This is a genomic window from Bacillus sp. MYb209, assembly GCF_002975175.1.
Taxonomy (GTDB): Bacteria; Bacillota; Bacilli; order Bacillales; family Bacillaceae_G; genus Bacillus_A.
The window spans coordinates 447,858-505,528 of the sequence record NZ_PCNZ01000001.1; the positions used below are offsets into that span (position 1 = coordinate 447,858).

Sequence of the window (57,671 nt, forward strand, 5' to 3'; positions counted from 1 at the left end):
ACATTTCAATAGTTCATCACGATTTGCGATGACAAAACCGAATCCGGGAACACCTTGAATACATTTATTCGCACTACTAATTAAAAAGTCAATTTGCAACTCAGCGATATCTATTTCAATACCACCGAAACTACTCATTGCGTCAACCAGTGTAACTTTTCCGTATTGTTTTCCCAATTTACATACGTCTACAATTGGATTAATAATACCTGTAGTTGTTTCACAATGAACAACTACAATATGCGTAATCTCTTTATCTTCTTGCAATAACTTTTCTACTTCTGCAATATTAGTAGGTTCCCACTCTTCTGTTTGACTGACCACCACATCTATATGTAACATCTCTGCCATTTGTACAATCCGCTTACCGTACGCACCATTTGTACAAACTAGCAGCTTTCCGTTTTTAGGAATAACAGAACCAATTACTGCTTCAACCGAAAACGTACCGCTTCCCTGCATTAAAACTGTTGTGTACTTTTCTTCTTCCTTTGTCGCTAACGATACAAGCCTATTTCTTACATCTTGCACCATCGTGTTATATTCAACATCCCACGTACACCAATCGTATAACATAACTTCTTTTACCGTTTTTGTTGTCGTCAATGGTCCTGGCGTTAATAATAAGTAGTGATTTTCATTCATGATCCTATGCCCCTTTTATGAAATAATAAGTTCTTGTTTCTCGATATGTTCAATTACGTTCTCGAGTTCCTGCATCGTTTCAATCGTAAAATGAGCCCCGTTTTCAACGAAACGATTACGAACTACTTCTATTTTTTCACGAAGCTCTAACGGATCCATATTCTCAACTTCCTCTTCCGTTAAACCGAGCTCACTACTACCGAGGATTACACCAACTGTCCACATTCCAGCATTTCTGCCCTCTTTCATATCTGACACGGTGTCTCCAACTTTTATCATATGATTCATTGGGTATACACCTAATTCCATCGCATTTTTATAACACATCCATGGATATGGACGACCTGCTAGAACATCATTTGGTGTAACAAGAAAATCGGGTTTATACCCTTGTAGTGCTGCTTCTTTTGCTACAATATCCATCATTTCTCTCGTATATCCAGTTGTTGAACCAATTTTAATGTCTCTTTCACGTAATGAAGCAATCACTTCTTTTACTCCATTAATCGGTTCTGCATAGCGTGGTAAAATAGCGAAGAGAATTTCTTCAAACTCTTCATACATCTCATGAATATCTTCTTCTATTGGTAATTGTCCGAAGACACGCTTCCACTCATTCGAAATACGGGGCATTTCCGTTAATGCCCTAACATGATCAATCTTCAATAACCCCATTGGTTTGCGAGCTTCTTCTGCTGTAATTTCAACACCGCGCTTATGGAAGATTTCCATAAATACTTCCAGTGGTGCAAAACATCCGTAATCAACTGTCGTACCTGCCCAATCAAAAATAACTGCTTCAATTTTCATTCTATCCATCACCCTTCTTACTTATCTTTTTTGCCATTGTGACGTTCGGTTACGAAGTGCTTTCGTTCCCCATTCATATACAACTCTCACTACAATATTTGTAACAACAATAAGTACACTCATTGCAGCCGCTGGTGCTACATTTCCTGCATCATCCATATTTACAATTGATACAGCAGCTAGTTTAAAATCAGCCGCATATAAGAACACTACTGCCGATACAGTTACCATTGAATTCACGAAATAGTACATAACCATTTCTAAAATAGCTGGTAAACACATCGGTACTGTTACTCGAAAGAAAGTTTTATAAAACGGTACGCTCATCGACTGTGAAACAAGTTCAAACTCTCGGTCCAGTTTCATTAAAGCAGTCGTTGCGGTAACAAACGTTACAGAGTAAAAATGAATGATATTTACTAATACTAAAACAGCAATTGTGCCATATAAGGAATGAAACGGATTTGTTATTGAAAGTCCTAGAATTTGAATTGTTGGTTGACTGAAGAAAAAGACATATCCTAATCCAAGTACTAATCCAGGAATCGCTAACGGTACAATAGAGAAAAAGTAGCCTACTTTTCTGAAAAACTGTAGCTGTTCTATTTTTTCAATCGCATAAGCGAACACAAATGTTAAAATCGCCCCGATAACTGCCGTAATAGCTGAGACAATTACACTATTTTTAAATGCTTCAATTCCGTCTCCTGTCAAACTTGAAAAATTAAAATGCTCAAGTGTAAAACTCATATTATATGGCCATACTTTCACACTTGCAGCAATACCAACTGCCACAAATAAAACAATGATCATAAACGTGACTACGCTACAATATACGAATGAAATAACATCTCTTTTCTTATTATTTATTATTCTGTAAGGTACTGCTTTTGAAGATAAGAGATTCGCCTGTTTTCTTTGCGTAATACGATCAACTGCAAATGCGAAAATAGCTGGGATTAATAAAATCATTCCGACAGTTGCGCCCATGGACATATTTTGCTGTCCAATTACTTGCTTATATACGTCAGTAGCAAGTACGTTATATTGTCCTCCAACAATTTTAGGTGCCCCAAAATCAGTGAAACTAAGTGTAAATACAACGAACATCGCACTAATTAATCCGTATTTCACACTAGGTAAAGTAACCGTAAGAAACTGTTTCACTTTACTTGCACCTAACATATTAGAAGCTTCATATAAACGATAATCAGAACCTTGGAAAGCAATTAATAAAATAAGGAATGCTTGCGGAAATGTATACATAACTTCAGCCATTACAATTCCTACTGGTCCGTATAACGGTATTTGTATTCCTTCAAATAAACCCAACATCCCTTTTGTTATTAACCCTTGATTACCAAATAAATATGTAAGCGCAATACCGTGCATCATCGTTGGTGCGAATAATGGTAATAATGCTATGTATTGAAATACGCGCTTTCCAAAAACATTTGTACGAGCGATCGCATATGCGTAAGCGAAAGCGAGTGTAACCGAAATAATTGTTGTAGCGCCCGAAATCCATATCGTATTTTGTAGTGATTGAACTAGCGTTGATGTTGTGAAATATTTACTGAAATTCGCAACACCAACAAAAGCTCCATCTTTATCATAAAAGGCTTGTGTAAACAGTTGTAATAAAGGCAATACAAGCATGATAAAAAATGAAAGAAGCATACCAATAATTAATAGTCTTTGTATCCACTCTTCTTTACCGATACGTCTCTTAATCTTTTTTTTCGTACTCTCTGCCTTAAAGTTTTCTAACATCTCCATCTATACAATGACCTTCTTTCCATATGACAACATATGATTTTCTGAGAAAGAGATTTGAATTGACTTTCCTTTTCTAATAGCAGTTTCCTCTACTTCTGATGCCAATATATCCACTACAATTTTCTCATTATAAAGGTGTGTTTTCTCTTCTATAACCCGCACTTCCGTCCGGTATACAGACCCGCGAAATTCCATGCTTTCTACAACTGTTTTAATACCATTATTTTGTACAACTGTTACATGTTCAGGACGAATTGCATGTTCTTCGTTATTTTTCGAAAAGAAATTAATAGAACCAATAAAATCTGCCACAAACGGATTGGCTGGTCTTTGATAAATCTCCTCTGGTGTTCCAATCTGCATAATTTCCGCATGATTCATTACAACAATTTTATCAGCCATCGTTAATGCCTCTTCTTGATCATGCGTTACCATAATAGTTGTTACTCCCACTTTTTCTTGCAAATCACGCATTTCTCTGCGCAACTTTTCACGCACTTTTGCATCTAAAGCAGATAACGGCTCATCAAGTAACAAAATATCGGGAGACAGAGCGAGCGCACGTGCAAGTGCTACTCGCTGCTGTTGTCCACCAGACATTTGAGCAGGATATTTATCTTTTACATTCAGCAAATCAACAAGTTCTAACGCCAATAGCGCTTTCTCTTTTACTTCTGTTTTTCCATATTTTTTTGTCTTTAAGCCGTATTCAATATTTTCAAGTGCAGTTAAATTCGGAAATAATGCATACGATTGAAAAACCATTCCGAAGTTCCTCTTTCCAGGTGGTAATGCTGTAATATCTTTTCCATTCACAGCAATACTGCCTGTTGTTGCCTCTTCTAGCCCCGCTAAAATTCGGAGCAACGTCGTTTTCCCACAACCACTTGGGCCTAATAAACAAACAAACTCATTTTTTTTCACAGTAAAAGAAATATCTTTTAACACTGTAAATGCATCAAACTGTTTTTGAATGTGTTGAATTGATAAATATTCGTTCATTTTTCTCTCTCCCACTCACTTACTTTTTCGGTTCTGCTTTTTGGCCAAACTCTTTTTCCCATTTTTCTAAAATTTTGTCACGATTTTCTGCTGCCCATTTAAAGTCATTCTTTTTATATAACTTTTCTGTCACATCTTTAGGGAATCCATCTGGAAGTTTATAATCATTTTTAATTGTCGCAAATCCATTTTTCTCGAAGTATAACTTCATTACATCATCTGTAATTGCCCAATCTAAAAATGCTTGCGCTAATTTATCATTTTTTGCATTATCTTTCTTAATAAGTGCGTTCGCTTCTACTTCCCAGCCTAATCCTTCTTTCGGCAGTACAACTTCAACTGGTGCACCTTTTTGTTTCTCTTTCAAAGCACTATAAACCATTGACACACCAACTGGATATTCACCTGCACCTGCTAGTTTCGCTGGTTTTGAACCTGAATGAGTATAAGTTGCCATATTCTCATGAAGTTTCTTCATGTAATCCCAGCCCTTATCTTCTCCCATAATTTGTAGCCATGCAGAAACTGTTAAAAATCCTGTTCCAGAAGAAGCCGGATGCGGCATAACTAGCGTTCCTTTATATTCTGGTTTCGTTAAATCTTCATATGATTCTGGCATCGGTAAATTTTTCTTCTTCAATTCTTCTTTATTTACAGCAATCCCCGTCATAAATGCAGTATTTCCTACCCATTTTTCTGGTTTCTTATCGTCTTTAAATTGCGGAAGGACACGATCTGCTCCTTTTGGAGAGTATCCTTTTAACATATCTTTTTTCTCTAAAGCTAATAGACTAGACGCTGCAGTTCCCCATACAACATCTGCTTGTGTATTTTTTCCTTCAGCTAGCAATTTCGCTGTAATAACTCCTGTTGAATCACGAACAATGTTCAACTTCACGTCTGGGTACTTCTGTTTAAAAGAATCAAGATAAATCGGTACAAGCTCTTCTTCAATCGCTGTGTAAACAGTTAATGATCCAGATAATTTATCATCTTTCACTTTTGCTCCAGCACTTTCTTCTTTCTTTGCACCACACCCCATTAATAACGAAAATACCATTCCAGTTGCTACAGCTTTAAAGATTGTTTTTTTCACTGTTTCTCTCTCCTTTTACAAATCTTATGTACAACTCAAATATAAACAACTAGTGTAAAAGCAGTATTAAATCAACATTAATCTTTTGTTTGTTGTTTGTTTTTGTGTAATACGTTGCTACTTCTATGTTTTTTCGCATTTTTCTGCTAATATAAAACGTGAAATTTACAAATAATTTAAAAAACCTTTATAATCCCACAAAAAAATGAGGCGTTTGTAAAAAACGCCTCATTTTTGTTTACCTTTTTTTGAATTACGATTTGCATACTTCGCACTATTTTCTCCTTCATACTCTAATGCAAGTTCTGCATCTGGTAAGCTTTCTTTCGGAGTTTTATTATTATTAATTGCTGCATTTTGTTTTACTTTTCTTTTTACCAACATACTCACCTGCTCTCACGAAATAACTTTCTATTCTAGTTTGAAACAACTTACAGTAATTATTACTGGGAAGTGTTAACAAGTACATAAGAGCTTATAGATGGAAATACTACATACGAACAAGCCATTACAAAAAGGAGCGATTACTTTGAAAGAAAAAGAAACGATCCAATCGCCAATTTTAGACGAGACGCTCCCGCATCAAATGAATTTCCCATCATTTAAAGGCACAGGAAAACAAATGCAACAACCTTTTATTAATCAATACGATGTTGTAATTGGAGACAGTAAATACGATTCCACTAACAGTCCTCTTAATAATTGGAGTGATGAAATAGATCCTGCCGTTATGGCTGGAGAAGAATGGATCCATCCTACAAATGATATCGGATGGATCTCAGAAGAAAATCAAGAACTACTAAAAAACGAAGTTGATAACAAAAATGATGCTTTTATGCACCCTCAATTTGGAATTAACGATTAAAAAAACCATTCTACCTAACGTAGGTAGAATGGTTTCATACTATCCAATAATAATTCTCTCTTTCGGATATTTATAGCGAGGTGGTTGTTCTCTTCCACCACTAGCTAATATAAATGTTAAAATACCGACGCGTCCGATAAACATAAGTACAATGAGTACAAGTTTACCAACAGTCGTTAACTCTGGAGTAATACCTGTTGATAGTCCAGTCGTCCCGAAAGCAGAACAAACTTCAACTATTAAGCTCATAAAAGGTGCATTCTCCGTAATAGATAAAATAAATAACGCAGATGCACATAATAAAATCCCCATTGTCATAACAACAGAAGCTTTCAACACATCCTCTTCATGCAGTTGGCGTTTAAAAACTCGAACAGTTCTGCCGCCCTTTGCAAATGAATATAAAGACAGTATGCTCACAGCAAATGTTGTTGTACGTATCCCGCCCCCAACTGAACTTGGAGATGCTCCAATGAACATTAATATACTCATAAATAAAAGCGTTGGTTGTGATAATTCACGTATGTCCATTGTAGCGAGCCCACCACTTCGCGTCGTCACAGATTGGAATAATGTATAAAATACTGTTTCATGCCATGACTTTCCTGCTAAAAATTGATTTCGCTCCAATAGGAAAATTACAATTGTTCCAACAACAACAAGTGTAAAAAATGTTGTTGTTGTCAGTTTTGTAAATAAGGAAAAGCGGAATAGTTGATGTTCTTTCTTACTTACATACTGCTTTATTTCCATCAATACAGGGAAACCAATTGCTCCTAAAATAATAAGTAACATGTGGATAATTTGAACCATATAATCTTTTTGATACGGAATAAGCGATTGACCTGTTAAATCGAATCCACCATTCGTTGTTGCACTAACAGCGGCAAAGAAACCATGAAAATACGCTTCTTGCCAAGTCGGGAAATACAATAGAAATCTTGTACCTAACAGTAACGCTCCAATGAGTTCTATTGAAATAATTACAATTAAAATAGAACGCATCAATTCTACAAGACCTGCTAAATTTCCTTGGTTATGGTCTGCCATAATTAATCTTCTTCTTTGCAAACCAATTTTTTTCCCCGTTATCATCCAAACGAACGTACCAAGTGCCATAATTCCTAAGCCGCCTAATTGTAAAATAAGAGCCAAAATAACGATTCCTCCCGTAGTAAACGTATCAGAAATCGTCACAACTGAAAGCCCCGTAACACTTACAGCACTAACAGCTGTAAATAGCGCATCTATAAATGTCCATTTCACACCAGGCTTCGTAACAAATGGTAAACTAAGCAAAATTACCGATACAACTACCGCTAGTAAATAAAATACAACGATAAGTTGCACGGGACGTAACTTTTGTAAAAACTTTTTTATATCTCTCATTCCATCACTTCGCTACCTTTTTTCTATCGATTAAATAAAGAAAAATCATCACTTTCTTCATTTGTAAATAACTGCTGAAATAGTTTCGCAAATACCATTCCGTATACAGTTCCATTTCCCCCATACGGCAGTGCGTAATATAAATTATGTATTTTTTTATCTTCTTTTAAAATAGGAAGACCGTCATGACTGCCACCAAATGCCGCTGCCCAATAGTACTCTGCCTGTATATTTTTATACTGCGGGAACATTTCTTTTACAATGGTAATAAGGAGATTACGCTTATGCAATAATTTCGTATCGCCGATTTTTTGAATTTTCAGCGCCTCATCTAATCCGCCTACAATAATGCGATTTTGATACGTTCGACAATACAAATACGGACGTGCTGTTTCCCAAATTAATGATTGCTCATGCCAGCCTTCAAAATGATCTATCTTATTTGTCACAACGGCATAAGACGTTTCTACTGTTGTATTTTTTTCTTTCTTTCCAAAAATCGCTTCATAACCTGTCGCCATAATAATATTCTTTGCTACGATTTTATTTCCTGTATTCGTGTAACAAATTAAATCATTTTGGATTTGTTTAATATGTAATCCCTCTGTATGTTCATATATAGTCGCGCCCATTTGTTTCGCTTTATGCAAAAGACTATGCGCTAATAAATACGGATTCACTTCTGCATCACCGCTTGTATATAACGCTGCTTGTTTTGCAAATGAATAACGTTTCTTAATATCAGACTCTGTAAAATATTCAACCGGAAATCCATAATGGCGTAACGTATTATATTCTTCTTGTAAAAATGAAATATCCTCATCGCTACTTGCATAATACAAACTATTTCGCGGAATAAAATGGGGATCAATATCGAGAGTTGGCACAACCTTCTCCATTGTTTGCAGCGCTTCATAACAAAGTCTATATGCTCGTACCCCTTTCTCTTCACCAAATGTATGAATAAGAGAGGTCAACGATTTATCATGAACAAATTGTAATAATCCTGTATTTGCAGCTGTGCTACCACATGCAATTGCTCTTTTTTCAATGAGCAAAACACGCATTCCAATTTTAGCTAACGAATACGCTATATGAGCACCTGCTTCTCCACTTCCAATTACTAGCACATCACATATCATATCATTTTCTAACGTTGGATAACAAGGTACAGAAACTCCAGCACTCCAAAACAACTTACCAGTCATAAGCTTCATAATTATACTCCTACAATGTATTTTTCTCCTTCCTATGTTTCGTCATTTCCCATAAAAAAATCCAACTAACATACGCTAGTTGGATTTTTTCTCTTTAATTAGAACGCTCTGCAAGCCAATTCCCAACCGTCGGATATGTTTGCTTTACAGCCGTTCCACCATACACGATAGACATATGTCCTGTCGGCAAACATACATACTCTTTATCTGTGCTAGAAATATGATCAAGTAAAGCTTCTACTTGACATGGCAGAGCAATGTGATCACGTTTCGCAGAAATATTTAAGACATTCGCCTTAATATTTGCAAGGTCTACCTTTTGTCCGCGAATAACGAGTTCACCCTTCACTAATTTATTATTTTGATAAAAATCACGAATCCATTGTCTATAAGATTCACCTGGGAACGGAATACCATCGCCTACCCACTTTTGAACTAATTTCCAACTTTCGACGAAGCGCTCATTTTCTGAACGATCGACTAAAGCAACATATGGACCGACAAAGTTTGTAATTGGTTTTAACATCTTATTTCCGAAATCAATCATTTCTGGCGGAATATTTCCGAATGTATCAACTGCTTTATCTAAATTGAAATATTTCTCATCTAATAAAGGACCGTATAATCCTGTTTCAGAGAAATCAAAAGGACTTGTCATAAAAATCAAGTTTCGAATTGGCATGTCCGGATGAAGCGCTGCATAAATAGATGTTAACGTTCCACCCATGCAATAACCAAGTAAAGAAATCTCATCCGATTTTGCAGTTCTCATTACTTTTTTCACTGCTTTTGCAATATAATCGAACACGAAATCATCAAACTTCAAATGACTATCTTCTAAACCAAATGTGCCCCAATCAAGCATATACACATCAAAACCACGATCTACTAAATATTCCACTAAACTATTTCCTGGAGTTAAATCCATAATATACGGTTTATTAATAAGAGCGTATATTAATAAGATTGGGACTCTCTGTGTTTTTTCTTGTTTTGGAATGTAACGATAAAGCTTCGTTTTATTCTTCGTCCAAATAACCTCTTTCGGTGTTAAACCAACTTGTGGTTCTGGTTCGCGTAATAAAACTTCGCTCGCTCTTTTCACACGGCGATATGCTTTACGATATTCTTCTGGGTACAACTCCAATTGTTTTTCCCATTCCGTTACGAATGTAGTCATTTTTTCTATCTCCTTTTCGGTCGATTTCTTTCTAAAAAAAGAAGTGCATTCCTGCTATGGATATGCACTTTTTTCTTACTTCATTACATGTATAATCCGCCGTTAATGTTTAATTGCTGACCTGTGATATACGCACCGTCACGGCATAGATATACTACACCTTTTGCAATTTCATCAGCTTGACCAAAACGTTTTTTTGGGATTTTCGCAACGATTTTTTGACGCACTTCTTCTGGTACTTCTGCTACCATTTCAGTATCAATAAATCCTGGGCAAATTGCGTTTACAGTTACATTTGTTCTTGCAAGTTCTAACGCTAATGATTTTGTAAATCCTAACATACCTGCTTTTGCTGCTGAGTAGTTTGTTTGTCCAAATCCACCAGCTTGGCCAATAATAGAAGAAATACTAATGATTCTTCCTTCTTCTGCTTCCGATATGTATGGAAGTACCGCGCTTGTTGTATTAAATACACTGCTTAGGTTCACGTCAATTACGCGCTCCCAATCTTCACGATTTAATTTTTTGAATGTACGATCTCTTGTAATACCAGCATTATTAACAAGAATGTCAACGTTACCAAAATGATTCACAGCTTCTTCCACAAGTCTGTTTGCATCTTCTACTTTAGAAACATCCGCTTGAACTGCATAAACATCATGTCCTTCTTTTCCTAATTCATTTACTAGGTTTTCAGCTGCTTCTTTACTGCTGTTATAGTTAATAACTACTTTTGCTCCCTCTTGTGCTAATGCTACTGTAATTGCTTTTCCAATTCCTTTTGCCCCACCTGTTACGATTGCTACTTTGCCATTTAATTGAACCATTTTTTTTCCCCCTTAAATGAATTTGTGAACGATTGTTATGAATCATTTTGGTACTCATACTAATTGAGTCCATATATTAATTATGTTTCGTTGTTTATACATGAAAAGAGATTCTCCCTCTCTCTTTTACACGTTATAAACAAACGCGATTATCATTTTTTATTTTCTGGCTTATTTACAGGCTTTACTTCTTCTTTTACAGGTACTTGTAGTTTAGCTAGTACTGCATTTTGCTTTTCTAGCAATTCTAAAATTTGATCAACTTTCGTTTCTAACGTGCGCATATCTTGTTTTACTTTCGTAACATCACGCTTTAATGTAGGAGCTTGTCCTAATGAATCCACTTTCTCTTCTAGAATTTCCTCGATGTTATCAACTTTATTTTCTAAGTTAATAACAAGCGTAGCTACTCTAGCGATATCCTCTCTCGTCGGCACATTCACCTGCTCTAAATAATTTTTTGTCGTATCATTTAATGCTTTTTGATAAAACAAATTCAAATCTAGAACGCTGCCCATCCAAGCTGAATATTCTTCTGTTTTAATTGTTTCATTGAGCGCTTTCCCCCAAAATGTTTCGGTTTGTTCATAAGCATTTTTCCATGCTTGCAATGGATCGAATTTTTGATCAATCACTTCGCCTACACTCCCTTTTTCGTTTTTGAAACAATTCAACCTATTCACTATTTTCTAATATTCCGAATAAAACTTCAAGTAAATATTTTATTTTTCTTTATTTTCCAACAAATGCATTGACATTAAAAACAGATAGGTGTAAATTGCACTTATAAGCAAAAAATTCCATCTAACTGATTCATGAGGTGATGCACAATCATGCTACATAATGAACCAGAACACCCAGAAAGTTTGGAAAAAAACCAAGCGAAACAACCAAACTCCATGCCAAAAAACTTCTTAGTTCCTTTCTTACTTCTCTGTCTAAAAGACTGGAGTCTTCATGGTTACAAACTTATTCAAATGCTAATGGACATCGGCTTTTCTTCTGTGGACCAAGGTAATGTGTATAGGACACTACGCAAATTAGAAAAAGAAAATCTTATTTCTTCTACTTGGGATACAAGCGAAGGCGGGCCAGCGAAACGAATTTATTCTTTAACAGAATATGGAGAGCAATATTTAACAACATGTGCGACTTCTTTTGAACATTATCAAAATATGTTGCGGACGTTTTTCACGTTATACACCAATGCATTCTTTCCATTTTCTACTTCTCCAGAAAAGGATGAAAAGGATTCTTCATCTTCACCTGGTGGTACAGCAGAGTAATCTGCGTTCACAATATGAAAAAAAACATTTGGAGGTCAAACAATGGAAACTAAGCCATACGAATTAGTCGATGCATTTTGGAAAAACTGGTCTCAATCTCTTTCCCTCTTCTCTTCAGCTGGGAAACAATTAGAGCAACTTACTTTAGAAACGTTAAAACAACAACAAGACGCTTTGCATAAATTAACATCAGGAGTAGATGAACTAGAAAAAGAACTACACCAATTCACTGCTCAGTTCAATAACCAATATACAGACTATGTGAAGCAATTAACTGGAAACTCCTTAAATGATCAAATTAACGAGTGGCAAGGAAAGTGGAATGAGCTTTCTAATCAAATGCACCAACTTACTGTTTCGCCTACGAAAACATCTTTGTCTATTCTTACTCAAACTAGCGGACAATTTGAAGAAACAACAAAACACTTTATCGAACAACAACAGTCGCAACGTGAAGAGGTTCAAAAACAGTTAGAAGTTTTTTTGGGAGAGTTCAAGTCCAAACAACTAGAACTCGCAAAGCAGTTCGAGGAAAACTCAAAAAATCTATTTACTTCCATCAAGTAAGAAAAATGTGGCAACTAACTGCAGCACAAACAAAACTCTTTCTTCCTCCTACTACATCAAGATGGCTTACATTTTTCGATATGGAAAAGAAGGAGGACAAAATGAATCCATTTCAAGAAGCACAAACTGTTCCGGAGCTTCGTTACGATGAGATTCAAGTCGGTGATCAAGCATCACTTACAAAAAAAATTACGGATGAGGACGTTATCAATTTTGCAAAATTGACTGGAGATGTAAATCCTATTCACATTCTAGACTCTTTTGCAAAAACGACAATGTTCAAAGAACGTATTGCCCATGGCATGCTCGTTTCAAGTTTTATTTCTACCATTCTTGGAACGAAACTCCCTGGCAAAAATACGATTTATTTATCACAAAACGTTTCATTCCGTGCTCCTGTCAAAATCGGTGATACACTTCGCGTTGTGGCAGAAGTTATTAAAAAACGGGACGATAAAAAAATCATCACACTGCAAACAAACATATATAATCAATCTGATGATATTGTCGTAGAAGGTACAGCGACAATACTGAAAAAAGAGTAGCAAATTTGCTACTCTTTTTTCTATCCAAGAACTTCTAATCACACCGTTTACTTCCGTGTATGAGTACGTCGTTTACACATAAAATAACGTTACCAGATAGCACTTAGCTAAACTGGATTACTCTTTAAGGATGTGTATCAACATGGTGAAAACAAACAAATTACTAGTTCCGGGTGCAGAGCAAGCACTTGAACAATTCAAATATGAAATCGCACAAGAATTCGGTGTAAGCTTAGGATCTAATACAGCATCTCGTTCTAACGGATCAGTTGGCGGTGAAGTAACGAAACGTCTTGTTGCTTTAGCTCAACAACAATTACGCGGATAACTATATAACCTATGGCTTAGAGGCAGATATTCTCTGCCTCTTTCTTTTTTAACATACATAATAGTGCTTCTTCACATACTAGTAAGAGCAAATCGAAAGGAACGATATGTGAAATGAAACGGATTAACATTAGCATGAGTCCTCCCCGTGTTCTTACTTTATCTTTTATTATGCTATCAACTATCGGTACATGCCTATTGAAATTGCCAATTGCTACAACAACGTCTATTTCATGGCTCGACGCCTTATTTACAACGGTTTCTGCTTGTACGGTTACAGGGCTTGGTGTTGTGGACACTGGTAAAGTATTTACCTTATTTGGCCAATGTGTCATTTTAACACTTATACAAGTTGGCGGGCTTGGCATTATGAGCTTTGCTGTTTTAATCGCAATTATGCTCGGCAGAAAAATCGGCCTTCAAAACCGAATTTTATTACAACAAGCATTAAACCAAACAAATGTCGGCGGAATCATTCGTCTTGCAAAAGCATTATTTTTATTTTCTTTTACTGTAGAATGTATCGCTACTTTATTTCTCTCTTTTGAATGGGTACCAAAATACGGGATTGCAAAAGGTATATATTACAGCTTTTTTCATTCTATCTCAGCCTTTAACAATGCTGGGTTTTCTGTGTGGAGCGATAATTTAATGTCGCACTCCCATAGCATTCTCGTCAATCTCGTTATTTCTTCCCTCATTATTTTAGGTGGGATTGGTTTTACGGTTATCGTAGATATAAAAAGAAAGAAAAACTTTAAAAACCTTACTTTGCACTCAAAGCTTATGCTCTCTTCTACTCTAATCATCAATATTATTGCTACAGCTTTTATTTTTATATTCGAGTTCCATAATTCTCTTTCTATGAGAGGATTTACACCATTTGAAGAAGGCATGGCTGCTTATTTTCAAGCAATCTCGACTCGTACAGCTGGGTTTAATACAGTGGATATTGCCGCTCTATCTAAACCATCACTTTTATTAATGATGCTTCTTATGTTTATTGGTGCTGGCAGTGCTTCAACTGGTGGTGGGATTAAGTTAACGACTTTTTTAATTATGTTTTTCGGCGTATTTAAATTTTTGCAAGAACAAGATGATATTGTCGTGTTTAAAAAATCCATTAAAGATACGCTCATTGTCAAATCATTAACGATTACTATTATTTCAATTTCGTTTATTTTTCTTTCCATTTTAATTTTAAGCATCACTGAGAAAGTTCCTTTATTAATGAGTGCTTTTGAAGTATTTTCAGCATTTGGAACTGTCGGCCTTAGCATGAATTTGACGCCACACTTAACAATCATCGGCAAAACAATTATTATCTTTATGATGTTTTTTGGAAAGATGGGGCCTTTAACATTAGCCTTTTCATTTGCACGTAAAAAACAAAGAAAAATAAAATATCCAAACGAAGATATTTTAACAGGTTGACAACCGTATAAATTATCCATATAATGAGAATACAATAGCATATCTCCAAAGGGGAGTAGCGTCCAAGAACTATTTCTTGGAAACAAAGTCGTCATTACGTAGAACTTAGTTCTTCCGGCTTTGTTGGCATTTTCATTACATATGTCTAGCAAGACCTTTGCCTATCAACGGCAGAGGTCTTTTTTGTTTTCAAATTCCTTCCACCGTTGATACGCAGGAGTATGGGGAAACTAAACAGTGGGGAACTTCTTCACTTGTTTAGTCTTTATAGAAATGAGAGGAGAATGTACATGGATGTATCATTATTATTGGAGTATGGTTGGGTATTACTCATCCTAATTGCACTAGAGGGGATTTTAGCGGCTGATAACGCTCTCGTTCTCGCAATTATGGTAAAACATTTACCAGAAGAAAAACGAAAGAAAGCACTATTTTATGGATTAGCAGGAGCGTTCGTTTTCCGCTTCGGATCACTATTTATGATTTCGTTCCTAGTCGATGTATGGCAAGTGCAAGCAATTGGTGCGATTTATCTTATGTTTATCGCGGGGAATCACTTATTTAAAACGTATGTTAAAAAGAATACACATGAAGAAACAGAAGAAAAAGAAGCAAAGAAAAAACAAGAGAACTTTTGGTGGACTGTATTTAAAGTCGAAGTTGCTGATATCGCCTTCGCTGTTGATTCAATTTTAGCTGCTGTTGCATTAGCAGTGACTTTACCGAAAACAGGATTAGGTACGATTGGTAGTCTTGATACAGGTCAATTTATCGTTATCTTTACAGGTGGACTTATCGGATTAGTTATAATGCGATTTGCAGCAACTGCTTTCGTACAAATATTAAAACGTAAACCAGGACTTGAAACTGCAGCATTCTTAATTGTAGGTTGGGTTGGTGTGAAATTAGCAGTTTATACATTAGCACACCCTGCATTAAATGTCCTTCCGCATTCATTCCCAGAATCTACTCCGTGGAAGCTTACATTCTGGACTGTATTAATTGGAATCGCAGTTGGCGGTTGGTTCTTCTCGAAAGAAGTAGAAGTAAAAGTAGAAAAGAATTTAGACGAAAAAGCGCTGTAATTACAGTGCTTTTTCTTTTTCTCTCGTTTCAATCCCCTCTCTATTTTTAGAAAAAATTCCATTATACTACCTTTTGTAAGCGTTTTTCCAAAGTTTTGTATGTCCTTTTTGTGAAATATTGCACAAACTTATTGAAACTATGAACAAATCCATGTACTTTATTCATATAAGGAGTATTTATAGACGATGTACTAAAGGAGCGTATTACTCATGCTAGAACAAGGATTAGATTATGTTGTAAAACTGGCTAAGAGCAAAAAGCAAATGCTAGATACAAACCCAATGCAATATTTCATCCGCGCTGCACTCGCGGGCATTTATATTGGATTTATTATTGTACTATGTTTCAAATTAGGTAATTTCTTTCATATTGCAGATTCACCAGCAACATATTTAGCCGCTTCTATGTTTTTCGGAATTGCACTCGTATTAATTATATATGGCGGCGCTGAACTATTTACTGGCAATACAATGTACTTTACAGTGGCAACTTTGAGAAAAGAAACAACTATTTCTGATACACTTCGCAACTGGGTTGCTTGTTATGCAGGTAACTTAGCTGGTGCTTTATTCTTTGCTTTATTATTTTACGCAACTGGAATTTTCGAAGCAATTGGGCACGGTCATTTAATGAATAAAGTTGTTGAAGGAAAGATGAATACACCAACAATGCAATTATTCTTTAAAGCGATTTTATGTAACTGGCTCGTATGTCTTGCCTGCTTCTTACCTTCTCAAGTAAAAGGCGATACAGCAAAAATATTGATGATGATGATGCTCGTTTTCACATTCTTCTTATCTGGCTATGAGCATAGCATTGCAAACTTATCATTGTTTGCCTTATCTTTAGTTTCACCACATCCTGATACAATTACTTTCGCTGGGGCTATTCATAACTTAATTCCAGTTACAATCGGTAACATTATTGGCGGATCCGTATTTGTCGGTATGGTCTATCATTACTTAACAAAGAAAGCACCTGATGTTAAACAAGAGGAAACTGAATTAGTTGCAGCTCAACAAGAAGAAATCATTCCTTTACAAGCACATATGAAACACTAAAAACTCCAAGGTTACGCTTTGGAGTTTTTAGCTCCCTACATATTTCAAGGCAATATAAGGATTAATTCCCCCGTTTTCCTTCCCTCTCTCTATGCTCTTTTTCATCTGATGCATACCGATGACATCATTTGTATGAAAGTGAATTTCATTAACATATAGTCCTTCTTTACAGAAAGCTTCTACAAAATCTAACCCACTTTTTTGTCTCCATCCCATATTATAATCGAGGGAAATAATATTCACCTCATTATCCCTAACAATTTGCAAGGCGGATTCTACTGTGGTTGCCAAAACATATCCGTACGGACAACCTCTTTGATCATCCATATATACATTCATTTTCTATCTCCTCTCTATTTTGCATATGTGACCAACACATAACATATTGCCCCAAGGCTAATAAAAGGTCCAAACGGAATTGGAGTTTTTATTTTTATACGTTTTAACGCTATACCTATTCCGAAAAAACAAAGACTAAAGCAAGATGCTAAAAATAAAGTTATAAAAATACCTTTCACTCCTATTATAAATCCGAGTAATGAAAGTAATTTTGCATCACCTCCGCCAAGACCATCTGGATAAATCTTTTGCATGCAATATAACAAAATAAATATAGTTCCACTGCCAGCTATACTATCTATCCAAGTAACTAACGGTACAAAAATACATTCTAAAATAAGCAAAATCCCAAACCAAATTAAAATACGATTAAGTATTAGCATATATACTAAATCTGTAACTGAAATAATAAGAAGTAAAGAAAAGAGCGATAAAATGATGATGAGCTCTCGTTCTATTCCAATTACATATACAGTAAGAAAAAATAAACTCCCTGTAACAAATTCAAACACTATGTACAAACTTGAGATTTTTCTTTTACAACTCGTACAACGCCCTTTTTGCATACAAAATGAAATGATTGGAATAAGTTCTTTCGGCTTTAACGTATAGTTGCAGTAATGACAGTACGAACGCGGTGTAATAATAGATTCCCCTACTGGAACTCTCATCGCAATCACCATAAAAAAAGAACCAAACACCATCCCTGTTAACAATACATATAAATAAGTGAACATCCCTTCCTCTCCTTTCCAAAAGAACATAACAAAAAAAGGAGAGAACTTCTACTTCACATTATCTTTATTCTATTAAAAAAGCAGGCCGTTTTCCGGCCTGCTTTCCCCTATTTTATACGATGAAATATACTGCTTTTAATGGTCCATGTACTCCGACAACAAGATTCATTTCAATATCAGCAGAGTTACTTGGTCCTGTTATAAAGTTAATACAAGATGCCACTGCTTCACCTTTTTCTACTCGAGAGTTCATGTGTTGAACTGCTTGGGTAATACGAGGTACAAGTGTTTCACGTGGAATAATAGCAAAATATACAGTCGGTAAAAAGTGTAAAGAACGACCTTGCCCTTTATGACTTTGTACAACAATCGTACCAGATTCAGCTAATGTATAATCACTAAATGCAATTCCGATATTTGCTTTTTCCGCTATACGCATATTCTCTTCTTTTTTCTCAGGATCCCATACATTTACTTCAACATTTTGCTTTGGAAGCTCTTCTTTAAATAAAGAAGTCAATCCATAGGAATCAAAACGTTCATCTGCCGATAATATAATAGGTCCCCCGCCGTTTTCAACGATTACTTTTTGAATATCTTCACGTAAACGGTCGTTTGTCGTTTCCACAACAGTTGTATGAATGTTTGTACATTGATTTTTAAATACTTCTAACAATTCTTCTTGTGAATAATCTTTTAACGTTTCTACATTCACATTACTTTTCCATGCTGGACGTTCTACGCCTTCTGTTTTACGCGCGCGCCCAAGTTCTTTTGCGATATTATCTAGAAAGGACTCACGGTTTTGAATTAATCCTGTCATTATTTGTCCCCGCCTTTCTTATGATCTTTATACCAATCACGGAATCGTTCTTTACTTGGAGCCGGGAATTCACGAATATCCGTCCAGTTTTTAAGTGGGCCAACACCTTTTGATACACGGTTACCCGATGTAAATGGACTCATTGCTGCCGGTGCCATTTTTGATCCCATTTTATATAAAGCTGCTGAAGAAGCACCCATGCTAAACATTTTCATTGCTAATTTTTCTGCAAGTGGGGCACGTCCTTCTTGCTCAACGATAACTTGACGATGCTTTAATAATAAATCATGCAATGGAATCTTTACTGGACAAGCTTCTGTACATGCTCCGCATAAACTAGATGCATACGGAAGCTCTTTGTAATCGTCATACCCACCTAAAAGTGGTGTTAATACCGCACCGATTGGTCCTGAATAAATAGATCCATATGAATGTCCACCAACGTGACGATATACCGGACATACGTTAACACAAGCAGCACAACGAATACATTGCAATACTGAACGGAATTCCGATCCAAGAATTTGAGAGCGGCCATTATCAACAACGACTAAATGAAACTCTTCTGGTCCATCTACCTCTTCCTCTTGAATTGGTCCTGCTACTGTTACATAACTTGTTAATTTTTGACCTACCGCACTACGACATAGTAAACCAACTAAAACATCTAATTCTTCCATTGTCGGAACCATACGTTCCATACCCATTACTGCAATTTGTGTTTTCGGAATCGACATAACAAGATCGGCATTACCTTCGTTCGTCACTAAACAAAGAGAGCCAGTATTTGCAACAGCGAAGTTACAACCTGTCACACCAATTTCTGCATCCATAAATTTCTCACGAAGTTGTTTACGAACAAACTTTGTCATTTCGTATGGATCATCAGAATTTTCATATCCAAGTTTTTCTTTAAATACATCACGAATTTGCGTTCTGTTTTTATGAAGTGCAGGTGCAATAATATGTGATGGTGGATCGTTATCTACTTGCAAGATATACTCTCCTAAGTCACTCTCTAACACTTCACAACCAATCTCTTCAAGGGCATGATTCATACTAATTTCTTCAGTTACCATTGATTTTGATTTTACAACTTTCTTCGCTTGTTTCTTTTTTGCAACGTCTTGAATATACTTTGCTGCATCCTCTTTCGTTTTCGCAAAGTAAACGTGACCGCCTCTTTTTGATACATTTTCACTTAACTGCATTAAATAATAATCAAGATTTTCTAACGTATGTTGACGAATTTGTTCACCTAGTTCCCGCCATTCTTCCCAGTTTCCCAACTCGTCAGCTGCTTTTAATCGATTTGTATATAAACGCGTTTGTGCAGAAGATACTGCTCCGCGCATAAACGAATCTTGAATTCCATCGCCAACGCGATCATTAAATTTTTTCTCACTGATTTTCATAGACATAGCTTATGTTCCCCCTTCATGAGCGACTATTCAAGACCTCAGCAATATGCATTACTTTTACTTCTTTTCCTAAACGCTCAATACGTCCGCCAATGTTTAACAAACACCCACAATCTGCACCGATTAAATAATCAGCACCTGTTTCCATTACACTATCTACTTTTTCATCTACCATTTGCTCAGAAATTGGAGTCATCTTAACTGAAAACGTTCCCCCAAACCCACAACAATTTTGCACGTTTGGCAGTTCTCTCACAGTTAATCCTTTTACGTTTGATAATAAAATTCCTGGTGCCTCTTTTACTCCAAGTAGGCGTGTCATATGACAAGATTTATGAATAGTAGCTATCCCTGGTAAACTTGCACCAACATCTGTAACTTTTAAGACATCTACAATAAATTGTGTAAATTCATATGTTTTATCAGCAACCTTTTGTGCACGTTTAGCCCACTTCGGATCATCTTTAAAAACATGCGGATACTCATGAAACATTGTCGCACAAGAGCCAGATGGCGTAACGATATATTCTGCATCTTCGAAAGTTTCAATCATATGTTTCATCGCTTCTTTTGCTGCTTCTACATGGCCGCTATTATAAGCAGGCTGACCACAACAAACTTGTGCTTCTGGAAATTCAATTTCACAACCTAAACGCTCCAATACTTCAACTGTTGCTTTGCCGACGTTTGTTTCAAACATATCGACTAAACAAGTAACAAATAAAGTAACTTTCATAACTATAATTCCCCCTTATTACAACTTCGCCAACAATCATATGGTCATCAGATGACTAAGATTAGAAGAAGTAGGCTCAACCATGGCCTATCCTCTCCCTCTTCCAAAGAAAACGTTTACTTAATCTCTCTCAATTTTATCAGAAAATTAGAATTTTAAAAGATTAAATTACGAATTTATATCGCTTTTCCCTGTGACAATATGTTCTACATTTGTTAAATGATTTAACATCGCTTGCTGCGCTAATTCCACATCTTGCTTTAACACCGCATTATATATAGCTCGATGCTCTTCTAAAAGTCGTTCCGATGTTGTTTGTTCACCATATAAAATAATGCGTCTTGATTCACCAATCGTTTCAGCAATCATCTCTGAAACATGATTCATGAGCTCAAGTAAGATATTATTATGCGAAGATTCTGCAATTCCCATATGAAAATGAAAGTCTGCTTTTTCGCCAGCCTTCTCATCTCCAATGCTCTTTGCCATTTCATCTAACCAATGTTTCATATTTTGCAAATTATCATCCGTACGTTTTGCCGCTGCCGCTCGAACTGCCCCCACTTCGAGCACCTTCCGTACTTCTAATAAATTCAAAATATCCTCTTTCTTCATTAATAACTTGTTATTTAATGATTTCGTTAATGAAGAAGGATCAAAATTCTTTACATATGTACCTTCTCCTTGTTTCATTTCAATTAAGCCCATTGCTCTTAGCGCACTTAGCGCTTCACGAACAGCAGATCTGCCAACTTGAAACTGCTCAGCTAATTGATGAACAGGAAGTAGTTTGTCACCAGGTTTTAACGTACCATTTTTAATCATTGTTAAAATAGCTTCAGATACTTCTTCGTAAATTTTTTTCGGTTTAATAGATTTGTACTCCAGTTAAATCACCTCAGTATCTTCCAAACAACAATTGTAACGTTTTATAAGAACTTAGCATCCATAACCATTTTAGAACGAATTAGTAAGAAGTACAAATGTTTTGTTCATAAAATAGTCAAACTTTTGATATTTGTTGGATATTAATTAATACATTTACGCGTAACTATTTACCTTCAATATGAAGAGCATATTCCAAAGGTTAGAATATGCTCTCCTCATCTTGTGCTTTTAATTTAATAATAACTGTCGTCCCCTTACCTTTTTCACTTTCTATTCTCCACTCCCCATCATGTATATGAGCAATTTGCCTTACAATTGCAAGACCTAAACCTGTTCCACCGTGTTGACGACTTCTCGCTTTATCTACTCGGTAAAAGCGTTCCCCGAGATTTTCTAAATGCTCTCTATCAATACCTATTCCTGTATCTTTTATGTGCAATTCACAATAATCATCGATTTGCTTTAATGTTATTATGATATCCCCGTTTTGATTTGTATAACGTATCGCATTATCTAACACATTATGAAGTACTTGTTGCATACGATCCTCATCAATCATTACGATAATTTCAGGATTTAAATTCGTTGAAATACGAAGTTTTTTTTCTATAAACTGTAACTCGTACGTATCTAGTACATCTTCAATAAGCTGTGAAAAAACGATAGGTTGTTTCTTTAGGGGAAAGTGTTCACCTTCTAGCTGCGCTAGATCTAATAAATCATGAACAAGGCGTTGCATGCGACCTGCTTCTTTATGGATGAGTTGCGTTACTTTTTCCTGCTGCGGCCCCTTCGCTACACCGTCTAAAATAGCTTCACTATATCCTTTAATATAACTAAGCGGTGTTCTAAGTTCATGCGAAACATTAGCTAAAAATTCCTTACGCTTTACATCTTCTGTTTCTAAAGAATTTGCCATTTTATTAAAAGCTTTTCCCAATCGTCCAATTTCATCTTCTGAAGAAATTGTAATCCGCTCTGAGAAATCTCCAGTAGCCAAATGATTTGCAACTCGTTCCATTTGCGAAAGCGGTCTCGTAATAGCAATAATAATTTTTCTACCCATCCATATTGTAATTAAAATCATTGCAAGTGCTAACGGCGCTAAAATAAGACCCATATCAAATATTAAGTCTTTTATACTTTTTAAAGGAATATAAGAGTATACAATACCAACTAATTTTTTATCATCTAAAACAGGGATGACAACACCCATAATATTACGATCAAAATGTTCTTCATACCCTATCTTTGTCACGGTTTTCCCATCTAATAGCGCCTGTCTATCCCCTTCACTTATAAGAGAATGATGGTGAACATCAAAAGGCAAACATGCGCTTAAATCACGCGGATTGTATACGAAAAGGACATCTGAACTAGATATTTGATCATATGCCCTTACTTTCTCTTCAAAAGTGGATACTCCTTCACGTTTATCATATTGCGTGGCAAGACGTTTCCCTTCCATTACTAATGAATCTTTTAAATTATCAACGTATAACTTTTCATATGAGTATAAAGATACAAAATAAAGAAAGGAAACTGTTACACATACTGCACATACTACTGTAAGCCAAAGCTTTTGTACCATCGTAAACATACGTTACACCTCAAATTTATAACCTACACCCCAAACGGTTTGAATGTAGTTTCCACTTTCTCCTAGCTTTAGACGCATTGTTTTTACATGCGTATCTACCGTTCTTGTACTTCCTGCATAATCATATCCCCACACCTTTTCAAGCAATTGTTCCCGGCTAAATACTTGTCCATTATGTTGGCAAAGAAAATATAGTAAATCAAACTCTTTTACCGTAAGAGGAATCGTCTCACCATTCGTCTCGATCCTCCTACTTTTTTCATTAATAAGAATCGGTCCAAATTGAATCTCTTCTTGCTGTTCTTGCTTTGTATATCGTCTTAAAACAGCTTCCATACGAGCAATTAGTTCCCCAGGACTAAATGGCTTTACAATATAATCATCTGCTCCCATACGTAAGCCGTTCACCCTATTCCACTCTTCACCTTTTGCTGTTAAAAATATAATAGGTACATCCGACGTTTTTCGAATCTCTTTACAAACTGAAAGCCCATCCATCTCAGGCATCATAATATCTAGTACAACAAAATCGTAATGATCCATCTCTAATTTTCGAAGTGCCTCTTTTCCATTTTCAGCTTCTCCCCACTCGTATCCGAAGTTATCTAAGTACATTCCGACAAGTTGCCTCATATCACTTTCGTCATCTACGACTAGCACGTTATATTTACTCATTGCCCTTCCCCTTCTCTCTCTATGAGTTGAAACGGTCCTTTTCCGACTTTAATTGTTTGTTTTATTTTCATATTCTTCATATCCATTACGCATACTTCATCGCTATCATAACTAGCTACATATCCTTCTACACCGCTTTTCAAAAATGCAAATGGATTAGATCCTACTTCTGCAAATCCTACCTCTTGATACGTACTTGCATCAAACTTTCTAAGCGTATTCGAACCGTGACTTAGCGCATATACATACTTATCATCCTTTGTTATATTCACAGGCATAAACGGAGCATGTAAAGAACGCATCATCTCTCCGCTCTGTAAAGAATACACTAATACTTTCTCATTCACTTGACTTCCATCACCATGTCCACCAATCCATATTTCTTTCCCATCAGCGCTAACCGTCGCTCCTGTTGATGCTGGTGGAATCATAAAGGACTGTATCACTTCTTTTTTCTTTGTATCAATGGTCGTTAGTTTCGTATCATAAAAGTTTAGTACAGATAACTGGTTATGATGCTCTACCATCGTTATCGGCCCTTTTCCTGTTGAAACACTCCCTGTCTCTTTTCCTTTTATCGTAAAGAACCTTACCTTTTGTTCATTTTGATCGGCAGCAAATAATTGTTTTCCATCATCTGATGCGACAACATTAGCAATTCCTTTTCCAGTCTTATATTTGTCCACTTGTCTTCCTTCTACTAGTGAATATACATACATATATTCTAATTGCTTACCATAAACGAGTATTTCCTCGCCATTTGAAAGTAGCGTAACCCCCGCAATCGGCTCATTTAATTCCCATGTTGTTAATAGCTTCTTTGTTTTTTTATCAATAAAACTAATACTACCTTCCTTTATATTCGTTGTTATAATAACACTTTTATCTTTAGCAATCGGTGTATATGAACTTCCTTGACACCCTACTAATAGAAATAAAAAACAGAGAAGAAAAACATACTTTCTCAAAAGATTCCCTCCATCTTCGGATGATTTCGTTATAATTGTAAAATAACAAATAAATGTGTGGAAAATGTGAAATCTTCCTTTATTAATAAACTTACATATATAATGTACAACAAATAGAATTTGAGGTGTGCAAATTATGCTTTTTCCTGATTTAGCGAATAAAATTGTACGTGAGGTACGCAGATTAATTACTGAAAACATTATTATTATACAAGGCGTTATTATCGCAAGTACAGATGCGGAAAGAATCGGTCAATTTCATGAAGGTGCACTCCGCTGTGCGAAACAAAAGAAAACTGTCATTATTACAAAAGATGATGAACGACGACTGCAAGGTGTAAAAGCTGGGATGAATCTTCCATTACTATTCCATGACGAAGTAATCGGCGTGATTGGAATTACAGGAGAACCTGAAAATATTTCACAATACGGAGAAATATTACGTAAGATGACCGAATTATTAATTCATGAAAACTACTTTTTAGAACAACTAGAACTTGAGCACCGTTCTTATGAAGCATTTGTCTTTGATTGGCTTCAAAATACAGACTGGTCTCCAAGTTTTCTCGATCGTGCAAAAACGCTTGGCATTGATTTATATAAGAAGAAACAACTTATTTTATTATCAATCGCCCAAGATAATACGATGCTCCAGCGTAAAATTTGACAACATATGCGCAACATTTTAGCAAAAGAAAATTTATTTGTTCGTTGGGGAAATGATCGGTTTATTTTGTTTACAACAATGCAATCCAAAGAGCAAACCTTTCAATTTTTAAAACGGTTAAAACAAGACTGTGAAACTTTATTTTCTATTACTTTATATATCGGGATTGGACAAACAGTTACGCCAAGCAATATGAACTTATCGTACGAACAAGCATTACGCGCCCTTTCAGTATCACTTAAAACGAAAGAAATTGTATTTAATGAAGATTTACGTTTAGAAATGTGCTTACAAGATATTTCTACTGAAACTCGGGAACAGTTTCTAGAGCGTACCATTGAAAACTTAGTACCATCTCCTGAGCTTATGCACACTTTACGTTTATTTATCGATTATAACCAATCTTATAAGCAGACAGCTGAGCAATTACATATACACATTAATACACTACATTACAGGCTAAAAAAGATTGAAGAACATACAGGACTTGATCCGAAACAATTCAAAGATTTAAACGTTTTATACTTCGCACTCCTCTTATTAGATAATCATACAAAAAATAACGATAAAATAGATTAATCTTTAGATGATTGTACACAGAAAGAATCCCCCGACTTTTTTATCATTATAATGAAAGCACTGTTACAACGTTTTTTATTATGACGAAATACGTTAACAGTTTGAGGGGGATTTCCAATGTTAGAAAAGCAAATTATTGATTCATTCGTATCTATTGTTGGCGAAGATAATGTAGATACATCCAATATGGGGCGTTTAACTTATAGTTATGATGCCACTCCAAACTTCCAAGCGATGCCTGATGCAGTCATTGCTCCTCGTAATACAAATGAAGTAGCAGACGTGTTAAAAGTGTGTAACACTCATAAAATCCCGGTATATGTACGAGGTTCTGGAACGAATCTTTGTGCAGGAACGTGTCCATTAGAAGGCGGTATCGTCCTTATTTTCCGTCATATGAACAATATTTTAGAAATTGACGAAGAAAATTTAACAATTACTGTACAAGCTGGCGTTATTACACTTGATATCATTAAAGCTGTAGAAGAAAAAGGTTTATTTTATCCACCAGATCCAAGTTCTATGAAAATTTCTACAATCGGCGGTAATATTAATGAAAATTCGGGCGGATTACGTGGTTTAAAATATGGCGTAACACGTGATTATGTAATGGGGCTTGAAATTGTCTTACCGAACGGCGATATCATTCGCACTGGCGGTAAATTAGCAAAAGATGTAGCTGGTTATGATTTAACTCGTTTATTTATTGGTTCTGAAGGAACACTTGGTGTTGTTACGGAAGCTATATTAAAACTTGTCCCTATGCCTGAAACGAAGAAAACAATGCTCGCACTATATGAAGATATTAACGAAGCTGCTCGAGCTGTTTCTGCTATTATTGCGAATAAAATTATTCCGGCGACACTTGAGTTTTTAGACCAACCAACAATTGAAGTTGTAGAAGAGTTTGCACAAATCGGTTTACCAACTGACGTCAAAGCAATTTTATTAATTGAACAAGACGGTCCACCTGAGGTTGTCAATCGAGATATCGAAAAAATGGCTAACGTTTGCCGTGCTATGAATGCGGTCGATGTTCGCGTTGCAAAAGATGAAGATGAAGCCGAAGCAGATGCGCTTCGTACAGCACGCCGTAGTGCACTATCAGCACTTGCAAGACTAAAACCAACAACAATACTAGAGGATGCAACTGTACCGCGTTCAAAAATCGCTCCAATGGTTGAAGCAATTAATGCGATTGCAAAAAAATATAATATTCCTATTTGTACTTTTGGTCATGCTGGTGATGGTAATCTACATCCAACTTGTATGACAGATGCTCGTAACGAAGAAGAAATGCACCGAGCTGAGCAAGCTTTTGCCGAAATATTTGCGAAAGCGATTGAGCTTGGTGGTACCATTACTGGTGAACACGGTGTTGGCGCGATGAAAGCTCCGTATTTAGAAATGAAATTAGGTAAAGAAGGTATTGCTGCAATGCCAGGTATTAAACAAGCCTTTGATCCAAATAACATTATGAATCCAGGAAAGATGTTCGCGAAAGACTCTCGTAAAAGAGTGGTGGTTGAGCGATGACAACATTAAATAAAGAAAAAATTCAAAAGGAATTTAAAGAACGATTAAATGAAGACGAACTATTAAATTGTATGCGATGCGGTTTTTGTTTACCTACTTGTCCTACTTACATTCAATCTGGGTATAAAGAATCACATTCACCACGCGGTCGTATCGCATTAATGAAAGCCGTCGTAGATGGTTTAATTGAGCCAGATGAAGATGTTGAAAATACTTTAAATGTTTGCCTAGGCTGCCGTGCTTGTGAGCCCGTTTGTCCATCTGGTGTTAATTATGGACATTTATTAGAAGAAACTCATGACATTATTAATCAAAACAAAAAATTCTCGCTGCCAGTGAAAGCCGTTCGTAAAGTTGTATTTGAAGGATTATTCCCTCATCAAAACCGCATGAGAACTTTAACTGGACTTATCGGATTATATCAACGCTCTGGTTTGCAGACGCTCTCACATAAAACGGGGATTATGAAGCTATTCCCTGAAACGATCGCAACGATGGATCTTGTCTTACCGAAAGTTCCTAAAATGAAAGAAATGAAAAATCGCCCTGAATTTTTACAATCTGCAATTACAAAGAAAAAGCAAGTTGCTTTCTTCACAGGGTGTTTAATGGATACTATGTTTTTAGAAACAAATAACGCAACGATGAAACTTCTTCAACTTGCTGGTTGTGATGTCGTTATTCCGAAAACACAAAGTTGTTGCGGAGCATTACACGGACACGCTGGTGAAAAAAGTGGTGCAAAGGAATTAGCAAAACGAAATATACAAGCATTCGAAGATTTACAAATCGACTATATCATTACGAATGCAGGTGGCTGCGGAGCTTATCTCGTAGATTATGATTATTTATTAAAAGATGATCCTAAGTGGGCAGAGCGTGCAAAGCAGTTTGTTTCTAAAATTAAAGATATTACTGCTATACTAGTAGAACTAGATTTCCATAAACGAACTGATTTACGACTTCCACCGCAAATTATTACGTATCAAGACTCTTGTCATTTACGTAATGTTATGCGAACATCTTCTGAACCTCGTATGTTACTAGAGGCCATCAAAGGTGCAATCTATCGTGAAATGAAGGATGCAGACCGCTGCTGTGGTTCTGCTGGTATTTATAATATTGTTCATTCGGAGTTATCAATGGAATTTCTAGATTATAAAATGGATCGTGTGCATGAAACAGATGCAGCGACAATTGTTACTGCAAATCCTGGATGTCTATTACAAATGAAACTAGGTATTGAACGTGAAGGAATTTCTCATAAAATGCGAGGAATTCATATTGTAGACTTATTATTAGAAGCAATTGAAACCAACTCGTAATAACTCGTAACATACGTAACAATAGGAAAACGGCTATCTCCTTCGTCTATGTAAAGAGCTAGCCGCTTTTTTGTCCGCTACAACATTAAAACTATGTTACTTTATTATAAAAAAGAACAACAGAAACATTACAGTTTTGTAAAAATCAATCCATTATATTCCTCAAAAAAATGCTCAAACCATTGATACAATAGGATTCTTCATTTTCAATTTAGGTAACTTTATCCAAAATACCCCTCTTAAAACCAAGCATAAAAATGCTGAAAATTCCTTTTATACTCTACGTTTCTCTTATTTCTTTCCTTTTCTCCTCTTAGGATAAATTAGGTAATTTTTAAATCTATGAATTTTTTTCCATCTTATTTCTCGCAAATTGTATGCTACGATGGATTTGTCAGTCAGACAGGCTGTCAAAAACAAATCGTGTGAAAACAAATTAAAACTTTATATAGGGGGACACACATCATGAAAAAGCGTGTTTTATTATCTGTAGCTGCTGCAACAGCTCTTACTTTAGGAGTATCATCTTTAGATGCACAAGCTGCAACAGTACAACCATCTAACGTAAAGGTTCAAAATATTCAGCATTCAAAAGTAATGATGAAACAAATGAGCCAACAAGAATTACAAGCATTCTTACAATCTATGGGAGTTGAGTCATTAGCACAATGGAATCAAGGTCAATTCCAACAAGATTGCTTCATTCCTGGTCAACAGCCTACTGAAAATGTTGTAACTGAACAACCAACAGCTAAGCCAGAAGCTCAAAAGCCTGCTGAGGAAACTCAAAAACCAGCGGAACAAAAGCCTGCTGAAGAAGTTGCTAAACCAGAAGCTCAAAAACCAGTTGAAAACAACAATACTCAAAACGAGACACAAAAACCTGCTGAGCAAAAGCCTGCTGAAGAAGCAAAATCTTTAAGCGAATTCGAACAACGCGTTGTTGAATTAACAAACGCTGAGCGTACAAAACAAGGCTTACCAGCATTACAAATTGATACTGAATTAAGCAAAGTTGCACGCGCTAAATCTGAAGATATGCAAAAGAATAACTACTTTGATCATAACAGCCCTACATACGGGTCTCCGTTTGACATGATGAAAAAATTCGGTATTTCTTATACATCTGCAGGTGAAAACATCGCACAAGGCCAACGTACACCAGAAGAAGTTGTACAAGCTTGGATGAACAGTGCTGGACACCGTGCAAACATTTTAAATAGCGGCTTCACTCATATCGGTGTTGGTTATGTAGAAAGCGGCAACTACTGGACACAACAATTTATTACGAAGTAAATAGAAAAAAAGAGTCTTCTCCTAGAAGACTCTTTTTTTATGTTTCATAGCTTTCTAATATGTATGCGTATAAAATGTAGAACATAAACAAAATAGACCCGCAGCTTATTACACTAATTAACACATAAAACCCCCACTTTAGGCTCAAAAACAATGAAAGTAATATGCTACACGCCATCACTTGAAAAATTCGTCTACTAACTAAACGAATTTTTTGTAATTTGATCGGTTCTTTCTCCGTACCCTTTACCTTTTTAAACTCTTTGCTAAGCATAAAAAGAAACATACTAATTCCAATTGTTAGTCCTGTTTGAAAGGATATAATACTTCCCGAATTAATAAAGAGAATGAGCATATGGATAAATAACATAAATAAAGTAACACTCTTTATAAATCCACTTATAATGAAATGCTCTTCTTTATCAAATTTATATATATTATGTGAAATAATATACACTAATCCATGTAAGAAAATAATAAGACAAGGAATAAATAATACAACAACTTGTTTACTCATAAACTCGTTGGGCACACCATTCTCGTTCCAATGTACTGCCATACGACTTGATAAATATGGATAGTAGCATAGAGTAAATAAAAGACAAGCGAAAAATATTCCTAGTATATATTTATATTTGACCAAGTGATTCTCACCTCTCTATTCTCTTAACGGCTTCGCCTCTTTTAGAGAAATCCCTGCAAAAATCTAACTTTCTCAATGTAAAACTTACACTTTACGCATTTTCTCTTTGAAATTCTTTCATTGTATTGTTTAAATTTGTAGGGAATTGTACTTCAACTTCGATCTCTTCTTTCGTAATCGGATGCAAAAAATTAATTTTCATCGCATGTAACGCTTGGCGATCCATATATTTTGTTTGTCCACCATATAATACATCCCCAACTAACGGATTTCCATTATAGCTCATATGAACACGAATTTGATGAGTTCTACCTGTTTCTAATTGTAACGTTACCAAGGTAGCATCTTGCTTCTTAAAATATTTTTCTACTTTATAATATGTTATAGCTTGGTCACCATTTGGAGAAACACGGCGCCTCGTAGCATGATGTCGATCTCTTCCAATGGCCGCGTCAATTGTGCCCTGCTTCTTTTTTACTCTTCCTTCAACAAGTGCCGTATACGTTCTTTTAATTTTCCGTTCCATTAATAAACGATCCATAATTGCACCCGCAATTCTATGTTTTGCGAATACAACACCACCTGTCGTATCTTTATCTAACCTATGGATATGACGAACCTTCGTCTCTAAACCTTGCATTTGAAAATGAAAAGCAACAAGATTGGCAAGTGTTCCCGTCCCATTTTTTTCAGAAGGATGTGTATCCATTTGCTCGGGCTTATTTACAATGAGTACGTGATCGTCTTCAAACACTACATTTAATTCACCGTATTCCGGCTCTACGCCGTACTCCTCCTCCATAAACATATGAACTTGTAACTTATCTCCTTCTTTTAAAAGTTCATTCCATCTCCTCTGTTCTCCGTTAACCGTAACACCTTTTTCCATACGAAGCTGATGTAATAACTTTTTTGGTACTTCCCATTCTACTTTTAACAACGACTCAATACTTATACCATTCCACGTCGCTGGAACCGTAATTTCACACCATTCGCCCTTTTTCTTTGTTTCCATACTATAATCACCTTATTTCTATTGATTCTCTCATTGTAACGGAAAACATACTTTGATGCACCGTCAAAAATAGAGGACAGTCTTATAATCGACTGTCCCCTCACGCTCTAAGCCTTTTCATCTCCTGCAACACTTCTTCAGCTTTTTGTTCATACAATAAATCTTTAAAGAAATCCGCCAATCGTTTATAGTCGTTGTACGTATCTAATAAGTCGTCTATTTTCTCTCCTTTCATAACTTGCTGCTTTTGCTTCATTTTTACTGGATAACGATACCCCGATACTTCTTGTATTTTATAATACTCATCCTCTACTTGAATGACTTTTACAAGTTCCTCTTCTTCCGCATCCATCGTATACCCGTCAAATTCTCTAAGTAGTTCATAAATGATATGAGTCCATTCATCTTTTGGATAAAATCCTTTTTCTAACCGATAACCGACAATGCGATACATATGTCCATCTTTTTCAGCAAACTGTACTGTATCATTTAGCTTAAACTTAAAATAACGAAACATTGCCTTCACCTACTTGTATGTAATGTTCTTATCACATACTATTTGCAAAATATAGGCCTTGCTATTCATAAAAAAAATACTCATCTTATAGATGAGTATTTTTTACGACGATTTTTTTCTTTTCTTTCGGAATGGTAACCACCAGTTCCAATCTCCAAACAATTTCATTAAACTTGGTACGAGCATAAGGCGAATAATTGTTGCATCAAGAAATATCGCTATCGCAACACCAATTCCCATTTGCTTTACTGGTAAAATATCGGTGAAGGCAAATGCACCGGTAACAACAATCATAATTAAAGCAGCCGACGTAATGATACGACTTGTAGAGACAAGCCCTTCTAGCGTTGCTTTATCATTATCTTTCGTCTCCTCATATAGCTCGTGAATACGTGAAATAAGGAATACTTCATAATCCATACTAAGACCAAATACGAGACCAAAAATAAAGATTGGTAATACAAATAAAACTGAACTTTCCTCTAATCCGAAATGCCCACCTTCAAATAACCAAATTACAATTCCAATTGTTGCGCTTAAACTAAGTACGTTCATAATAATCGCTTTAATTGGAATGAGTATAGAACGGAATGCGAATAATAAAATGACAAAGGTTGATCCAAATATAACAGACATACCAATTGCAACTTTATCTTTAATTTCATCTTCTAACTCTTGCTGGAACGTTGTCATACCGCCCAAATAGTAAGTAACATCGTTTTCCTTATAATTCTTTTTGAAATCACGAACCCATTGTTTTGCAGTTTCTGTACTTGGCTTCGTATCCAAAAAGACTTCCATTGTTGTTTTATTTCCTTTCGTATACGCTTCAAATACAGGAGCTATTTTCGCAGCTTCTGGCGACTGCAATATTCCAGCAACTTGATCTGCTTTCATTCCATTTAGCCCGTCATATACACTTTTCACCTTATATACTTGCTTATCATCTTTTAACTTTTGAACGACAGCTTCTATCTTTTGTAAACTTTCTTTTTCTGTTATATCTTTCTTCGTCTCTACTACTAATGTAACATCAGCGTGTGTTTGGACAGTTTTATTAAAGGTTTCTTCATACTTCTCAAATGCAACTCTCGTATCACTCTTTTCAGGTAACGCTTCAACACCAGGAAACTGCAAGTTAGCTGTACGTAGCGGTAATAAACAAATAACAATAAATGTTATAACAACAATAATCATGACGATTGGATGTTTCATTACAAACTGTGCAAATTTACGCCATACATTTGATGGCGTAGGCGCCGCCTGATTCTTTTTCAATATCCTTTTACCAATTAGAGATAATAGCGCTGGAAGAAGTGTGAGCGAAAACAAAATGCTCATAATAACGACAATCATCCCGCTAATGGCAACAGACTGAATATAGTCTATCTTAAAGAAAAATAAACCGGATAAACCGACGAATACACATAACCCTGAAAATACGATAGCACGCCCTGCCGTTTGATACGTAATCGCTATCGCTTCTTTCACGGTTCTCTTCGCAACTTCCTCTCGAAAACGATTTACAAATAACAGTGCGAAATCAATTGATAATGCGAGCCCAATCATCGGCGCAACATTTAACACGAAAATAGACAGCTCTTTATCACTACCTATAAAATATAAAATCCCCATCGTACTAATGACACTAAGCGCGCCATTTACAATCGGTAAAATAGAAGCAAGCAGACTACCAAATGAGAATAATAGTACGAGAAACGCAATAGGTAATCCAATCATCTCTGCTACTTTTAAATCGTTTTGCGTTCTTTCATTAATCTCTTGATTAATTTTCGGATACCCTGTCGGTGTTACTTTTAGTACTGCACTACTTTCCTTCTCGATTTTGTCGGCGAATTGTAATGTCTTTTCCATTCGTTCTTTATTTGTTTTCCCGGAAAATAAAATCGTCGCATAACCGATATCATCTTGTAACATCTCTTTATTTTGCATTGGATGATGAAAAGATTCGTATGTTTCCTTCTCTTGAATTTGATTTATTATCCCCTCTATACGCTTTTGGAAATCCTCATACGAAGTATCCTTTTCCTTCTCAAAAACGAGTAAAAGTGTATCTTGAGACTGCTTAAAATCTTTATCTAAAATTTCTTTCGTCCTTTGATAATCCCCTTCTGTTTGGAAACCATCACCACCCAATACTCCTGGAAGTTTTGGAGCAAAAGTACCGAGCACTATCGCAAGTAATAGTAATGCTACGATTACTGTATAACGAAATTGATACAGAAAAGTTCCTATCTTCCCCCACTTATCAATTTTATGTACATTTGTCTTCACACATTTTCACCTACTTTATATAATTCACTTATCATTTATACTGTATCACATCTCCCCATAAACAAAAAACGTCTAGAAAAACTATAATACTAGTTTTTCTAGGCGTTTTTCTATCTCTCGTTATTAAGTCCCAATCTCTCGGTAAGTAAACGATGACAATAAATTGCTATGATTAACAAAATGCCACCTGCGCAGTAACCTGCTAAAATATCGGTTGGATAATGTACATTTAAAATAACTCTACTTAATCCAATCAATATAATTAATATGCCCATCGAAATCGTAATACCACATTTTCCAGCTATACTTTTCAAATTCGCAGCAATGATATAGGCAAGAAAACCGAATGTTATGATAGATAGCATTGCATGTCCACTTGGGAAGCTATACCCAAGTGCGTCAAGTGCCTCATTTAATGATGGGCGGTCTCTTTTTGCAATTTCTTTTATTCCCTTATTAACAAGGTGTGTCGTTAATATAGCCATTGGATACACAATCATAGCAGCATAATAACGCTTTTTCCAAAAAACGAGCAAGCTTATAACTAGTGTCGTTATAACTCCAATTGCAGATCCTAACTTTGTAAAATATGTGAAGAATGTAATTGAGCTTTCTGTTTGTAATCCTTTTACCATCTCCCGGACATATGTATCCACTGCTGTAACTCCGCTTGCTTGTACTCTCCAAGCGATAATGCCGAATAAAGCAAGTAATAAAATCATACATATGAACTCATATCGATGTAACTTTTTCTTCAAACGATTTCCTCCTACTTATGAAAAAATGCGATTTCTACTTTAGAAACCGCATTTTCTTACTTATTTACCTTTTGTTTTCAGCTCTGTCCAGTAGCGATCGTAGTCTTTTAACTTATCGTCTACATCAACAAGCCATTCTGTACGATCTAATTCTTCTTTTGTTAAGAAGATCATGTGATTATCACGATATTCTTTACTATGAAGAGGATGAGCTTTTTCATTTGGATTACTATAACCAATTGACTCGTAGTTTTTCACACTTACTTTTTCATCTAATAAGTAGTTCATAAACTTCTCTGCAAGTTCTTTATGTTTTGCACCTTTTGGAATTGCTAACGTGTCAGCCCAAATTGTGCCGCCTTCTTTTGGTACAACGTATCCTACATCTTTATTGTCTTTCGCGATGAATGCTGCGTCTCCAGACCAAACTGTCCCGATCCACGCATCTTCGGTAATGAATTTTTGTTTAATGTTATCTGTATCGAATGCTAATAAGTTTGGAAGTAGCTTCTGTAAATCATTTGACGCTGTCTTTAACTGTGCATCCTCTTTCGTGCTATTAGAGAAACCGTTTTTCTTAAGTCCCATTCCTAATACTTCACGAGAATCGTTTAATAAAGTAACATGTCCTTTATATTTCTCGTTCCATAAATCATTCCAACTTGTAGGTGTTTCTTTCACATACTTTTTATTGTATGCAATTCCTGTTACACCCCAAGTATATACTAAAGAATACTTATTCTCTGGATCAAACGCAGGTGTTTTGAAATTAGAAACAAGATTCTCGATATTCGGGATGTTCTTCTTATCTAAAGGCTCTAACAAGTCCATCTTCGCCATCGTTTTCACCATGTAATCAGACGGCTGAATCAAATCATATGTTGCGCCACCAGCTTGTAATTTCGCAAGCATTTCTTCATTACTTGCATATTTATCATAGTTAATTTTCACGTTATATTTCTTTTCAAAATCTCTTAAAACTTGCTCATCAAAATTGTCAGCCCAGCTATAAATGTTTAATTCTTCTTTTTTCTCACCACAACCAGCAAGTACACCTGCAGCAAGACTGAAGCTAATTGCTATACCAGCTAATCTCTTCACTAATTTCATCGGTTTATTACCTCCTCGTTCTTTCTATATCATTCGTATTATAAAGGCAGGTGTCCTCCAGAGTTCTCTTCACCGTCTGCACCTTTATTACGGAAAATTTCCGATAGCACCATTAATCCTACAATTACAACGATTAATATTGTAGAAAGAGCATTGATTTCAGGTGATACTCCGCGCTTAACCATACTATAAATGTATAATGGCAATGTTGTTGATCCTGGTCCTGATACGAAGAAACTAATTACAAAATCATCAATCGATAATGTAAATGTTAATAATGCGGCTGAAATAACTCCTGGTGCAATTGCTGGAAACGTTACATAACGAAACGTTTGCCACGGCGTTGCTCCTAAATCGTTTGCAGCCTCTTCTAAATCACGTCCCATGCCAGAAAGGCGTGCCGCTAAAATAACAACAACAAATGAAATACTGAATGTAATGTGTGCAATAATAATTGTTGTTTTTCCAAGTTCCATACCTAATTGACTAAATAGGATAAGTAAAGATAATCCCATTAAAATATCAGGAATTAAAATTGGTAAATATACAAGACCGTTAATGACCCCTTCAAAACGATATTTGTAACGGTGTAATGCAATAGCAAAAATCACACCAAGAACTGTCGTCACAATTGTCGTTATAAGAGCAATCGTAATACTATTTACAAACGCATCAATAACATCTTGTTTTTGAAATAAATCTGTATACCAATGGAGTGTAAAGCCCTCCCATTCCGCATTAATGCGAGAATCGTTGAAGGAATATACCATTAAAACCATCATTGGAAAATACAAAAACAATAAGATTAACCAAGAATAAGAAACTAAAAACTTCTTCATTTTTGCCTATTCCCCTCCGTTTCCATCATATTTATATACTTTCGTTGCACGATAATATAAGTAAATTAACAGAACAGAGAATAGAACAACAATCATAGATAACGCGGAACCAAACGGCCAGTCACGTGAGCCTAAGAATTGGTTTTGAATTACGTTTCCGATTAATGCTACTTTCGATCCACCCATAACGTCTGATACAACAAACATTCCGATAGAAGAAACGAATACTAAAATAGAACCAGTTGTAATCCCTGACATCGTCATCGGTACTGTTACATTCCAAAATGCCTTTACTGGTGTTGCTCCTAAATCATAAGCTGCCTCTAGCTTACGCTTATCAAGCTGCTCAATTGCTGCATACACTGGTAAAATCATAAATGGTAATAAAGAATATACCATTCCGAGTATTACAGAAGGTGTATTATATAGCAGATTTAAAGGTTCACTAATAATACCTAGTTTCAATAGCAATGTGTTTACAAGTCCTTGTGAACGTAAAATAACAATCCATGCGTATGAACGAACAAGAAAGTTAATCCAGAACGGAATCGTTGCCAATAATAGAAGGATAGAACGATATTTACGATCAACAATTGTAATTGTATAGGCAAATGGATAACCGATTAATAAACATAGTACTGTAGTAATAACAGCTATCTTCACTGTTTCCCATAACGTCCCCATATATAATGGATCAAACACACGCGCTATGTTATCTAATGTAAATTTCATCTCCACTGTCCCGTATGCTCCGCGCTGCATGAAGGCAAATGCTAATACGAACAGAAGTGGAATTAGGAAGAAGAGTAACAGCCATACGACCGTAGGTAATGCGAGTAATTTCCCTTTCTTCAATTTAAGGTCACCTCGTCCTCTTGCTCCCAACCTACATATACATTATCCCCAGTGCTCCACTGCGTTGCTTCTTCAGCAGTTTGGTATGCCATTAGTAATTCCGCTGTTTTCTCCTCACGTACATATAGCTTTTCCATATTTCCAACAAATTCAATATCTTCAATATGCCCAAGGTGGTATTCTTTTAAAATTGGCTCTTCCACCGAGCGAACTTTTACATTTTCAGGGCGAACTGCTACGTAGTTTTCCCCATTTTTTACGATATTATTTTCACCTATGAACGTCGCAACAAACAATGTTTTCGGCTTATTGTAAATTTCTTTAGGCGTGCCGACTTGTTCGATATGCCCTTTATTCATAACGACAATACGATCACTCATACTCATCGCTTCTTCTTGATCGTGCGTTACATATATGAACGTAATTCCTAAATTACGTTGTAAGTTTTTCAATTCACGTTGCAAATCTTTTCTTAACTTAAAGTCAAGCGCTCCAAGTGGCTCATCTAATAGTAATACACGTGGGTTGTTTACAATTGCTCTTGCAATTGCTACACGCTGCTGCTGTCCACCAGAAAGCTTCGAAGGTTTACGGTTACGGAACTCCAGTAACTGCGTTAAACGCATTGCCTCTTCCGCACGTTCTTTCTGTTCTGCCGCTGATACTTTTTGCATTTTCATACCGAAACAAATATTTTTTTCAACATTCATATGTGGGAATAGTGCGTAATGTTGGAACACTAAATTCATATGACGCTTGTATGGCGGCAAATCGTTAATCTTTTCATCATCTAATAAAAGATTCCCTTTAGTTGGCGTTTCAAATCCTGCGATCATACGAAGTAAAGTCGTTTTCCCGCAACCACTCGGTCCTAAAATTGTTAAAAATTCTCCTTCTTTAATATCTAAAGAAAGAGGGGGGATAATCACTTGATTTCCAAAATGTTTTTCTACTGCTTCAACTTTAATAATCTTTTTCATTTTCCCGTCCTATCTACCTTAAATTTTAATTTTTATATTCATGAATAAATATTTATGTTCTATAGACTATTTTTTGTTTCGATCCAAACAAAAATGGTTGTTTAGCAGCGTTCTCTTCTATTCTTTATGTAGTATGTTTGATTCATTTTCGCATGATACATATGTCGAACAGAAAAACCCCTTCAGTTGCGAAGGGGTTTTTATCATACGGCTACGCCTACTGATAAACACCATCATCATTTTAACAACTTTCGTATGAATTTTAAAGCACTTTTTGTAGAAGAGTAACGAATTTTCATATCGAATGCTGTAGATTGGGACAAAATGCTTTTATAATGGGAAAAAGTCCGAAAACTTTGTTCACCATGATAGCTGCCCAACCCACTACTTCCAACGCCCCCAAAAGGTAAATATGGCGTTGCAAGGTGATATACGACATCATTTATACATCCTCCGCCATATGAAATATTACTCGTCACTTTCTCTTGCACTTTTCTATCTTCAGAAAATACATATAGTGCTAACGGCTTTGGATGGTGCTGAATCGTTTCAATTACCTCTTCTATTTTGTCATATTCTATAATTGGTAAAATTGGTCCGAAAATTTCATCTTCCATAACAGTACTTTGCCATGTAACATTCGTTAACACTGTAGGCTCGATGTGTAATGTTTCTTTCGTATAATTCCCGCCAATCACAGGTTTACCATCTTGCAAAAATGTACATAAGCGTTCAAAATGACGCTCACTCACAATTCGTACGTAATTGTCATTTTGTAGAGCATCTTTTCCATATTGCTCTGCGATTTCATGTCGTAATGCCTCGATTAACTGCTCTTTCACTGAAGAATGAACGTACATATAATCAGGCGCTACACACGTCTGCCCAGCATTCAAAAACTTGCCCCAAACGATACGTCTTGCGGTTACATCTAGCTTTGCATCTTTATGTACAATACATGGGCTTTTCCCGCCAAGTTCTAACGTAAGAGGCGTTAATTTTTTTGCCGCTGCTTCCATCACAACTTTTCCGACGCCAACACTACCTGTAAAGAAAATATAGTCAAACGGTTCCTTTAAAAGTGCACTGCTTTCCTCAACACCGCCTTCTACTACCGATACAAGCTCTTCTGGGAATAATTCTTCTAGCATTCTCGTAAGCACTTTTGAAACGTTTGGCGTTAACTCTGACGGCTTTAAAACGACTGTATTTCCGGCTGCCAATGCTCCTACGAGTGGTGCAATTGCTAATTGAAACGGATAGTTCCACGGTGCGATAATAAGCGTCACACCATACGGTTCTGGCACTACTTTCCCCTTCGATCCAAAATGAGTAAGAGCTGTGCGAACACGCTTTGGTTTACTCCAAGATGAAATATGCTTCATTTGAAAAGAAATCTCTTTTAGTACATATCCAATTTCTGTTGTAAATGATTCGTGAACTGATTTATTCAAATCTAATTTCAACGCTTGAAAAATCTCATCCTCAAAACGCTGAATTCCTTCATAAAGCTTCTTCAAATTATTCTTTCTCGTCTCTACACTTCTCGTATGTCCTTTATAAAAATATTCCTTTTGTTTATTTACAATAGAGGAAATACTCATTCACTCACCTTCTCCCACTATGTTTATCCCGCTATTAACGAGCAGTAAGACTCTCACCTCAAAATCCAGCGAATTCAAGGAAGTTAATAATCAGTGGGGATGGACAAAACCCCCACCGATTAAAGTTTCACTTTATACAATTCTTTCATTATTTATATAGACTTTATATGTAACAAATTTCTATTCGTAAAGTTACATTATATATGACTTTTTACTTTATATAAAATTCATTGCTCACAAAAAAACTACCGAAAGAAAATCTCTCGGTAGTTTTACTGTATTAACGATATAAACGAACAGCACCTGCAGAGTTATCATCAGCTTGTCCTACTACTTCAAACTTCAGACCAAGCTTCGGTAAAATACGTCCTGCATCTGGAATCTGCTCATTAATATACTTTTTAGAGTCATCAAACTTCGGTACTCCTGGTAATCCATCGTATACAAATGTTCCACGCGTTGGAGATACAACTTTCCAAGCTGGCGTTTTGTCAAATGAGAACGCCGAATCAGCAATTTGGAATCGCGTACTGCTTTTAAATGTTGGTTTGCCATTTAAAGTTCCTGCAATTGCTTCTGGATGAGAGTCAACTACTCCAAGGAAACCATGTCCTGGATGTATACCAACCCAGTTATCTGTGTAAGCTGAATCCGCATACCATACAACCATACCAGTGTTATATACCGGACCGCGAGCAAATTTCAATGCGTTATCTGAACCAGCATAGTTTCTCCACTCAACATAGTAGTTATGTTTTTTCTTCTCTGTTCCGTTAGATACAACGAAACCATCTAATTTAAATTGTGATGTACCTTCTGCATCATCTGAGAATGCAACTTGACCATCTACTGTTAATGACGCATTATCAAGAGCGAATCCGTTTAACGCTAAACCACCATCAGTAATGTAATCAAATGTTAATTTCACTTTCTTACCTTTGAACTGACTTAAATCATATGATTTATCAATCCATTTTCCATTTGTCGTAGCTGCATTTCCACTATTTGCTTTCTCACCAAGTCTTTCAATTAACGTTTGTTGACCGTCTTCTGTTACAGCGTGTACTTCAAGGAAATCGTACTCTGCTTCGATTTCATACAATGACTTGAAATCAAATTTCGCAGTCGTTGCATTTGTTAAATCGAACAGCGGTGTTTCCATCTTTGTATGAAGATCGTCACCTTTTGTGCTGTAGTAATACTGTTTACCAAATGCAGGCTGAATTCCTTTTACATCTTTATCTGGTAAGTTAACACGAATCAGACCTGGACGATCTGACTTCGTAACACTTTGGTCTAAGTATGTTGCTAGACCGATACCTTTATTTAATTTCTCGTAATCTACCTCTACGATATTTGCCCAGTTACCACCTATTGTTTTTTGGAAAAACTCTTTATTTTGTGGTGATAAACTCGTTGGTGTTGTTCCAGCAATTTTACCAGCCCAGCTACCGCCACTCATAATAGACCAAGCTTCAACCGGCTCACCATCACCGCTATATTGTGTATCATACTCATCTGGAAGACCTAAATCATGGCCATATTCATGTGCGAATACACCAACCGCGCCATCTTCTGGTTCAATTGTGTAGTCGAATGCTGCCATCTTTCCGCCCCAATATGGAACTTTCGCTTGTGTACCTTCAATTGCGAATGGTTTTGGTCCAACTGTCCAGCGATGTGACCAAATTGCATCATCACCTAATTTACCACCGCCTGCTTCTTGTCCAACACCCGCATGAATAATCATTAAGTGATCGATTAAACCGTCCGGTTGATTTTGATTTCCATCACCATTTACATCGTATTGATCGAACTGATCAAACTGTGATAAATCAAGTCCGCTATCTACAGCTGCTTTTAATGCATCTTTTACTAGATCACGTGGTCCTTTTGGTCCTTTATTATCATGACCTGTACCAGCATCAGCACCATAATCAGCTGCTTTACCAGGAACCGTTAACCATTTTGTAACTGTTCCGTCCACTGTGTAGCTACCACCAGATTGCTCTTCGTAATATTGTTTAAACGTTTCGATTTTGCTTCCATCCTCTAACGCGAATGGCTCATTACCGAATAACATTTTTTCATAATGTTCTTTGTTAAAATCGTTAGAATACATGTAGCCAGGCTCTTTATCGATATTGTTATGTTTAAAGTCAGCATACTCTACAAGTAAAACGAGTACTTTATCCTTTCGAACTTCACCGTTATATTCTTTTTGCTTTGCTGGAGAAGTTGGTACTTTACCATTTAGACCGCCTTTAACTGGTCCTGCCGCAGCAGGTGTCCCTGTTGCAGGTTTATCTAACTTTTCTTTCGTGTCTGCTTTCGCATCTTTCACTTTCTTTAAAAAGTCAGATGCATCTTTCGTAAGTTGGTCCCCACTTGCCGCTTCTTTCCCAGGATTTTCACCCTTCTTTTTCTCTACATACTTTTCGACAGCTTTCTTTGTTTCTGTCCCTGAAGCAGATGAATCAATTACCCCACGTTTTTTTAGCGCATTTGCTAATCTCTCTTCTGGGATTAAGTGATCATCCACTGGGCTTGTAGCTGTCTTGTTTTCAGGCGTTTCAGCATATACAGACTGGCTTCCAGCACCAAACGACAAGCCTAGAACAGCTGTCAAAGCAATTGATGATAACACTTTAAATGGTTTCTTTTTCATCCCTTATTTCCTCCCCTAATATAAAATATGTATTACATATTTTATATTATTAAAAATTCAATATATTTTCAATATTTAGTTATATTATGTAATCTTTTTAATATATTTGTAAAAATTTCATAGTTAGTATACGAATATATCACAATTCAACAATGTTTTCTGAAAATATTGAAAATTTTTGGCGAAAACATTATAATTTCCATAGAGAGAATTTAATGGGGATTTTATCTTTGTTTCATCTACACAATATTCGATAATTTGACACATAAAATATAAAATTTGGTTAATTATCGTCTACTATGTAGCAGCAATTATGACCAATAATTAGGGAGGAATTACATTTGTACAAAGATAAGGCTGACTCACTAGATCAAGAATGGATTGATTTAATACTTGAAGCTCTAGATGCTGGCATTGCCCTGCAAGATATTGAACACTTTTTCCAACGTATGAAGCATACGAGCCAGGCTCAATAGCCTCGTTCTTTTTAACGAAGTTTATGTTATAATAATCACATCATAAGACGACTACATATTGATAGAAAGGTGCGCAAATATGATAGGAGAACGTATAAAACGCCTTCGTTTACAAAAAGGCATTTCACTAACAGAACTCGCCGAAAAAGCTGGTGTAGCTAAATCTTACATTAGTTCTATAGAACGGAATTTACAAAAAAACCCTTCCATTCAGTTTCTTGAAAAAATTTCAGCTGTTCTACAAATTCCAGTTGATACTTTACTTCACGATGAAACAACATCAGAAAGTCATCTAGACTCCGAATGGACACAACTCGTTAAAGATGCGATGAGCTCCGGTGTCTCAAAAGAACAGTTTCGTGAATTTCTCGAATTTACACAATGGAAGAAAAATCAACAATAATACATATGAAAGAGTGCTTAAAACGGGCACTTCTTTTTTTCTTTATAAAAAAAAGCGGGGAATCCCCGCTTTTTGATTTATTATTTTTCTTCTCCAGCTTCTTGGTTAGCATTGAATGTCCACTCTAAATTCAATGAATCACCTTGGAAAATATTTTGATCTTTTTCATTTTCTACGAATTCAAACTGTACCCATAGGTAATCCTCTGTGCCAGCCTCTAATCCACCCTTTTCTCCCCACTCAGGAGCAAAGATGTCTTTAGCTAAAAGATCTGGATCAACATTTTGTAAATCAGCTAAAGTTGTTTCATATACAGGCTCACTTTGCTTATCCCAGTTCCAAAGGAATTTCACTTTAATATGCTTACCAAAGTCTTCACCAGCATTATCGTTTTTTGCATCTGTAACAGTGTACTTTGTCGCTAATTTAACATCTTTAATTGTTAAATTACCATCGTTCTTTAATAAGAACTCTTTCTTAACAGAATCCCCTGGTTTTAAATCTTTAATATCTACAAGCGTTTTAGGGTTTAATGTAAGATCTAACGTCCCAGCTGCAAATGTATTATTTGACACTTCTTTATCACTAAAGAATGCAAATGTTCCTCCACCAATTAAAGATAACCCCAATGCTGCTGATGCAACTCCCATACCTAATTTCTTTTTCAGACTCACAATCAATTCCCCCTAGCTGTTTTTTGTATTTTTATCTCTTATTTCAAAATAAGAGGTGTAACTAAAACTATATTAGCTTAGCTAATATTTGTTCTTTTTAAAAACCTTAAGTTCATTATAACGAACAAATCTATATAAGTACAATGTATTTTTTGATTATTTTTATTTCTCAATATTTTTTCCTTTTTTCAGAAAATTACGTAGGAATAAAATAAGACTTTAATCCGTGTTTTCCTGTCCATCCCCACTGATTATTAACCTTCACCAAGTGGTGGGCTGCCAACTAACTTCCTCACATTCGTTAAATTTTTGGGTGAAGGCCTTATACCCACGAATAGTGAAATAAGAAAAACAAAGCAAATAGGTGAGTAGTAGGGCTCTCTCACCTATTTGCCTTATGATTGTATTTATTCCTTCCGAAATGCTGCTGTATTTTACTTACTATTCCTATTTCTTCTGTTCTTCTTGTTTCTTACTTTCTTCTAGCTTTTTTGCTTCTTCCTGTTTCTTACTCTCTTCTAGCTTTTTCGCCTCTTCTTGCTTCTTACTCTCTTCTAGTTTTTTCGCCTCTTCCTGTTTCTTACTCTCTTCTAGCTTTTTCGCTTCTTCTTGCTTCTTACTCTCTTCTAGCTTTTTCGCTTCTTCTTGCTTCTTACTCTCTTCTAGCTTTTTCGCTTCTTCTTGCTTCTTACTCTCTTCTAGCTTTTTCGCTTCTTCTTGCTTCTTACTCTCTTCTAGCTTTTTCGCTTCTTCTTGCTTCTTACTCTCTTCTAGTTTCTTTTGCTTCTCAGCCTCACTCACTTGCTTTGCTGTTTCATCCACTAATAATTTCTCAAAAGCTTGAACTTGTCTATCAATCACCTGTAAATTAACTTCTTTATCAACATACTCACAGTTTTCTTTAACTATATGAAAACCAGCATTCACATACGAGAATACTTGCTTATTAGATTCACTTTCATTTTCCTTTAACTCTTCTTGCGCTTTGTTATACGGACTTTCTATTGATACATATACTTTTTGTAATAGTTCTCTCTCAGCAGCTATTTTCTCACGCCCTTGCTTCCACGTAACAAGCACCTGTTCTAACTCTTGAGTGGAAGTGAAAGTTAATTTCGATTTCATCTCTTCATACTCATGCAAAATAACTTCCTTATGTTGCTTAGCTTGCTGTGTTAACTGATCAACTGTTTTTGGAAAAATACTTGCTGTAGAAATAGTAGCCTGCACTTTCGTCTCATGAATGAAAGCTGCCTCTGTATAAGTCATCATTTGAGAACCTAAATAAAAAGTAATAGAGCACAAACATGGCAATATAAGCATCTTTTTGAATTTGCGAGGTGTCTTCAGCATTTTAATCTCTCCTATCGAACAACTTGTTCTTTATCAAGAACTATAACTTTATTATAATAAAGTGAATTACAAAATGATATAAAAATTATGTTTCTTTTTACATTTCTCTTTTAACACAAAAAGAGACTACCACTTTTGATAGTCTCTTTTTGTTGTCATTATTATTTCGTTTCACCATCGCCTTGCTGTGCATCAAACGTCCAAGTTAATTGTAACTTATCGCCTTGGAATTCATTTTGATCTTTTTTATTATCAACGAATTCAAATTTCACTTTGAATTTATCAGATTTACCTGCAGAAATACCTTTTTCATCCCAGAACCAAGCAGCTAAATCATTATTTACTGCTGTAAGTGTATCACCCTTCAATTTATCTAATGTAGTTTCTTTCACAATCGTCTCATGCTTATCTACATTTTTTAAGAATGTTACTTTAATATGTTTACCAAAATCATCTTTATTATCTTTCTTCGTATCTTCTACGCTATAGTCTGTTTTTAATAGAACCTTTTTAATATCTAAAGAACCTTTATTTTCTAGTTTAAATTCTTTTTCAATTGTATCACCAGGTTTTAAATTCGATACATTAACAACTGTTGATGGATTTAATGATAAATCAAGCGTACCAGCCGCAAATGTATTATTTGACACTTCTTTATCGCTAAAGAATGCAAATGTTCCTCCACCAACTAATGCTGCTCCTAGTACTGCTGATGCGATACCCATCCCTAATTTTTTCTTTAAAGTCATGTCCAAATCCCCCATAATATATATATTTGTTAATTTCCTAGTAGGAAATTATAACTAAGATAACTAGACGGATTGTTCTACTTTTTTATCTTTCTTTTCCCCGTCGATGCTACGAATAGCGCCAAAAATAGAAATCGCGGAATAGCCAAGTAAAAAGACTCCTGGAATAATAAGAAGTAATGCTGCTCCCGCCTTTGAACTCGCATAATTCAGTCCATAACCAACGTATGGAACTGTAATATCTGCATATTTTCCGATTACATTTTCTGCAAGTACTGGTGCTAAATCTGGTCCGTTGTTGTTATCCCCTTTTGTTTCATACATTACTTTTCCATTTGTATCTTTCACACCGATAATACGGTGAGTGACAATTTTTTCATCTTTCTCTTTAAAGGTAATAACATCACCTTTTTGATATTTAGAACCATCTTTCGTTGGCTCTATCGCAATGATTGACCCTGTCAAAAATGTTGGTTCCATCGATCCTGAAAGAACGCTCTTAAATTGATATCCCATCACTGTTGGATCCCCGCCACTCGCTTTTGAAGAAATAACTACAAAAGCTAAACAAACCATTACCGCAAATAAAACAAATGAGATAACGTTGCTAATCACCTTCCAAATTAATTTCATCGTCTCTCTCCCTCTCCGTTGTTTTATATTATTTGAAGTATGCAATATACACTTTCGTTCTTTAACAAGAACACAAGTAAATAATATAACGAACATAACGGAAATGCAATAAGAAAATTTACAATTATTAGTTATTTTACAGGGATATATGAACACAAAAAAGACCGTGACAAAATCTCATCACAGTCTCCATACTAACAATTTATTTCTCTTCTGATTTCATTCCTTGTTTATTTCGACGCAGCACTACATATAAAATGGCTCCAAATAATACAATCGCACCTATCCCAACACTTATCACTTTCACATTGGATTCCTTTACTTCAGGTGCTACGGTATCTTTTTTAGGCATCGCAAACGTAACATCTTCTTTTGAAAGAACATTTATAGTCGCAATCGTTTGATTATTTTTTATAATATCTACCGTACCAACTACTTCACCGCGATGAATTCCTTTTTGGTACAAAGATTCTTTATCCACTGAATTAACCCGAAAAGCCGTTTTTACATTTTTCCCTTCATCTTTCTTCAACATAAGCTCAGCACTTTTTTCGAGCTCAGAATCAACATCTTTATTTAAATACGTTGTCTTTTGATGCCAACTATGTTTATCGAGTACCGTTTGCTTCGTAAATTGCCCAAAAGAATATTCCGCCATCTGCTTCAAATCTTCATAAATTTCAGGTCTTTGAGAAGCCATTACTACATTTATAATACGATTTCCATCCTTCTCATTTAATAAAACGAGCGTATTGCGCGCTTCATTCGTAAATCCTGTCTTACCACCAATGCTATATGGATTTTCAAAATAAGTAGACTTATTAAAAATAGACACTGTTTGCGTAGATGTCGTAACCGTCGTTCTTTTCGTATTCATCGCTTGTAAAATTTCAGGATACTTTTGCACACCTCTTGTAATCATTGCCATATCATATGGCGTCGTATAATGATTTGGATCATGCAATCCATTTGGCGTTACAAAATGGCTATCTTTAGCCCCTAATTGCTTCGCCTTTTCATTCATCATATTAGCGAAATTTTCAACACTTCCTCCAATACGCTCCGCAATCGCATACGACACATCATTCGCACTCAGCACCATTAAAATCATAAGTGCAGTATTTCTATTAATAGTCTCACCAGGTTGAAACTCAATTTGATAATTACTCTTCTCTTGATCTAATGCTAATCGTGAAAACGTAAATTGATCCTCTGGCTTCGTATGCTCCATCAATAAAATCGCCGTTAACACTTTCGTCATACTAGCAGGGAACGCACGATGATGTGCATTTTTGTCGTACAACATATCTCCTGTTTTCGCATCAATCGTAGTCGCAAACTGACTAAAAACATTCGGCCCTTCCGCAGGTGGAGGTGCCACTTGCTCCGGATTTACTCCAATATTCGTCTCAGCATATAACGTCATAGGTGTCAAAAAAAATAAACAAATAACCATAATAAAAACCGAAATTTCCTTAAAATTTACCATATGACTCTCCCTTTTCACTTTACTTTCACATTCTATAAAATAACTCTACCAATCTATATGTAATTTGTATTAAATTGAAAGAATATTCACTTTTTTACTATATCACACTTTAACGATAAGGAACATAAATATACAATAAAAAATAAGAAGGAATTACTCTTTCTTATCCTTCTCATCAATCAACGAATCTATTAACTTTTGCCCAGCTTCCTCAGCCGTAATCTCATCCGTCATACCCATAAATGACCAACCTTTAGAATCGACCCACTCAACGAACTCTTGCAAAAACTCATCATGCGTCACATCCACATCAAGAATCGAACCATCAATCGAAATCGTTCTATTTCTAGACACACGCATCTTAAACGTTTTTCTTACCATTACAATTATTCTCCCTCTACTCCTGAATATTTATAAATATCTTGTACTTCTTTTATACATGATTTCTTGAAAATTGTAAAAAGGATATATTGGCCAATTTGCATATTAAAAATGAAAATCTCTTATTATATAACCCTCACACTACATTCATTTGGTCATAAATTACGGAATACATCCATATAAAAAAAACAAAACACCTTACATTATATCACATCAAACACACTTGACTTTAGTACAATAAAATGGAATATATTAGAAAATACCTTAAAATGAGGAGGAACTCCATGGCGCGTTGTACATATTGTAAAACGAAGTGGAAAGTAAAAGATGTATGGTCGCTTCTCATAACATTCGAAAAAGATTGTCCGTATTGTTTCGGAAGACAATATCTATCAAAGAAAACATTGAACGCTATGCCAGAACTTATAAGCTTACCTTTACACTTCTTATTCCCTTTTCTTGTCGATTTAAGTGATAAAAGTCCTTTGGATTGGTATCGGAAATCATAATATAACAGGTTTATTCAAAATCCACTTTCAATTAAATGCTCTTCTTATATATTCCTTAATACACTACTAGCGTGATTCCAAATACATTACCTTTAAAAGATTGCTATAAAATATTGTAAAATTTCAGTTAATTATATATAATTGCTTTAGCATAATTATTAAAGATGCTATTACATAAGCATTTTTGAAGATCCCGTAGCTCAGCAGGGAGAGCGCCACCTTGACAGGGTGGAGGTCGTGAGTTCGAGTCTCTCCGGGGTCATACAGTTAGTTATATCAAGGGTTTGAGTACGTTTCTTAACAATTAAAAATGTTATGGTCATTACCAAACCGGTACGACTAAACGAAAACCACTTCGCAAAAAAATGCGGGGTGGTTTTTTGTTGTTAAAATTTGCTGTCCTTGATTTTTTGGACGATAGAGAGTTTAAGAATGTTACACCGAAAACGCTACAAAGCTATCGGGATATTCTGAAACAGTTTGAAAATTTCTGTTTAGAACATGATGTTATCAATGTCGAGGATATTACTACAAGTATTATGAAGCGATATATCTTGCATTATCAAAAGAAAGGAAACAACGCAACCACTACAAACTCTAAGTTGCAACGTATTCGTGCTTTTCTTAATTATATGATTGAATGTGAAGTCATTAAGAATAATCCTGCTAAGAAAATACAGAAAGCACGAGAAGATGTACGTATTGATGTATTTACGGATTATCACATTAAACAAATGCTTAACTACTATAGAAGGATTAAACAGCGTGAAAAAACCTTTTACGCATATCGTGACTATTCCATTATCGTTGTTTTACTTGGTACAGGGTTGCGACAATCTGAATTATGTTCCCTAAAGTGGACTGATATTGACTTCAAATATCAAACTTTATCTGTATTTGGGAAAAGTCGTAAAAGAGAATCTATTCCTGTTGCCGATAAGGTAATTATGGAGTTAGCGACATACAAAACATTTTGCGAACAGATCTTTGTAGAAAAAGGACTTTCAGAATACGTTTTTTCAAACCGTACTAATAAACAATTAACTCCTAATGCGGTACAAAACGTCTTTAAACGTCTAGCCAAGATTATGAATTTTAAAGATGTACGTCTTTCCAGCCATACATTTAGACATACATTCTGTCAACGCTGTATCCAATCGGGAATGAGTACATTTGCGGTTCAAAGGTTAATGAGACATTCGTCCATAGTAGTAACAGAAAGATACGCAGCTATGTGGGGAAATGACTTAAAAGAACAAAACGACAAGTTTAATCCTTTAAATACGATAGATATATAAATAGGAAAAAAGCCACCTACGGCAATAGGTGACCAAAATTCAAATTCAAAACTAAATAACGGAAATTCCGTACATTCAGCACCTCCATTATAAATTTTTCAAAAATATAATGCAAGAGGTCTAGTTTCCTATTGTCTTTTTTAGCTAGTGTACAGAGATTTTCGAATGTGGGAATGACCTAACACCACACTAAACACTTGAACAGGTTAGCTAAGCCAATGTCATAAAATTAAGCGTCCTAACAGATAACGGTTCCTTGTTTACGTTGTTAAGAGTCTAGGTGAGAACGACCACTAACGGTTCGGCTGGTTGCTTGGTGTACTACGGTACAGGTAGCAACGAATAAGAAAGATCATATTAGGTTACGAGTAATTAAGGGTATGTCAGTAGTACAATTCCTTCCCTAAGTTTTTCAGCATGTTGGACAAGCATGACATGTTAAAAGTTCGTTGCAGATGAAAATCTAGCGTTCAAACAAGGTGATACGATGGAAACCTCAGCAAACTCAGTTTAATTCAGTATTAAAGAACGTCTACTTTTATAGCACTTTGTTTTTTGAAGTGTTATAAAGGTAGTCATTCTTCTGTCCAATATTTCCTAGACAAATCTAGTTAATTCAGCGAAAAGGAAAACCTAAAGTCAAGAGATTCAAATCATTTTAATTACCACTAGATAAGGATATTTGTAGAAGAAAGTAACTACTAATCAAATCTATTTGTCCTATTTTACTCTTTTCCTGCAAGTAGTTAAGTGTAAGACAAATCTTACAGAACTATATGAGAAAAGGAGTTTAGGTATGTTATTAAAACATCCAGTACAAACAAAAATTAACATCATTGACTCAATTATGGGTAGTGGTAAAACTAGTTGGGCAATACAGTTCATGAAAAACGCACCAGCATATCAAAAGTTTATTTACATTACCCCCTTCAAAAATGAGGTAGAACGAATAATTACTTCTGTTAATCGTAATTTTCAACAACCACAGGCTGATTGTAAAGGAGAAACAAAGCTAGAAGATATAAAACGTCTCATCTCAGAAGGTAAAAACATTGTTTCTACACATTCACTTTTTAGAAATATAGATAATGAAGTCATTGATCTGTTAGACATGGAGAATTACACGCTAATCCTAGATGAAGTTATGGATGTTATTGAACAAGTAGATGTTTCAAAAGATGACTTGAAAATGCTAACAGAAAACGAGGTAATTGGAGTAAATCAAAACGGTGTTGTTCACTGGAAGCAACTTGATTATAGAAAAGGATATTTTGAAAAATTGAGGAACCTAGCTTATTCAGGGAACTTAATGATGTATGAAGACAAAGCAAATGAACCGAGTGCAGTATATTGGATCTTCCCTGTGGAAATATTTAAGTGTTTTGAGGAAGTTTTTATTCTGACCTATATGTTCGATGGACAGATTCAACGTGCTTATTTTGATTTATTTGGTCAAGAGTATATCTATAAATCAGTTGTAAAGGAAGGTAGTAACTATAAGTTAGCACCATCTGTGTCTTTTAAAAATGAAGACCGTTCACATTTGAAGGAAATGATTAACATTTATTATCTTTCACCTAAAGATAAAAAGGATATGAACAAGATGGGAAATAAGCATAATTATTTTAGTGTGTCTGATTTAAAAAAGAAAACTAAAAATAAGGATACAAAGAAAGTCATTAGAGATAACGCTTATAACTTCTACCGTAATAAATGTAATGTACCTACAAATGAGGTCATGTGGACTACTTTTAAAGAGTTTAAAGATAGCCTAGCACCTATGGGGTTGAAAGAACACTTTGTAAGTGTAAATGCACGTGCTACAAACCAATTCCAACATAAAAGGACATGTATCTATTTAGCTAACATTTATACAAATCCTTTGATAAAACACTTTTTTAATAAGCAAGGTATACAGCTTAATGGTGATTTATTTGCATTATCAGAACTACTTCAATGGCTTTTCCGCAGTCGTATTCGTACAGGAAAGTCAATAGATGTTTTTATTCCATCTAAGCGAATGAGAACGTTGTTGGAACAGTACCTCAATAATGAAATTTAATTACTTTCTCTACTTTTATTGCTTAGTAAAGAAACGTTGTAACCCTTGATAACACTGGGTTTCTTGAATATTCCCTTATAAGAAAGATATAAAAATGTTATAAGTATTAAAAGACAATCCCGAATAACACTACAAGGGATAGCCTAAGCTACCCCTCTTCGTGATTATTCAGGGTATACTTTAATAGCTATATAGAATAGTATTATTTCTAAAAATAGTGGTGAGGGCATTCTTTGCCCGAACACGAGGCGTAGCCGAGGTAGAATAAAAAATCAATAACATGATATAAGTACTTTAATAAGTATAGGAGGAAATGGCTTGGAACTAGAACGATATTCTTACAATCCATATAAGAAGAAATACAAGGGGCATTGGCACTATCGCTGTAGACATTGCGACAAAGTTATATATGTTCCTAAAGAACCTAAAGGTGGATATTATACTTGGGACTACTGTGACAAGTATAGTACTGAAATAGCATGTTTAATGTTTTGTTCAAAGGAATGTATAGAAGAAGTTGACCAAGAATATAAGAAAAGACGAGGATGGGCATAATCGCCTATCCTTTTATTTTTTATTAGTATAATCTCCTCACGAGAGGCAGCATTGGGAAAGAATTGAAAATTCAGATCATAAAAGAAGATTTATTAGTAAGGTTACTTCAAGATTTGGCTTTTTCGTGTAAGGAATATAACTTTTTGTTGTTCTTATAAAAAACTTTCAATTTAATGTCCTATTATGAAATGAAATTGCAAGTATCTAAGTGTAAGGGCTGATTCAAGCCCACAAAAAAATACTTGGAGGTACTAACAATGAAAACAAACGTTAAGAATGGCATTATTTATTTAGGGGAGTTTGCTACAGATACAGAAACTATTCGATTAGGGGACTGTGATATTTTAGGACTACAAATAGAGACAGAAAGTGATGGAGGTTGGTTTTCTGTATTTGGTGAAACAGATGAAAAAGGAATTGTTAAGCGTTTAATTATAGACCTAGAACCAATTGATGAGAATCCAGATGAAGAAGATTATGATAATTGAATAAGAAAAGCGAATTAAAAGGCTAAATTATTTGGAAAGGAAAGGCGTTTATGAATGGTATTGGATTTAACAACATAAAATTGACAGATAGAGACGTATATAAAATACTGTATCTAAACAAGGTAGAAGGATTACAATCACACCAGCTAGAAACAATGTTTCCTGTCACTAAGGCAACTATTAAAAGTATTGTAAACGGTAAGAGTCGAAAAGATTGTTATGGCTTGTTTATGAAATACAAAGATAGCCACAGTGACGAGTTTATGAAACTAGCTAAATAGTGACTAGCGTAATCTTAATAGTATATGAAACCTCTCAGGTTATTTCTGAGGGGTTTTACTATATATCGTAATTTCATGAATCTTATGTGTGAATTCAGCTATAGAATGCACAATCAGTGAAATGTAAAAAAACAGTGTTCATTCCTTAATACGACTGCATTCATCAGAATGGATTAGTTGTGCTTTTCTGTGCAAATCTCACTTTTTTCGCTTCCACTCCCTCTTTATACAGTCGCCTCAAAATTATTTTTTCTGCACAAACAAGAGGCCATTATTTAGCACCTTGTTGTTCTCTGTATTCTTTTAATCTTCTCTTAAATGTAGCAACACTACACTTTGCAAATTCAGCCCCCTCAGGCTGTGATATTGTACCAGCTTCAACTTGCTGAATGGCATTTAATAAAGCCCCTTCAATTTTATGTGTCTTAGATTTTCTACCAAACTTAACGCCCTTCTCTTTAGCCTCTTTAATGCCTTCCTGAGTTCTTTCAAGTATCATAGAACGTTCAAATTCAGCAAACGCCCCTAATACATTGAATAATAGTTTTGTCATAGGATTTTCCATAGTCTCGGCTGTAAACATTCCCATATTGATTATATGAACCGCTACACCTCTATTAGTTAAATCAGTAACGATATTCTCTAACTGTGATAATGAACGTGCTATACGGTCAGCCTTAGTTACTACAAGCGTGTCACCAGCTTTAATTTCTTCTAATAGCTTGTTAAGTTCTTTTCTGTCAGCTTTAGCCCCACTGATCTTTTCTTTATATATCTTTGTAGAACCAGCCTCTTTAAGTGCTTTTATTTGAATATCCAATTCTTGTTTATTTGTACTTACACGTCCATAGCCATAAATCATTGTTATTTTCCCCTTTTTAGACATTTTTATTTGATACGACTTTTTGATACTATACAAACCCTATAATACAGCCACTCTTTGTTAGTGTCAACAAGTGTAGACTTTATGATACATTGTAGGTGAAAACAATCACTGAAAGCCACGCTGTAATTCCTTCCAATCAATAGTGTCAATCAAAAACGTATTACTAGAACATTGATAAGTAAAGGCTGTATAATACCAATACTGGTCGGTACTACGTTGGTAAGATGATAGGTTAAGGACTAAGCTGGGGTACTATATACCCTACTATCATTGACAAGGATACCAGTAAGATAAAAGGAAGTAACAAGCATGGCACACGAGGCGAGGTGAGGGCAATAGATAAGCAATGAACAAGTAATGAAGGTAATCAGCAGAGACAGTTGCGAGGACGCTGGGCGGTACATTGGGATTCGCTATTATTTGTATCCCTAACACCCCCACCATAGGGGGCAGGGGGTCTTTTTTGAGGTCGTCTAGTGGTTACTAAATATACGAGGCGGTTTCTAAACCTTTATGGTAAATATCGGAATACCCTATAGACGATTCTGAGGTGATTAACTTTTAATTCGTGGGCAATGTAGCACCTAACGTTGAGGAAGAAGGACAAGGTTCAACAAATGTTGATTATAATAATCTACCTGAATACCTTAAATATGATTTTCTAGGAGGAAGCAACTAATGGGAAAAGCTATGAACGTATCTAAATACAATAACGTGATTACATTGGAGGAAATAACAGTCACTATTGAGGATAATGAGGGCGTTACTGAGGAACAAGGTCTCTGTTTTGTGGACAGGTGGGGTAAAATCATTTCACCTGAAAAGGCAAGGAAACTTATTACTGACTTAGAAACCTTTTATGATTCTGAGTGTGATGAATGGATTAAGGAACACAATAAGGAAATTGATAAAGAACTAGAAAAACAAATGAATGGTCATGTGGAATAACCTGTAAGAAAATTTTTTTGTTAATCACAATTTTAATGTCCTAAAACTTGTGCCTTTTGCAAGTACCTAAATGTAACGACAAAACAACTACATTTAGGAGGGCATTAAAATGCAATACCCGATTCTTAAAAATAAAATTTCACCAATTTTCCAGGAACATTTAGGGAGGGCTTGCTGCAATGACTAAGAAAATGACAGCCGATGAGATTTTAGTAGCTATGTATAAAATGGATGATACTGAGAAATTTGAATTGTTAAAGGTATTATCAGAAAAGCACTTTGGTGGTACTAAGTCAGTTGAAGAAATGATTGAATACATGAAACACATGGAGAACAGTGAGAGGGGGAGATTTTTAGATTATCTTCTCCATAATCACGTCGATTCAAGTACAATGAGGAATGTAAGTACAGCCACAAGGGCTTACATTGAGGGTTATCTACAACGTGAACTTACAGATGAAGAAATTATAATCATGAAGTTAGCTTATGACTGGGG

At 35.5% G+C, this 57,671-nt stretch carries 59 protein-coding genes, 1 tRNA gene, 1 pseudogene and 1 riboswitch (2 of these 62 cut by a window edge); of the genes and pseudogenes, 23 read left to right on the forward strand and 38 right to left on the reverse strand.

The window, feature by feature from the left end; translation table 11 throughout:
* The 6 genes from phnW to CQZ94_RS31075 form a co-directional block, all read right to left on the reverse strand.
* Window positions 1–645, reverse strand: the 5' portion of a protein-coding gene (gene phnW / locus CQZ94_RS02520; protein WP_105584153.1) for a 2-aminoethylphosphonate--pyruvate transaminase. Its footprint begins 453 nt before the window's first position; 645 of the gene's 1,098 nt are visible here — the first part of the coding sequence; it begins with the start codon at window positions 643–645; the stop codon falls past the left edge of the window.
* Between the two features lie 15 nt (window positions 646–660).
* A complete protein-coding gene (gene phnX, locus CQZ94_RS02525; protein ID WP_105584154.1) occupies window positions 661–1,455 on the reverse strand; it encodes a phosphonoacetaldehyde hydrolase in 795 nt (264 codons plus the stop codon).
* Between the two features lie 21 nt (window positions 1,456–1,476).
* Complete coding sequence (locus CQZ94_RS02530) at window positions 1,477–3,234, reverse strand: putative 2-aminoethylphosphonate ABC transporter permease subunit (RefSeq protein WP_142395728.1); 1,758 nt, start codon at window positions 3,232–3,234, stop codon at window positions 1,477–1,479.
* Complete coding sequence (locus CQZ94_RS02535) at window positions 3,235–4,236, reverse strand: putative 2-aminoethylphosphonate ABC transporter ATP-binding protein (RefSeq protein ID WP_105584155.1); 1,002 nt, start codon at window positions 4,234–4,236, stop codon at window positions 3,235–3,237. It lies immediately after the preceding gene.
* Window positions 4,237–4,255: 19 nt separating this feature from the next.
* Complete coding sequence (locus CQZ94_RS02540; protein WP_105584156.1) at window positions 4,256–5,332, reverse strand: putative 2-aminoethylphosphonate ABC transporter substrate-binding protein; 1,077 nt, start codon at window positions 5,330–5,332, stop codon at window positions 4,256–4,258.
* Window positions 5,333–5,560: 228 nt separating this feature from the next.
* Window positions 5,561–5,716 carry a hypothetical protein gene (locus CQZ94_RS31075; protein ID WP_181149425.1) on the reverse strand — a complete coding sequence of 52 codons (156 nt, stop codon included), beginning with the start codon at window positions 5,714–5,716 and terminating at the stop codon, window positions 5,561–5,563.
* 97 nt (window positions 5,717–5,813) lie between these two features.
* Here CQZ94_RS31075 and CQZ94_RS02555 point away from each other — a divergent pair, with 97 nt between their 5' ends.
* A complete protein-coding gene (locus tag CQZ94_RS02555; RefSeq protein WP_002158745.1) occupies window positions 5,814–6,197 on the forward strand; it encodes a DUF3905 domain-containing protein in 384 nt (127 codons plus the stop codon).
* A gap of 39 nt (window positions 6,198–6,236) precedes the next feature.
* On the opposite strand, the gene CQZ94_RS02560 is transcribed toward CQZ94_RS02555, so the two are convergent.
* The 5 genes from CQZ94_RS02560 to phaR form a co-directional block, all read right to left on the reverse strand.
* A complete protein-coding gene (locus CQZ94_RS02560; RefSeq protein ID WP_105584158.1) occupies window positions 6,237–7,586 on the reverse strand; it encodes a TrkH family potassium uptake protein in 1,350 nt (449 codons plus the stop codon).
* A 23-nt stretch (window positions 7,587–7,609) separates the two neighbouring features.
* Window positions 7,610–8,803, reverse strand: a complete 1,194-nt coding sequence (locus tag CQZ94_RS02565) for an NAD(P)/FAD-dependent oxidoreductase (RefSeq protein ID WP_105584159.1) — start codon at window positions 8,801–8,803, stop codon at window positions 7,610–7,612.
* A 94-nt stretch (window positions 8,804–8,897) separates the two neighbouring features.
* Window positions 8,898–9,983, reverse strand: a complete 1,086-nt coding sequence (gene phaC, locus CQZ94_RS02570; RefSeq protein ID WP_105584160.1) for a class III poly(R)-hydroxyalkanoic acid synthase subunit PhaC — start codon at window positions 9,981–9,983, stop codon at window positions 8,898–8,900.
* An 83-nt stretch (window positions 9,984–10,066) separates the two neighbouring features.
* The gene (locus CQZ94_RS02575; protein WP_105584161.1) at window positions 10,067–10,810 is read right to left on the reverse strand and encodes an acetoacetyl-CoA reductase; all 744 of its coding nucleotides are present in this window, start codon (window positions 10,808–10,810) and stop codon (window positions 10,067–10,069) included.
* 152 nt (window positions 10,811–10,962) lie between these two features.
* A complete protein-coding gene (phaR, locus tag CQZ94_RS02580) occupies window positions 10,963–11,445 on the reverse strand; it encodes a polyhydroxyalkanoic acid synthase subunit PhaR (protein WP_000566956.1) in 483 nt (160 codons plus the stop codon).
* 198 nt (window positions 11,446–11,643) lie between these two features.
* On the opposite strand from phaR, the gene phaQ reads away from it, so the two are divergent.
* The 7 genes from phaQ to CQZ94_RS02615 all read left to right on the forward strand — a co-directional run bounded on the left by phaQ (window position 11,644) and on the right by CQZ94_RS02615 (window position 17,116).
* Window positions 11,644–12,096 (forward strand): poly-beta-hydroxybutyrate-responsive repressor, encoded by a 453-nt coding sequence (phaQ, locus tag CQZ94_RS02585; protein ID WP_000903018.1) that lies wholly within the window; start codon window positions 11,644–11,646, stop codon window positions 12,094–12,096.
* A gap of 42 nt (window positions 12,097–12,138) precedes the next feature.
* Window positions 12,139–12,663: a polyhydroxyalkanoic acid inclusion protein PhaP gene (gene phaP, locus CQZ94_RS02590; RefSeq protein ID WP_105584162.1), complete on the forward strand. Its 525-nt coding sequence runs from the start codon at window positions 12,139–12,141 to the stop codon at window positions 12,661–12,663.
* Between the two features lie 101 nt (window positions 12,664–12,764).
* Window positions 12,765–13,208, forward strand: coding sequence for a MaoC family dehydratase (locus CQZ94_RS02595; RefSeq protein WP_001067911.1), 444 nt, complete (start codon window positions 12,765–12,767; stop codon window positions 13,206–13,208).
* A 142-nt stretch (window positions 13,209–13,350) separates the two neighbouring features.
* Window positions 13,351–13,536: an alpha/beta-type small acid-soluble spore protein gene (locus CQZ94_RS02600; RefSeq protein WP_000241212.1), complete on the forward strand. Its 186-nt coding sequence runs from the start codon at window positions 13,351–13,353 to the stop codon at window positions 13,534–13,536.
* A 113-nt stretch (window positions 13,537–13,649) separates the two neighbouring features.
* Window positions 13,650–14,969 (forward strand): TrkH family potassium uptake protein, encoded by a 1,320-nt coding sequence (locus tag CQZ94_RS02605; protein WP_105584163.1) that lies wholly within the window; start codon window positions 13,650–13,652, stop codon window positions 14,967–14,969.
* A 38-nt stretch (window positions 14,970–15,007) separates the two neighbouring features.
* Window positions 15,008–15,180, forward strand: a riboswitch (yybP-ykoY riboswitch).
* A 79-nt stretch (window positions 15,181–15,259) separates the two neighbouring features.
* Window positions 15,260–16,054, forward strand: coding sequence for a TerC family protein (locus tag CQZ94_RS02610; RefSeq protein ID WP_105584164.1), 795 nt, complete (start codon window positions 15,260–15,262; stop codon window positions 16,052–16,054).
* A 210-nt stretch (window positions 16,055–16,264) separates the two neighbouring features.
* A complete protein-coding gene (locus tag CQZ94_RS02615; RefSeq protein WP_105584165.1) occupies window positions 16,265–17,116 on the forward strand; it encodes a formate/nitrite transporter family protein in 852 nt (283 codons plus the stop codon).
* Window positions 17,117–17,143: 27 nt separating this feature from the next.
* Here the strand turns inward: CQZ94_RS02615 and CQZ94_RS02620 are convergent, their stop codons facing one another.
* The 9 genes from CQZ94_RS02620 to CQZ94_RS02660 all read right to left on the reverse strand — a co-directional run bounded on the left by CQZ94_RS02620 (window position 17,144) and on the right by CQZ94_RS02660 (window position 25,303).
* Window positions 17,144–17,455, reverse strand: a complete 312-nt coding sequence (locus CQZ94_RS02620) for a cyclic-phosphate processing receiver domain-containing protein (RefSeq protein WP_105584166.1) — start codon at window positions 17,453–17,455, stop codon at window positions 17,144–17,146.
* Between the two features lie 14 nt (window positions 17,456–17,469).
* Complete coding sequence (locus CQZ94_RS02625; RefSeq protein WP_105584167.1) at window positions 17,470–18,192, reverse strand: prepilin peptidase; 723 nt, start codon at window positions 18,190–18,192, stop codon at window positions 17,470–17,472.
* Between the two features lie 112 nt (window positions 18,193–18,304).
* Window positions 18,305–19,015, reverse strand: coding sequence for a LutC/YkgG family protein (locus tag CQZ94_RS02630; RefSeq protein WP_016104238.1), 711 nt, complete (start codon window positions 19,013–19,015; stop codon window positions 18,305–18,307).
* The gene (locus tag CQZ94_RS02635; protein ID WP_000061921.1) at window positions 19,015–20,436 is read right to left on the reverse strand and encodes a LutB/LldF family L-lactate oxidation iron-sulfur protein; all 1,422 of its coding nucleotides are present in this window, start codon (window positions 20,434–20,436) and stop codon (window positions 19,015–19,017) included. The genes CQZ94_RS02630 and CQZ94_RS02635 overlap by 1 nt, the downstream gene beginning before the upstream one ends.
* A gap of 16 nt (window positions 20,437–20,452) precedes the next feature.
* Window positions 20,453–21,172: a (Fe-S)-binding protein gene (locus CQZ94_RS02640; RefSeq protein WP_000869145.1), complete on the reverse strand. Its 720-nt coding sequence runs from the start codon at window positions 21,170–21,172 to the stop codon at window positions 20,453–20,455.
* 168 nt (window positions 21,173–21,340) lie between these two features.
* Entirely contained in the window at window positions 21,341–22,030 is a 690-nt protein-coding gene (locus CQZ94_RS02645; protein ID WP_258166007.1) for a FadR/GntR family transcriptional regulator, read from the reverse strand.
* Window positions 22,031–22,259: 229 nt separating this feature from the next.
* The gene (locus CQZ94_RS02650) at window positions 22,260–23,660 is read right to left on the reverse strand and encodes a sensor histidine kinase (protein ID WP_105584169.1); all 1,401 of its coding nucleotides are present in this window, start codon (window positions 23,658–23,660) and stop codon (window positions 22,260–22,262) included.
* Between the two features lie 3 nt (window positions 23,661–23,663).
* Entirely contained in the window at window positions 23,664–24,335 is a 672-nt protein-coding gene (locus tag CQZ94_RS02655; protein ID WP_105584170.1) for a response regulator transcription factor, read from the reverse strand.
* On the reverse strand, window positions 24,332–25,303 hold the full coding sequence (locus tag CQZ94_RS02660; RefSeq protein ID WP_105584171.1) for a YncE family protein: 972 nt from the start codon (window positions 25,301–25,303) through the stop codon (window positions 24,332–24,334). The genes CQZ94_RS02655 and CQZ94_RS02660 overlap by 4 nt, the downstream gene beginning before the upstream one ends.
* Window positions 25,304–25,439: 136 nt before the next feature.
* Here CQZ94_RS02660 and CQZ94_RS02665 point away from each other — a divergent pair.
* The 4 genes and pseudogenes from CQZ94_RS02665 to CQZ94_RS02680 all read left to right on the forward strand — a co-directional run bounded on the left by CQZ94_RS02665 (window position 25,440) and on the right by CQZ94_RS02680 (window position 30,706).
* Window positions 25,440–26,549 (forward strand): annotated as a pseudogene (locus CQZ94_RS02665) (CdaR family transcriptional regulator).
* A gap of 117 nt (window positions 26,550–26,666) precedes the next feature.
* Complete coding sequence (gene glcD / locus CQZ94_RS02670) at window positions 26,667–28,085, forward strand: glycolate oxidase subunit GlcD (RefSeq protein ID WP_105584172.1); 1,419 nt, start codon at window positions 26,667–26,669, stop codon at window positions 28,083–28,085.
* Window positions 28,082–29,410: a (Fe-S)-binding protein gene (locus CQZ94_RS02675; protein WP_105584173.1), complete on the forward strand. Its 1,329-nt coding sequence runs from the start codon at window positions 28,082–28,084 to the stop codon at window positions 29,408–29,410. Before glcD ends, CQZ94_RS02675 begins: the two co-directional genes overlap by 4 nt.
* Before the next feature lie 465 nt (window positions 29,411–29,875).
* Entirely contained in the window at window positions 29,876–30,706 is an 831-nt protein-coding gene (locus CQZ94_RS02680; RefSeq protein ID WP_105584174.1) for a CAP domain-containing protein, read from the forward strand.
* A 37-nt stretch (window positions 30,707–30,743) separates the two neighbouring features.
* Here CQZ94_RS02680 and CQZ94_RS02685 read toward each other — a convergent pair whose 3' ends face one another.
* From CQZ94_RS02685 to inhA1, 11 genes are all read right to left on the reverse strand, one after another.
* Window positions 30,744–31,349, reverse strand: coding sequence for a DUF1648 domain-containing protein (locus CQZ94_RS02685; RefSeq protein WP_105584175.1), 606 nt, complete (start codon window positions 31,347–31,349; stop codon window positions 30,744–30,746).
* A 91-nt stretch (window positions 31,350–31,440) separates the two neighbouring features.
* Window positions 31,441–32,364, reverse strand: a complete 924-nt coding sequence (locus CQZ94_RS02690) for an RluA family pseudouridine synthase (RefSeq protein WP_105584176.1) — start codon at window positions 32,362–32,364, stop codon at window positions 31,441–31,443.
* 100 nt (window positions 32,365–32,464) lie between these two features.
* Window positions 32,465–32,881 (reverse strand): hypothetical protein, encoded by a 417-nt coding sequence (locus CQZ94_RS02695; protein ID WP_002149692.1) that lies wholly within the window; start codon window positions 32,879–32,881, stop codon window positions 32,465–32,467.
* 102 nt (window positions 32,882–32,983) lie between these two features.
* A complete protein-coding gene (locus CQZ94_RS02700) occupies window positions 32,984–35,176 on the reverse strand; it encodes an MMPL family transporter (protein WP_105584177.1) in 2,193 nt (730 codons plus the stop codon).
* Window positions 35,177–35,286: 110 nt separating this feature from the next.
* On the reverse strand, window positions 35,287–35,934 hold the full coding sequence (locus CQZ94_RS02705) for a phosphatase PAP2 family protein (RefSeq protein WP_142395729.1): 648 nt from the start codon (window positions 35,932–35,934) through the stop codon (window positions 35,287–35,289).
* Between the two features lie 60 nt (window positions 35,935–35,994).
* On the reverse strand, window positions 35,995–37,044 hold the full coding sequence (gene potD / locus CQZ94_RS02710) for a spermidine/putrescine ABC transporter substrate-binding protein PotD (protein WP_002117252.1): 1,050 nt from the start codon (window positions 37,042–37,044) through the stop codon (window positions 35,995–35,997).
* A 38-nt stretch (window positions 37,045–37,082) separates the two neighbouring features.
* Window positions 37,083–37,883, reverse strand: a complete 801-nt coding sequence (potC, locus tag CQZ94_RS02715) for a spermidine/putrescine ABC transporter permease PotC (RefSeq protein WP_105584178.1) — start codon at window positions 37,881–37,883, stop codon at window positions 37,083–37,085.
* A gap of 6 nt (window positions 37,884–37,889) precedes the next feature.
* Window positions 37,890–38,738, reverse strand: a complete 849-nt coding sequence (gene potB / locus CQZ94_RS02720; RefSeq protein ID WP_002126118.1) for a spermidine/putrescine ABC transporter permease PotB — start codon at window positions 38,736–38,738, stop codon at window positions 37,890–37,892.
* On the reverse strand, window positions 38,735–39,718 hold the full coding sequence (gene potA / locus CQZ94_RS02725) for a spermidine/putrescine ABC transporter ATP-binding protein PotA (protein WP_105584179.1): 984 nt from the start codon (window positions 39,716–39,718) through the stop codon (window positions 38,735–38,737). The genes potB and potA overlap by 4 nt, the downstream gene beginning before the upstream one ends.
* 236 nt (window positions 39,719–39,954) lie before the next feature.
* The gene (locus CQZ94_RS02730; RefSeq protein ID WP_105584180.1) at window positions 39,955–41,322 is read right to left on the reverse strand and encodes an aldehyde dehydrogenase; all 1,368 of its coding nucleotides are present in this window, start codon (window positions 41,320–41,322) and stop codon (window positions 39,955–39,957) included.
* Window positions 41,323–41,602: 280 nt separating this feature from the next.
* Entirely contained in the window at window positions 41,603–43,990 is a 2,388-nt protein-coding gene (inhA1, locus tag CQZ94_RS02735) for a M6 family metalloprotease immune inhibitor InhA1 (RefSeq protein ID WP_105584181.1), read from the reverse strand.
* A gap of 341 nt (window positions 43,991–44,331) precedes the next feature.
* Here inhA1 and CQZ94_RS02740 point away from each other — a divergent pair, with 341 nt between their 5' ends.
* Window positions 44,332–44,466: an anti-repressor SinI family protein gene (locus tag CQZ94_RS02740; RefSeq protein ID WP_002011474.1), complete on the forward strand. Its 135-nt coding sequence runs from the start codon at window positions 44,332–44,334 to the stop codon at window positions 44,464–44,466.
* Between the two features lie 79 nt (window positions 44,467–44,545).
* Window positions 44,546–44,869, forward strand: coding sequence for a helix-turn-helix domain-containing protein (locus CQZ94_RS02745; RefSeq protein ID WP_105584182.1), 324 nt, complete (start codon window positions 44,546–44,548; stop codon window positions 44,867–44,869).
* Window positions 44,870–44,949: 80 nt separating this feature from the next.
* Here the strand turns inward: CQZ94_RS02745 and calY are convergent, their stop codons facing one another.
* From calY to CQZ94_RS02775, 6 genes are all read right to left on the reverse strand, one after another.
* Window positions 44,950–45,543 carry a biofilm matrix protein CalY gene (gene calY, locus CQZ94_RS02750; protein WP_105584183.1) on the reverse strand — a complete coding sequence of 198 codons (594 nt, stop codon included), beginning with the start codon at window positions 45,541–45,543 and terminating at the stop codon, window positions 44,950–44,952.
* 447 nt (window positions 45,544–45,990) lie between these two features.
* Window positions 45,991–46,896, reverse strand: a complete 906-nt coding sequence (locus tag CQZ94_RS02755) for a DUF4047 domain-containing protein (protein WP_105584184.1) — start codon at window positions 46,894–46,896, stop codon at window positions 45,991–45,993.
* Between the two features lie 161 nt (window positions 46,897–47,057).
* The gene (locus CQZ94_RS02760) at window positions 47,058–47,645 is read right to left on the reverse strand and encodes a CalY family protein (RefSeq protein WP_002030432.1); all 588 of its coding nucleotides are present in this window, start codon (window positions 47,643–47,645) and stop codon (window positions 47,058–47,060) included.
* A gap of 63 nt (window positions 47,646–47,708) precedes the next feature.
* Entirely contained in the window at window positions 47,709–48,278 is a 570-nt protein-coding gene (gene sipW / locus CQZ94_RS02765) for a signal peptidase I SipW (RefSeq protein ID WP_105584185.1), read from the reverse strand.
* Between the two features lie 202 nt (window positions 48,279–48,480).
* Entirely contained in the window at window positions 48,481–49,767 is a 1,287-nt protein-coding gene (locus CQZ94_RS02770; RefSeq protein ID WP_105584186.1) for a D-alanyl-D-alanine carboxypeptidase family protein, read from the reverse strand.
* Window positions 49,768–49,920: 153 nt separating this feature from the next.
* Window positions 49,921–50,148 carry a hypothetical protein gene (locus CQZ94_RS02775; protein WP_002064332.1) on the reverse strand — a complete coding sequence of 76 codons (228 nt, stop codon included), beginning with the start codon at window positions 50,146–50,148 and terminating at the stop codon, window positions 49,921–49,923.
* A gap of 284 nt (window positions 50,149–50,432) precedes the next feature.
* On the opposite strand from CQZ94_RS02775, the gene CQZ94_RS02780 reads away from it, so the two are divergent.
* The 7 genes from CQZ94_RS02780 to CQZ94_RS02810 all read left to right on the forward strand — a co-directional run bounded on the left by CQZ94_RS02780 (window position 50,433) and on the right by CQZ94_RS02810 (window position 55,341).
* Window positions 50,433–50,657, forward strand: coding sequence for a hypothetical protein (locus CQZ94_RS02780; protein ID WP_105584187.1), 225 nt, complete (start codon window positions 50,433–50,435; stop codon window positions 50,655–50,657).
* Between the two features lie 189 nt (window positions 50,658–50,846).
* Window positions 50,847–50,919 (forward strand) — tRNA-Val (locus CQZ94_RS02785).
* Window positions 50,920–51,037: 118 nt separating this feature from the next.
* Window positions 51,038–51,955 carry a tyrosine-type recombinase/integrase gene (locus CQZ94_RS02790; protein WP_225990160.1) on the forward strand — a complete coding sequence of 306 codons (918 nt, stop codon included), beginning with the start codon at window positions 51,038–51,040 and terminating at the stop codon, window positions 51,953–51,955.
* A 796-nt stretch (window positions 51,956–52,751) separates the two neighbouring features.
* On the forward strand, window positions 52,752–54,017 hold the full coding sequence (locus CQZ94_RS02795; RefSeq protein ID WP_105584188.1) for a DEAD/DEAH box helicase family protein: 1,266 nt from the start codon (window positions 52,752–52,754) through the stop codon (window positions 54,015–54,017).
* Window positions 54,018–54,335: 318 nt separating this feature from the next.
* Window positions 54,336–54,572: a hypothetical protein gene (locus CQZ94_RS02800; RefSeq protein WP_105584189.1), complete on the forward strand. Its 237-nt coding sequence runs from the start codon at window positions 54,336–54,338 to the stop codon at window positions 54,570–54,572.
* 257 nt (window positions 54,573–54,829) lie between these two features.
* The gene (locus tag CQZ94_RS02805; RefSeq protein ID WP_105584190.1) at window positions 54,830–55,060 is read left to right on the forward strand and encodes a hypothetical protein; all 231 of its coding nucleotides are present in this window, start codon (window positions 54,830–54,832) and stop codon (window positions 55,058–55,060) included.
* Between the two features lie 50 nt (window positions 55,061–55,110).
* A complete protein-coding gene (locus CQZ94_RS02810) occupies window positions 55,111–55,341 on the forward strand; it encodes a hypothetical protein (protein ID WP_071720117.1) in 231 nt (76 codons plus the stop codon).
* A gap of 271 nt (window positions 55,342–55,612) precedes the next feature.
* Here the strand turns inward: CQZ94_RS02810 and CQZ94_RS02815 are convergent, their stop codons facing one another.
* A complete protein-coding gene (locus CQZ94_RS02815) occupies window positions 55,613–56,203 on the reverse strand; it encodes a recombinase family protein (RefSeq protein ID WP_105584191.1) in 591 nt (196 codons plus the stop codon).
* A gap of 702 nt (window positions 56,204–56,905) precedes the next feature.
* Between CQZ94_RS02815 and CQZ94_RS02820 the strand changes: the two genes are divergently transcribed.
* Window positions 56,906–57,175 carry a hypothetical protein gene (locus CQZ94_RS02820; RefSeq protein ID WP_105584192.1) on the forward strand — a complete coding sequence of 90 codons (270 nt, stop codon included), beginning with the start codon at window positions 56,906–56,908 and terminating at the stop codon, window positions 57,173–57,175.
* A 179-nt stretch (window positions 57,176–57,354) separates the two neighbouring features.
* Window positions 57,355–57,671, forward strand: partial view of an MEMO1 family protein gene (locus CQZ94_RS02825; protein ID WP_071720112.1) — the 5' portion only. 40 nt of this gene lie beyond the right edge of the window; only the first 317 of its 357 coding nucleotides appear in the window; it begins with the start codon at window positions 57,355–57,357; its stop codon lies off the right edge, out of view.

Bases quoted from the DNA above. Each gene is read 5' to 3' on its own strand.
- phnX (WP_105584154.1), bottom strand. From the start codon at position 1,455: ATGAAAATTGAAGCAGTTATTTTTGATTGGGCAGGTACGACAGTTGAT.
- CQZ94_RS02530 (WP_142395728.1), bottom strand. From the start codon at position 3,234: ATGGAGATGTTAGAAAACTTTAAGGCAGAGAGTACGAAAAAAAAGATT.
- CQZ94_RS02535 (WP_105584155.1), bottom strand. From the start codon at position 4,236: ATGAACGAATATTTATCAATTCAACACATTCAAAAACAGTTTGATGCA.
- CQZ94_RS31075 (WP_181149425.1), bottom strand. From the start codon at position 5,716: ATGTTGGTAAAAAGAAAAGTAAAACAAAATGCAGCAATTAATAATAAT.
- CQZ94_RS02555 (WP_002158745.1), top strand. From the start codon at position 5,814: ATGGAAATACTACATACGAACAAGCCATTACAAAAAGGAGCGATTACT.
- CQZ94_RS02560 (WP_105584158.1), bottom strand. From the start codon at position 7,586: ATGAGAGATATAAAAAAGTTTTTACAAAAGTTACGTCCCGTGCAACTT.
- CQZ94_RS02565 (WP_105584159.1), bottom strand. From the start codon at position 8,803: ATGAAGCTTATGACTGGTAAGTTGTTTTGGAGTGCTGGAGTTTCTGTA.
- phaC (WP_105584160.1), bottom strand. From the start codon at position 9,983: ATGACTACATTCGTAACGGAATGGGAAAAACAATTGGAGTTGTACCCA.
- CQZ94_RS02575 (WP_105584161.1), bottom strand. From the start codon at position 10,810: ATGGTTCAATTAAATGGCAAAGTAGCAATCGTAACAGGTGGGGCAAAA.
- phaQ (WP_000903018.1), top strand. From the start codon at position 11,644: ATGCTACATAATGAACCAGAACACCCAGAAAGTTTGGAAAAAAACCAA.
- phaP (WP_105584162.1), top strand. From the start codon at position 12,139: ATGGAAACTAAGCCATACGAATTAGTCGATGCATTTTGGAAAAACTGG.
- CQZ94_RS02595 (WP_001067911.1), top strand. From the start codon at position 12,765: ATGAATCCATTTCAAGAAGCACAAACTGTTCCGGAGCTTCGTTACGAT.
- CQZ94_RS02600 (WP_000241212.1), top strand. From the start codon at position 13,351: ATGGTGAAAACAAACAAATTACTAGTTCCGGGTGCAGAGCAAGCACTT.
- CQZ94_RS02605 (WP_105584163.1), top strand. From the start codon at position 13,650: ATGAAACGGATTAACATTAGCATGAGTCCTCCCCGTGTTCTTACTTTA.
- CQZ94_RS02610 (WP_105584164.1), top strand. From the start codon at position 15,260: ATGGATGTATCATTATTATTGGAGTATGGTTGGGTATTACTCATCCTA.
- CQZ94_RS02615 (WP_105584165.1), top strand. From the start codon at position 16,265: ATGCTAGAACAAGGATTAGATTATGTTGTAAAACTGGCTAAGAGCAAA.
- CQZ94_RS02620 (WP_105584166.1), bottom strand. From the start codon at position 17,455: ATGAATGTATATATGGATGATCAAAGAGGTTGTCCGTACGGATATGTT.
- CQZ94_RS02625 (WP_105584167.1), bottom strand. From the start codon at position 18,192: ATGTTCACTTATTTATATGTATTGTTAACAGGGATGGTGTTTGGTTCT.
- CQZ94_RS02630 (WP_016104238.1), bottom strand. From the start codon at position 19,015: ATGACAGGATTAATTCAAAACCGTGAGTCCTTTCTAGATAATATCGCA.
- CQZ94_RS02635 (WP_000061921.1), bottom strand. From the start codon at position 20,436: ATGTCTATGAAAATCAGTGAGAAAAAATTTAATGATCGCGTTGGCGAT.
- CQZ94_RS02640 (WP_000869145.1), bottom strand. From the start codon at position 21,172: ATGAAAGTTACTTTATTTGTTACTTGTTTAGTCGATATGTTTGAAACA.
- CQZ94_RS02650 (WP_105584169.1), bottom strand. From the start codon at position 23,660: ATGTTTACGATGGTACAAAAGCTTTGGCTTACAGTAGTATGTGCAGTA.
- CQZ94_RS02655 (WP_105584170.1), bottom strand. From the start codon at position 24,335: ATGAGTAAATATAACGTGCTAGTCGTAGATGACGAAAGTGATATGAGG.
- glcD (WP_105584172.1), top strand. From the start codon at position 26,667: ATGTTAGAAAAGCAAATTATTGATTCATTCGTATCTATTGTTGGCGAA.
- CQZ94_RS02675 (WP_105584173.1), top strand. From the start codon at position 28,082: ATGACAACATTAAATAAAGAAAAAATTCAAAAGGAATTTAAAGAACGA.
- CQZ94_RS02680 (WP_105584174.1), top strand. From the start codon at position 29,876: ATGAAAAAGCGTGTTTTATTATCTGTAGCTGCTGCAACAGCTCTTACT.
- CQZ94_RS02690 (WP_105584176.1), bottom strand. From the start codon at position 32,364: ATGGAAACAAAGAAAAAGGGCGAATGGTGTGAAATTACGGTTCCAGCG.
- CQZ94_RS02695 (WP_002149692.1), bottom strand. From the start codon at position 32,881: ATGTTTCGTTATTTTAAGTTTAAGCTAAATGATACAGTACAGTTTGCT.
- potD (WP_002117252.1), bottom strand. From the start codon at position 37,044: ATGAAATTAGTGAAGAGATTAGCTGGTATAGCAATTAGCTTCAGTCTT.
- potC (WP_105584178.1), bottom strand. From the start codon at position 37,883: ATGAAGAAGTTTTTAGTTTCTTATTCTTGGTTAATCTTATTGTTTTTG.
- potA (WP_105584179.1), bottom strand. From the start codon at position 39,718: ATGAAAAAGATTATTAAAGTTGAAGCAGTAGAAAAACATTTTGGAAAT.
- CQZ94_RS02730 (WP_105584180.1), bottom strand. From the start codon at position 41,322: ATGAGTATTTCCTCTATTGTAAATAAACAAAAGGAATATTTTTATAAA.
- inhA1 (WP_105584181.1), bottom strand. From the start codon at position 43,990: ATGAAAAAGAAACCATTTAAAGTGTTATCATCAATTGCTTTGACAGCT.
- CQZ94_RS02745 (WP_105584182.1), top strand. From the start codon at position 44,546: ATGATAGGAGAACGTATAAAACGCCTTCGTTTACAAAAAGGCATTTCA.
- CQZ94_RS02755 (WP_105584184.1), bottom strand. From the start codon at position 46,896: ATGCTGAAGACACCTCGCAAATTCAAAAAGATGCTTATATTGCCATGT.
- CQZ94_RS02760 (WP_002030432.1), bottom strand. From the start codon at position 47,645: ATGACTTTAAAGAAAAAATTAGGGATGGGTATCGCATCAGCAGTACTA.
- sipW (WP_105584185.1), bottom strand. From the start codon at position 48,278: ATGAAATTAATTTGGAAGGTGATTAGCAACGTTATCTCATTTGTTTTA.
- CQZ94_RS02770 (WP_105584186.1), bottom strand. From the start codon at position 49,767: ATGGTAAATTTTAAGGAAATTTCGGTTTTTATTATGGTTATTTGTTTA.
- CQZ94_RS02775 (WP_002064332.1), bottom strand. From the start codon at position 50,148: ATGGTAAGAAAAACGTTTAAGATGCGTGTGTCTAGAAATAGAACGATT.
- CQZ94_RS02780 (WP_105584187.1), top strand. From the start codon at position 50,433: ATGGCGCGTTGTACATATTGTAAAACGAAGTGGAAAGTAAAAGATGTA.
- CQZ94_RS02795 (WP_105584188.1), top strand. From the start codon at position 52,752: ATGTTATTAAAACATCCAGTACAAACAAAAATTAACATCATTGACTCA.
- CQZ94_RS02805 (WP_105584190.1), top strand. From the start codon at position 54,830: ATGAAAACAAACGTTAAGAATGGCATTATTTATTTAGGGGAGTTTGCT.
- CQZ94_RS02810 (WP_071720117.1), top strand. From the start codon at position 55,111: ATGAATGGTATTGGATTTAACAACATAAAATTGACAGATAGAGACGTA.
- CQZ94_RS02815 (WP_105584191.1), bottom strand. From the start codon at position 56,203: ATGATTTATGGCTATGGACGTGTAAGTACAAATAAACAAGAATTGGAT.
- CQZ94_RS02820 (WP_105584192.1), top strand. From the start codon at position 56,906: ATGGGAAAAGCTATGAACGTATCTAAATACAATAACGTGATTACATTG.